Origin of the sequence: Methylobacterium sp. J-076, assembly GCF_022829405.1 — a bacterium.
GTDB lineage: Bacteria > Pseudomonadota > Alphaproteobacteria > Rhizobiales > Beijerinckiaceae > Methylobacterium.
In genome coordinates this window covers 1-50,066 of record NZ_JAKSXW010000055.1, presented here as the reverse complement: position 1 = coordinate 50,066, position 50,066 = coordinate 1, and the positions used below count along the sequence as shown (strand labels likewise).

The 50,066-nt window shown below is 71.6% G+C and carries 44 protein-coding genes and 1 tRNA gene; 15 read left to right on the top strand and 30 right to left on the bottom strand.

Features of this window, described 5'->3' with window-relative positions:
• Nucleotides 1-317: 317 nt before the first annotated feature.
• The 9 genes from MKK53_RS04290 to MKK53_RS04250 form a co-directional block, all read right to left on the bottom strand.
• A complete protein-coding gene (locus tag MKK53_RS04290) occupies nucleotides 318-1,121 on the bottom strand; it encodes an MBL fold metallo-hydrolase (RefSeq protein ID WP_243927154.1) in 804 nt (267 codons plus the stop codon).
• 43 nt (nucleotides 1,122-1,164) lie between these two features.
• The gene (locus MKK53_RS04285; RefSeq protein WP_243927152.1) at nucleotides 1,165-1,953 is read right to left on the bottom strand and encodes a TatD family hydrolase; all 789 of its coding nucleotides are present in this window, start codon (nucleotides 1,951-1,953) and stop codon (nucleotides 1,165-1,167) included.
• 193 nt (nucleotides 1,954-2,146) lie between these two features.
• Nucleotides 2,147-3,718: a methionine--tRNA ligase gene (gene metG / locus MKK53_RS04280; RefSeq protein ID WP_243927150.1), complete on the bottom strand. Its 1,572-nt coding sequence runs from the start codon at nucleotides 3,716-3,718 to the stop codon at nucleotides 2,147-2,149.
• A gap of 42 nt (nucleotides 3,719-3,760) precedes the next feature.
• Complete coding sequence (locus tag MKK53_RS04275) at nucleotides 3,761-4,807, bottom strand: DNA polymerase III subunit delta' (protein ID WP_243927148.1); 1,047 nt, start codon at nucleotides 4,805-4,807, stop codon at nucleotides 3,761-3,763.
• Nucleotides 4,800-5,489: a dTMP kinase gene (gene tmk, locus MKK53_RS04270; RefSeq protein ID WP_243927161.1), complete on the bottom strand. Its 690-nt coding sequence runs from the start codon at nucleotides 5,487-5,489 to the stop codon at nucleotides 4,800-4,802. The genes MKK53_RS04275 and tmk overlap by 8 nt, the downstream gene beginning before the upstream one ends.
• Before the next feature lie 16 nt (nucleotides 5,490-5,505).
• Nucleotides 5,506-6,738 carry a D-alanyl-D-alanine carboxypeptidase family protein gene (locus MKK53_RS04265; RefSeq protein WP_243927146.1) on the bottom strand — a complete coding sequence of 411 codons (1,233 nt, stop codon included), beginning with the start codon at nucleotides 6,736-6,738 and terminating at the stop codon, nucleotides 5,506-5,508.
• 153 nt (nucleotides 6,739-6,891) lie between these two features.
• The gene (locus MKK53_RS04260; protein ID WP_243927143.1) at nucleotides 6,892-8,112 is read right to left on the bottom strand and encodes a septal ring lytic transglycosylase RlpA family protein; all 1,221 of its coding nucleotides are present in this window, start codon (nucleotides 8,110-8,112) and stop codon (nucleotides 6,892-6,894) included.
• A gap of 299 nt (nucleotides 8,113-8,411) precedes the next feature.
• Nucleotides 8,412-8,759, bottom strand: coding sequence for a ribbon-helix-helix domain-containing protein (locus MKK53_RS04255; RefSeq protein WP_243927141.1), 348 nt, complete (start codon nucleotides 8,757-8,759; stop codon nucleotides 8,412-8,414).
• Complete coding sequence (locus MKK53_RS04250; protein WP_243927140.1) at nucleotides 8,743-9,390, bottom strand: ParA family protein; 648 nt, start codon at nucleotides 9,388-9,390, stop codon at nucleotides 8,743-8,745. The genes MKK53_RS04255 and MKK53_RS04250 overlap by 17 nt, the downstream gene beginning before the upstream one ends.
• Nucleotides 9,391-9,752: 362 nt before the next feature.
• On the opposite strand from MKK53_RS04250, the gene MKK53_RS04245 reads away from it, so the two are divergent.
• Nucleotides 9,753-10,310, top strand: coding sequence for a diguanylate cyclase (locus tag MKK53_RS04245; RefSeq protein ID WP_243927138.1), 558 nt, complete (start codon nucleotides 9,753-9,755; stop codon nucleotides 10,308-10,310).
• Nucleotides 10,311-10,391: 81 nt separating this feature from the next.
• Nucleotides 10,392-12,020: an acyl-CoA synthetase gene (locus MKK53_RS04240; RefSeq protein WP_243927136.1), complete on the top strand. Its 1,629-nt coding sequence runs from the start codon at nucleotides 10,392-10,394 to the stop codon at nucleotides 12,018-12,020.
• 19 nt (nucleotides 12,021-12,039) lie between these two features.
• Here MKK53_RS04240 and MKK53_RS04235 read toward each other — a convergent pair whose 3' ends face one another.
• Nucleotides 12,040-12,213: a hypothetical protein gene (locus MKK53_RS04235; protein WP_243927134.1), complete on the bottom strand. Its 174-nt coding sequence runs from the start codon at nucleotides 12,211-12,213 to the stop codon at nucleotides 12,040-12,042.
• A gap of 306 nt (nucleotides 12,214-12,519) precedes the next feature.
• Between MKK53_RS04235 and MKK53_RS04230 the strand changes: the two genes are divergently transcribed.
• From MKK53_RS04230 to MKK53_RS04220, 3 genes are all read left to right on the top strand, one after another.
• Nucleotides 12,520-13,686 (top strand): alpha/beta hydrolase, encoded by a 1,167-nt coding sequence (locus MKK53_RS04230; RefSeq protein WP_243927132.1) that lies wholly within the window; start codon nucleotides 12,520-12,522, stop codon nucleotides 13,684-13,686.
• Nucleotides 13,687-14,009: 323 nt separating this feature from the next.
• Nucleotides 14,010-16,250, top strand: a complete 2,241-nt coding sequence (locus tag MKK53_RS04225) for a TonB-dependent siderophore receptor (RefSeq protein ID WP_243927130.1) — start codon at nucleotides 14,010-14,012, stop codon at nucleotides 16,248-16,250.
• A 542-nt stretch (nucleotides 16,251-16,792) separates the two neighbouring features.
• Nucleotides 16,793-17,566 carry a transglycosylase SLT domain-containing protein gene (locus MKK53_RS04220; protein ID WP_243927128.1) on the top strand — a complete coding sequence of 258 codons (774 nt, stop codon included), beginning with the start codon at nucleotides 16,793-16,795 and terminating at the stop codon, nucleotides 17,564-17,566.
• A 153-nt stretch (nucleotides 17,567-17,719) separates the two neighbouring features.
• On the opposite strand, the gene MKK53_RS04215 is transcribed toward MKK53_RS04220, so the two are convergent.
• From MKK53_RS04215 to MKK53_RS04175, 9 genes are all read right to left on the bottom strand, one after another.
• On the bottom strand, nucleotides 17,720-19,249 hold the full coding sequence (locus MKK53_RS04215; RefSeq protein WP_243927126.1) for a PhnE/PtxC family ABC transporter permease: 1,530 nt from the start codon (nucleotides 19,247-19,249) through the stop codon (nucleotides 17,720-17,722).
• Complete coding sequence (locus tag MKK53_RS04210) at nucleotides 19,249-19,926, bottom strand: ATP-binding cassette domain-containing protein (RefSeq protein ID WP_243927124.1); 678 nt, start codon at nucleotides 19,924-19,926, stop codon at nucleotides 19,249-19,251. The genes MKK53_RS04215 and MKK53_RS04210 overlap by 1 nt, the downstream gene beginning before the upstream one ends.
• Nucleotides 19,927-19,940: 14 nt before the next feature.
• Nucleotides 19,941-20,828, bottom strand: coding sequence for a putative selenate ABC transporter substrate-binding protein (locus tag MKK53_RS04205; RefSeq protein WP_243927122.1), 888 nt, complete (start codon nucleotides 20,826-20,828; stop codon nucleotides 19,941-19,943).
• 119 nt (nucleotides 20,829-20,947) lie between these two features.
• Nucleotides 20,948-21,181 carry a hypothetical protein gene (locus MKK53_RS04200; RefSeq protein ID WP_243927120.1) on the bottom strand — a complete coding sequence of 78 codons (234 nt, stop codon included), beginning with the start codon at nucleotides 21,179-21,181 and terminating at the stop codon, nucleotides 20,948-20,950.
• Nucleotides 21,182-21,320: 139 nt separating this feature from the next.
• On the bottom strand, nucleotides 21,321-22,571 hold the full coding sequence (locus tag MKK53_RS04195) for an adenylate/guanylate cyclase domain-containing protein (protein WP_243927118.1): 1,251 nt from the start codon (nucleotides 22,569-22,571) through the stop codon (nucleotides 21,321-21,323).
• An 11-nt stretch (nucleotides 22,572-22,582) separates the two neighbouring features.
• Nucleotides 22,583-23,992, bottom strand: coding sequence for a GTPase HflX (gene hflX, locus MKK53_RS04190; RefSeq protein WP_243927116.1), 1,410 nt, complete (start codon nucleotides 23,990-23,992; stop codon nucleotides 22,583-22,585).
• Nucleotides 23,993-24,343: 351 nt separating this feature from the next.
• Entirely contained in the window at nucleotides 24,344-24,595 is a 252-nt protein-coding gene (gene hfq / locus MKK53_RS04185) for an RNA chaperone Hfq (protein ID WP_238249876.1), read from the bottom strand.
• Between the two features lie 188 nt (nucleotides 24,596-24,783).
• Nucleotides 24,784-26,148: a sigma-54-dependent transcriptional regulator gene (locus MKK53_RS04180; RefSeq protein WP_243927114.1), complete on the bottom strand. Its 1,365-nt coding sequence runs from the start codon at nucleotides 26,146-26,148 to the stop codon at nucleotides 24,784-24,786.
• A complete protein-coding gene (locus tag MKK53_RS04175; protein ID WP_243927112.1) occupies nucleotides 26,145-28,559 on the bottom strand; it encodes a sensor histidine kinase NtrY-like in 2,415 nt (804 codons plus the stop codon). The genes MKK53_RS04180 and MKK53_RS04175 overlap by 4 nt, the downstream gene beginning before the upstream one ends.
• Nucleotides 28,560-28,736: 177 nt before the next feature.
• Here MKK53_RS04175 and MKK53_RS04170 point away from each other — a divergent pair.
• Both MKK53_RS04170 and MKK53_RS04165 read left to right on the top strand, forming a co-directional pair.
• A tRNA-Sec gene (locus MKK53_RS04170) sits at nucleotides 28,737-28,829 on the top strand.
• Between the two features lie 87 nt (nucleotides 28,830-28,916).
• Complete coding sequence (locus tag MKK53_RS04165; protein ID WP_243927110.1) at nucleotides 28,917-29,147, top strand: hypothetical protein; 231 nt, start codon at nucleotides 28,917-28,919, stop codon at nucleotides 29,145-29,147.
• Between the two features lie 19 nt (nucleotides 29,148-29,166).
• Here the strand turns inward: MKK53_RS04165 and MKK53_RS04160 are convergent, their stop codons facing one another.
• Nucleotides 29,167-29,562: a hypothetical protein gene (locus tag MKK53_RS04160; protein WP_243927108.1), complete on the bottom strand. Its 396-nt coding sequence runs from the start codon at nucleotides 29,560-29,562 to the stop codon at nucleotides 29,167-29,169.
• A 169-nt stretch (nucleotides 29,563-29,731) separates the two neighbouring features.
• On the opposite strand from MKK53_RS04160, the gene MKK53_RS04155 reads away from it, so the two are divergent.
• The 3 genes from MKK53_RS04155 (at nucleotide 29,732) to MKK53_RS04145 (ending at nucleotide 32,130) form a co-directional block, all read left to right on the top strand.
• A complete protein-coding gene (locus MKK53_RS04155) occupies nucleotides 29,732-29,968 on the top strand; it encodes a DUF4170 domain-containing protein (protein WP_243927106.1) in 237 nt (78 codons plus the stop codon).
• Nucleotides 29,969-30,252: 284 nt separating this feature from the next.
• Complete coding sequence (locus MKK53_RS04150; protein ID WP_243927103.1) at nucleotides 30,253-31,197, top strand: ribose-phosphate pyrophosphokinase; 945 nt, start codon at nucleotides 30,253-30,255, stop codon at nucleotides 31,195-31,197.
• 255 nt (nucleotides 31,198-31,452) lie between these two features.
• Nucleotides 31,453-32,130 (top strand): esterase/lipase family protein, encoded by a 678-nt coding sequence (locus tag MKK53_RS04145; protein WP_409564268.1) that lies wholly within the window; start codon nucleotides 31,453-31,455, stop codon nucleotides 32,128-32,130.
• A 93-nt stretch (nucleotides 32,131-32,223) separates the two neighbouring features.
• On the opposite strand, the gene MKK53_RS04140 is transcribed toward MKK53_RS04145, so the two are convergent.
• Nucleotides 32,224-33,867 carry a methyl-accepting chemotaxis protein gene (locus MKK53_RS04140; RefSeq protein WP_243927101.1) on the bottom strand — a complete coding sequence of 548 codons (1,644 nt, stop codon included), beginning with the start codon at nucleotides 33,865-33,867 and terminating at the stop codon, nucleotides 32,224-32,226.
• Nucleotides 33,868-34,191: 324 nt separating this feature from the next.
• Here MKK53_RS04140 and MKK53_RS04135 point away from each other — a divergent pair, with 324 nt between their 5' ends.
• Complete coding sequence (locus MKK53_RS04135; RefSeq protein WP_243927099.1) at nucleotides 34,192-34,899, top strand: DUF1013 domain-containing protein; 708 nt, start codon at nucleotides 34,192-34,194, stop codon at nucleotides 34,897-34,899.
• 249 nt (nucleotides 34,900-35,148) lie between these two features.
• Here the strand turns inward: MKK53_RS04135 and MKK53_RS04130 are convergent, their stop codons facing one another.
• The 4 genes from MKK53_RS04130 to MKK53_RS04115 form a co-directional block, all read right to left on the bottom strand.
• Nucleotides 35,149-36,498 carry an MFS transporter gene (locus MKK53_RS04130; RefSeq protein WP_243927097.1) on the bottom strand — a complete coding sequence of 450 codons (1,350 nt, stop codon included), beginning with the start codon at nucleotides 36,496-36,498 and terminating at the stop codon, nucleotides 35,149-35,151.
• Nucleotides 36,499-36,590: 92 nt separating this feature from the next.
• Entirely contained in the window at nucleotides 36,591-38,564 is a 1,974-nt protein-coding gene (locus MKK53_RS04125; RefSeq protein WP_243927095.1) for an aconitate hydratase, read from the bottom strand.
• 212 nt (nucleotides 38,565-38,776) lie between these two features.
• On the bottom strand, nucleotides 38,777-38,932 hold the full coding sequence (locus MKK53_RS04120; protein ID WP_243927093.1) for a DUF3309 domain-containing protein: 156 nt from the start codon (nucleotides 38,930-38,932) through the stop codon (nucleotides 38,777-38,779).
• Nucleotides 38,933-39,054: 122 nt separating this feature from the next.
• A complete protein-coding gene (locus MKK53_RS04115; RefSeq protein ID WP_243927091.1) occupies nucleotides 39,055-40,092 on the bottom strand; it encodes a cysteine synthase A in 1,038 nt (345 codons plus the stop codon).
• A 168-nt stretch (nucleotides 40,093-40,260) separates the two neighbouring features.
• Between MKK53_RS04115 and MKK53_RS25645 the strand changes: the two genes are divergently transcribed.
• Entirely contained in the window at nucleotides 40,261-40,674 is a 414-nt protein-coding gene (locus tag MKK53_RS25645) for a nucleotidyltransferase domain-containing protein (protein ID WP_409564267.1), read from the top strand.
• On the opposite strand, the gene MKK53_RS04110 is transcribed toward MKK53_RS25645, so the two are convergent.
• The 5 genes from MKK53_RS04110 to MKK53_RS04090 all read right to left on the bottom strand — a co-directional run bounded on the left by MKK53_RS04110 (nucleotide 40,617) and on the right by MKK53_RS04090 (nucleotide 45,036).
• Nucleotides 40,617-41,642, bottom strand: a complete 1,026-nt coding sequence (locus MKK53_RS04110) for a sulfate/molybdate ABC transporter ATP-binding protein (protein WP_243927156.1) — start codon at nucleotides 41,640-41,642, stop codon at nucleotides 40,617-40,619. The genes MKK53_RS25645 and MKK53_RS04110 overlap by 58 nt on opposite strands.
• Before the next feature lie 16 nt (nucleotides 41,643-41,658).
• Nucleotides 41,659-42,540: a sulfate ABC transporter permease subunit CysW gene (gene cysW, locus MKK53_RS04105; protein ID WP_243927089.1), complete on the bottom strand. Its 882-nt coding sequence runs from the start codon at nucleotides 42,538-42,540 to the stop codon at nucleotides 41,659-41,661.
• Nucleotides 42,533-43,417 (bottom strand): sulfate ABC transporter permease subunit CysT, encoded by an 885-nt coding sequence (cysT, locus tag MKK53_RS04100; protein WP_243927087.1) that lies wholly within the window; start codon nucleotides 43,415-43,417, stop codon nucleotides 42,533-42,535. The genes cysW and cysT overlap by 8 nt, the downstream gene beginning before the upstream one ends.
• A 13-nt stretch (nucleotides 43,418-43,430) precedes the next feature.
• Nucleotides 43,431-44,441 (bottom strand): sulfate ABC transporter substrate-binding protein, encoded by a 1,011-nt coding sequence (locus tag MKK53_RS04095; RefSeq protein ID WP_243927085.1) that lies wholly within the window; start codon nucleotides 44,439-44,441, stop codon nucleotides 43,431-43,433.
• A 391-nt stretch (nucleotides 44,442-44,832) separates the two neighbouring features.
• A complete protein-coding gene (locus MKK53_RS04090) occupies nucleotides 44,833-45,036 on the bottom strand; it encodes a NepR family anti-sigma factor (protein ID WP_243927083.1) in 204 nt (67 codons plus the stop codon).
• Between the two features lie 216 nt (nucleotides 45,037-45,252).
• Here MKK53_RS04090 and MKK53_RS04085 point away from each other — a divergent pair, with 216 nt between their 5' ends.
• From MKK53_RS04085 to fdxH, 3 genes are all read left to right on the top strand, one after another.
• The gene (locus tag MKK53_RS04085; RefSeq protein ID WP_243927081.1) at nucleotides 45,253-45,582 is read left to right on the top strand and encodes a hypothetical protein; all 330 of its coding nucleotides are present in this window, start codon (nucleotides 45,253-45,255) and stop codon (nucleotides 45,580-45,582) included.
• Nucleotides 45,583-45,757: 175 nt separating this feature from the next.
• Nucleotides 45,758-48,838: a formate dehydrogenase-N subunit alpha gene (gene fdnG / locus MKK53_RS04080; RefSeq protein WP_243927079.1), complete on the top strand. Its 3,081-nt coding sequence runs from the start codon at nucleotides 45,758-45,760 to the stop codon at nucleotides 48,836-48,838.
• Nucleotides 48,839-48,853: 15 nt separating this feature from the next.
• Entirely contained in the window at nucleotides 48,854-49,786 is a 933-nt protein-coding gene (gene fdxH / locus MKK53_RS04075) for a formate dehydrogenase subunit beta (RefSeq protein ID WP_243927077.1), read from the top strand.
• Nucleotides 49,787-50,066: the final 280 nt, after the last annotated feature.

Genomic DNA, 50,066 nt, shown 5'->3' with positions numbered 1-50,066 from the left:
CGTCCGCGTCTCCCTTCCTCAATATCACAATGTCAAAGAGCCGGAGCCACCCGCCCGAGGCGAAGACCCCACGCCCACCGAAGGTCACGAACCGACCCATCCCAGGCTTAAACCACCGCCAGGCACGTCCCGCTCGATTGTCCGGTAAGGACGCCCGCCTCAGCGCCACATCCGCAGCACCAGGAGACAGACAATTCAGCGTCCGGTTCGCTTCCGCGGCCGGCGCCGATGAACAGGGATATACGCAGTCGGCTCAGGGTCGTCAACACCGTTTTTCGCGGAAATGCCGAATCCCGTCCCGGGCCCCTGGACTCTCCTCAGGCGGGGAGGGTCAGCACCAGCCCGTCATGGGCGGGCACGGTCCCCTCGGGCAGGCGCGCGGCCAGCGCGGCGTAGTCGAGGTCCGTGTGCAGGTTGGTGAGCACCGCCCTGCCCGGCTTCACCCGTGCGATCAGGGCCAGCGCGTCGGAGACGGAATAGTGGGTCGGGTGCGGGGTCTCCCGCAGGGCGTCGATGATCAGGAGGTCGAGCCCGTACAGCCGCTCCAGGCTCCGGGGCGGGATCAGGCTCACGTCGGGCAGGTAGGCGGCCTTGCCGAAGCGGAAGCCCAGGGCCGGCTCGTTGCCGTGCTCCACGGGGAGGGGCTGCGCCTCCACGAGGCCGCCGGGCCCGTCCACGGCCACCCTCCCCTCCTCCGGGAGATCGTGCATGGCCAGGATCGGCGGATAGTCGCTGCCCTCCGGCCGCTCGAAACAGTAGCCGAACCGGGCGGTGAGCAGGGCGCGGGTGCGGGCATCCGCATGGACCGGGATGCGGGCGCGCATGCGGATCACCAGGGGCCGCAGGTCGTCGATCCCGTGGGTATGGTCGGCATGGGAATGGGTGAAGAGCACCCCGTCGAGGCGGTCCACGCCGGCATCGAGCAGCTGCTCGCGCAGGTCGGGGGAGGTGTCCACGAGGACGCTGGTGCGCCCGCCCTCCCCTTCGCGCTCCACCAGGATCGAGCAGCGGCGGCGCCGGTTGCGCGGCTCGTTCGGGTCGCAGGCACCCCAGCCGCTGCCGACGCGCGGCACGCCGCCGGACGAACCGCAGCCGAGGATGCGCAAGGTGAGCGTCGCCATCCAGATCTCCCGCAGCGGTCGTATCGCGGGAGAGCGGGGCCTGTCACGCCCGTCCGGGCTGCGCCTTGTCGAACAGGCGGACAAAATTGGCCGTGGTGATCCGCGCCACCTCCTCCTCCGGCAGGTCGAGGGTGGCGGCGAGCGACCGCGCGGTGTGGGCGGTGTAGGCCGGCTCGTTGGTGCGCCCGCGATGGGGCTCGGGGGCGAGGAACGGCGCGTCGGTCTCCACGAGGATCCGGTCGCGGGGCACCGCGCGGGCGATGTCGCGCAGGGCGTGCGAGCGGCGGAAGGTCACGATCCCCGAGAACGAGACGTAGAGGCCGAGCGCCACCCCGGCCTCGGCGAGGCGCGCCCCCGAGGAGAAGCAGTGCAGCACCGCCCGGAACGGCGCCCGCGCCATCTCCTCCGTCAGCACCCGCTCCATGTGCGCGTCCGCGTCGCGGGCATGGATGACGAGGGGAAGCCCCGCCAGCCGGGACGCCTCGATATGGGCGCGCAGCACCCGCTCCTGCACCTCGGCGGGGGCGGCGTCGGGATAGTGGTAGTCGAGCCCCGCCTCGCCGATGCCGACGCAGCGCGGATGCCGGGCCAGCTCCGCGATGGTCTCCGCCGGGGTGTCGGGCTCCTCCCCCGCCCCGTCGGGATGGGTGCCCACGGTGAACCACACTTGCGGGTGGGCCTCGGCGATGGCCCGGTAGGTCGCGGCCTTCGCCACCCGGGTCGAGATGGTGAGCATCCCCATCACCCCGGCGTCCCGGGCGCGGGCGATCACGCCCGGCAGGTCGCTGGCGAAATCGGGGAAGTCGAGGTGGCAGTGGCTGTCGATGAGCATGGTGTCGTCGCGGGGGGCGTGTCTGGCTTCCCCTTCCCTCCCTGCGCGTGAGCGGGTGACGGGAGAGGGGAGCGCGGCTTCGGGAAAGGGCGAGCGTGGGGTGAGGGGCGGTGCCCGATCCTGCACCGTCGCCCCCCTCTCCCGACCCGCCTTCGGGGGCCACCCTCCCCCGCAGAGGGGGGAGGGAGAGACGTCACGCTGCCGGCGCCTCCGGCCGCTCGAAGCGGGGGAAGACCGGGCTCGGGGCGGGCAGGGGCGTGCCGGGCCTGAGCCGGCCGCCCTCCCCCAGGGCGGCGAAGGCGCGGGCATCCGCCGGCACGGCCAGCAGGTCGAGGAGCCTGCCCGCCGAGTCCGGCACAAAGGGCTGGACCAGGATGCCGACAGACCGGAGCGTCTCCAGGGTGGTGTAGAGCACCGCGTTCATCCGGGCGGGGTCGCTCTTGCGCAAGCGCCACGGCTCCTGCCCGGCGAAGTAGCGGTTCGCCTCGGCCACCACCGCCCAGATCTCGGACAGGATGGTGTGGAGGGCGAGGTCCCGCATCAGGCCCCGCGCCCGGTCCGCCAGGGCGTCGGCCTGGGCCAGCATCTGGCGGTCGGCCTCGGCCAGCTCCCCCGGCTCCGGCACGGCGGCGTCGCAGTTCTTGGCCACCATCGACAGGGAGCGCTGGGCGAGGTTGCCGAGGTCGTTGGCGAGGTCGGCGTTGATGCGGGTGATGATCGCCGCGTGGTCGTAGTTGCCGTCGCCGCCGAAGGGGGCCTCGCGCAGGCAGAAGTAGCGCACGGCATCGACGCCGAACGTGTCCACGAGGTCGAACGGATCGACCACGTTGCCGAGCGACTTCGACATCTTCTCCCCCTTGCTGAGGAAGAAGCCGTGGCCGAACACCCGCCTGGGCAGCGGCAGCCCGGCCGCCATCAGGAAGGCCGGCCAGTAGACCGCGTGGAAGCGCACGATGTCCTTGCCGATGACGTGCAGGTCCATCGGCCAGAACCTGTTTCCGGGCGCGGAGGCATCCGGGTAGCCGGTCACCGTCAGGTAGTTGGTCAGGGCATCGACCCACACGTACATGACGTGGCCGGGATGGCCGGGCACCGGCACGCCCCAGTCGAAGTTCGTGCGGCTGACCGAGAGGTCCTTCAGGCCCGCGCGGACGAAGCTCGCCACCTCGTTCCTCCGGGTCTCCGGCCCGATGAAGCCCGGCTGCGCCTCGTAGAGCGCGAGCAGCCGGTCCTGGTAGGCGGAGAGCCGGAACAGGAAGTTCTCCTCCTCCATCCAGACGACCGGGGTGTCGGTGGCGACGGAGCGGCGGCTCCCGTCCTCCAAGAGCCGGGTCTCGGCCTCGTCGTAATAGGCCTCGTCGCGCACCGAGTACCAGCCGGCATACGTGTCGAGGTAGATGTCGCCGTTGGCCTCCATCCGCTGCCAGATCGCCTGGGCGGCGGCGGCGTGGGCGGGTTCGGTGGTGCGGATGAACCGGTCGTAGGAACAGCCCATCCGGTCGGCCATCTCGCGGAACTTCGCGGAGGTGCCGTCGACATAGGCGTGGGGGGTGATGCCGGCCTTGGTCGCCGCCTGCTGGATCTTGAGGCCGTGCTCGTCGGTGCCGGTGGAGAACAGCACGTCGTAGCCGTCCAGCCGGTGGAACCGGGCGATGGCGTCGGTGGCGATCACCTCGTAGGCGTGGCCGATATGCGGCGCGCCGTTGGGGTAGGAGATCGCCGTCGAGAGGCTGAAGGTCTTGCGGGGGGAGGGGCCGTCCGTCACGCTCGCGTCCGATGCTCGAGGGGCCCGGGACGTCCCGCGCCCTCAGGCGCCCTCCGTCCGGGCCAGGTCGGTGAACAGCGACAGGACGACGGGCCGGCGGTCGAGGTTGTAGGTCGCGGCCTCCCGGGCGGCACGGGCAAACCTTTCACACACCTCCACGAGCGCCGCAAGGCGGGCGACGGGCTCCCCCTGCCGCCGGTCGAGCTCGGCGGAGACGAAGCGCAGCACCGCGTCCCCCGCCGCCGCGAAGCGCTCCTCCCCGTCCCGGCCGTTCAGGGTCTCGGCGAGCTTCAGCACCCGGCCCCAATCCGGGGTGGCCCCCCGCGACAGGAGGGTCTCGACCTCGGCGACGAGGCCCGCGGTGACGGGGTCGATCAGCCCGAGCGCCCGGCCCACCGAGCCCTCGGCGAGGCCGACGGCCCGGGCGAGGGCCGCCTCGTCGGGCTGGGCGAAGGGCGGGGGCAGGGCGCGCAGGGCCCGGGCCACCTCCCCGTCCGCCAGCGGGCGCAGGGCGAGCGCCCGGCAGCGGGAGCGGATCGTCGGCAGCAGCCGGCCCGGCTGGTGGGCGAGGATCAGGAACAGCGCCCGCGGCGGGGGCTCCTCCAGCACCTTGAGCAGGGCGTTGGCGGCGTTGGCGTTGAGGTCCTCGGCGCTGTCGAGGACGCAGACCCGCCAGCCGGAATCGGCGGCGGTGGAGGCGAACAGGTCGAGGGCCTTGCGGACCATGTCGACGGAGATCTTGGTCGGCAGGGTCTTGGCCCCCGGCGCCCTGTGGCGGCGCAGCGCCACGAGGTTGGGGTGCGACAGCCCCGCCACCTGCCCGTGGACCGGGTGGTCGGCCGGGATGGCAAGGCCCGCCGGCCCCGTGCCCCGGGGATAGGCCAGGAGCCGCCGGGCGACCCGGTAGGCCAGCGTCGCCTTGCCGATCCCCGCCGGGCCGCCGATCAGCCACGCATGGTGCAGCCGGCCCGCGGCGATGCCCTCCGCGAAGGCGGCCTCCGCCGCCCCGTGCCCGACGAGCGCCGCGCTCTCCCGCGGGCGGGGCACGCCGGGGCGGTCGCCGATCTCCTCGTCCGCGGCCTCAGCCATGGGACCCCTCCCCCCGGACGAGGGCCGGCAGCCGGGCCTCGACCTGCGCCAGGATCGCCGCCGCGACGGCATCGGGACCGGCCGAGGCGTCGATCACGGCACAGCGCCCCGGCTCCGCCATCGCGATCTCCAGGAAGGCGCCGCGCAGGCGGGCGTGGAAGCCCAGCGCCTCCGCCTCGAAACGGTCGGCCCCCTGCCCCGCGGCCTCGCCCCTGGCGGCGGCCCGGGCGAGGCCCGCCTCCGGCGCCAGGTCGAGGATCAGGGTCAGGTCGGGCCGGGTGCGGCCGACGACGACCCGCTCCAGGGCGGCCACCACCGCCGGGTCGAGCCCCCCGGCGGCCCCCTGGTAGGCGCGGGTCGAATCGATGAAGCGGTCGCAGATCACGCCCTCGCCCCGGGCGAGCGCCGGGCGGATCAGCCGGTCGAGGTGGTCGAGGCGGGCGGCGCTGAACAGCAGCGCCTCGGCGAAGGGGCCGTAGGGCTTGGCCGCGCCGGCGAGCAGGGCCGCGCGGATCTCCTCGGCCCGGGGCGAGCCGCCGGGCTCGCGGGTCACGGTCACCGGGCGGCCGGTGCGGGCGCGCAGCGTCGCGGCGAGGCGGGCGGCCTGCGTCGACTTCCCCGCCCCCTCCCCGCCTTCGAGGGTGATGAAGACGCCCCGGCGCGGGGGCTCCCGGTCCTGCATCGTCACGGGGTGCCGGTCACGACGGGTTGGCGGCGGCCCGGTCCTCGGGCTTGCCCCCGGCCGCCTTGTCGAAGGCCTTGCGCATCAGGCCGGTGCCGAATTCGAGGGCGGCGTCCATGGCCCGCTGGCCGAGGCTGCCCTGCCCCACCGCGGCGCCGGCATAGAGCGGCTGGTCGAGGGCGATCGTGTCGCCCCGCTGGACCCGCAGCACGCCGACCTGCTGGCCCTCGTTCACGGGGGCCACGAGGGGGCCCTGGTAGATCGCCTTGGCGCTCACCCGGTCGCTGGCCCCCCGGGGCAGCAGCACCCGCACCGGCTTCTTCGCCACGAGGGGGACCGAGCCGGCCTCGCCGCCGAACACCGAGGCCTCGGCCACGGTCTCGCCGGGGGCGAAGACCTGCCGCGGCTCGAAGGCGCGGAACCCCCATTCCATCAGCTTGCGCGATTCCGAGGCCCGGTCCCGGGCGGTCTTCAGGCCGGAGACCACGAGGACCAGCCGCTGGCCGTTCTGCACCGCCGAGCCGGTGAGGGCGTAGCCAGATTCCTCCAGGAAGCCGGTCTTCAGCCCGTCGGCGCCGATGTCGAGGGTGAGCAGCGGGTTGCGGTTCTGCTGCTTGATCTTGTTCCAGGTGAACTCGCGCTCGGAGAAGATCTTGTAGAGGTCCGGGTAGGTGTCGATGATGTGGATGGCGAGGCGCGCCATGTCCCGGGCGGTCACCTTCTGGTCGGGCGCCGAGTAGCCGGTGGCGTTGCGGAAGGTGGAGTTCGTCAGGCCGATCTCCTTGGCCCGCTGGTTCATCAGCCCGGCGAAGGCCTCCTCCGTGCCGGCCATGTTCTCGGCGATGGTGATCGCCGCGTCGTTGCCCGACTGGACCACCAGGCCGCGCAGCAGGTCCGCCATCTTGATGCGGCTGTTGACCTGGGCGAACATCGACGAGCCCCCGCCCCCCGCGCCGCCGCGCTTCCAGGCGTCCTCGGTCACCGTGAACTCGGTGTCCATGGAGAGGCGGCCGGATTTCAGCGCCTCGAACACGATGTCGGTGGTCATCAGCTTGGCCATGCTGGCCGGGGAGAACCGCTCGTCGGCGGCCTTCTCGAACAGGACCGAGCCGGAATCGGCGTCGATGAGGATCGCGTGCGGCGCCCCCGTCTGGAAGGTCTGGGCCGCGGCGGGCGCAGCCAGGGCCAGGGCGGAGGCGACGGCCGCGGCCAGCGGGGCGGCCAGGAGAGACAAAACGGTCCTGCGCATCGCGGATCTCCGGCGGGCCAGCGTCGCGCGCCCGTGCGGCGGAAACCTGCGGCGCGAAACACTTCAGGCGGCGACGAGCGTGACCATATCGCGTTTCCCCACCGGGATCGAACGCGAATTGCCGCAAGGTGCGCGCGATGCGGGCCTTCAACGTCAGTAGATGCCCGCGTAGCGCGTGCCGTGCCCGGCGGCGCGGACGGGCGGCTCGCCGGCCCGGGCGACCTGCCTCACGCCCGGCTTGGGCGCCTCCTTCGCGGCCTCCCGGCCCTTGGCCGGCGGCACCGCCTTGGCGGCGAGGCGGGCCATGGCGATCTTGGCGGTCTCGGGCATCGCGGCCGGCCTGGGGGCGCCCCCCTTGTGGGGCTCGGCCATGGCGAACCGGGCCGGGGCGGGGGCGGCCTTCGCGGCGGGGACCTTCGCCGCAGCGGCCTGCGCCGGGCCGGGATTGCCGCCGGAGACGGCGATCCCCGCGACCCGGACCGGGGCGAGCTTGACGGCGGCGGTCTGGACCGGGGCCGGCCGGAACTCCCTGGCGCGGCTCGCCGTCGGCTGGACGGCGGCCGGGACCGCCACGGCGGCGCTCGCCAGCACCACCGGCGCGCGGACGGGCCGGCGGGGGGCCTCCTCCCCGGGCTCCTCCCGCTCGGGGGCGGGCTTGTAGGCCAGGGGCGTCGCGCCCCGGCCGTACTTCTCGGTCTCCTCGACGGGGCCGAGGTCGGCCACCATCACCGCCGGGCCCGCGCCGGCCGGGCGGCCATCGGTGCGCAGGGTGGCCATCAGCTTGCGGTCGTCCGAGCCGGCGAGGGCGGCCTTGCCGACATACTCGACCCGGACATGGGCCGTGCCCTTGCGGTGGAAGCCCAGGGCCTCGGCCGCCTCCTCCGAGACGTCCATGACGCGCCCGGCATGGTAGGGGCCGCGGTCGTTGACGCGCACCACCATCGACGAGCCGTTGTCGAGGTTGGTGACGCGGGCGTAGCTCGGCAGGGGAAGGGTCGGGTGGGCGGCGGCGATGGAGTGCCGGTCGAACACCTCGCCGTTGGCCGTCATCCGGCCGTGGAAGGCCGAGCCGTACCACGAGGCCAGGCCCTCGCGGACGTAGCCCCGGGGGTTCTCCCGGGGGGCGTAGGTCTGGCCGGCGACCACGTAGGGCTTGCCGGTGTAGCGGCGCCCGCCGCCCTTCGGGATCACGTCGCCCTCGTTGTAGAGGCGGGGGCTCGCCTTCACCCCGTATTTCGGGTCGATGCCGTTGCCGCCGGCGGCGAGCTTCGTGGCGGTGTTCGAGGCGCAGTTGGCCGTGGCGAGCGCCACGCCGGAGACAGCCAGGAACCGCAGGGCGAAATGCCCGAGCCGGGGGTGCGTCATACGCATCACGCGGGGAGACCAACTCTACTCGGGGACCGGCCCGGGACCGGACCTCGCCCGGCACCGCCGGGTCCCCGGAGAATTGTCGCCGTGACGTAAAGGAAGCCTGAACGGAACGGGCCGCGGGGCGCGCATCCACCGCCATCGCTTCATGAAACGCATGAAGGTCGCGGGCCAAGGACCCGCCGCGCCCCGGTGTCGCGGCGCGGCGGAGAGGGGGCGCGGTCGATCCGGCCGCGCCCCGCCGCTCTCCTCGGGCGGAACCCGAGGAGAGCGGCTTAACCCCCAGGACCGGAAAGGCGAAACGCTCAGCGGGGCAGGTGGTCGGTGAGCTGGGCGATGGAGCGGGAGCCCCGCTGCTTGAACAGGAGGTCGAGGGCTTCGAGCATCAGGCCGTGCATCTTGGTGCGCTCGGCATGGGCGAGGTCGCGCAGCTGGTCGTAGACCGGAGGCTCCAGATAGACGGACATCTGGCGGGCCCGCTGCTTGAGGGTCGCGCTGCTGCGGGGGGCCTCGGCCTGCGGCGGCGCCTTGGCCGCCGGGGTGAGGGCGACGATCTCGGCGCTGCGCAGCCCGGCCCGCCCGGGGGAGGGGCGCTCCTGGGGTGTCGCCGCCGCCACGATGGCCGCGAGGCTGAGCTTAGGCGGCTTGGACATGCTTGTCCGTCCGGCCCGCCTGGGAGCGGCGCTCGATCCAGCTCCAGAGCTTGCGCACCTCGGCGGCGGCCTGGCCCTTGGGGTTCAGTTCCGTGACGCCGAGGCCGAGGCCGATCGCGTCCTGGTGGTCGGTGCGGGCGACGATGTTCACGTCCGGCAGGATGCCGAGGACCGCGAGGCCGTCCGCCGCGTCGCGCACCCGGTAGGAGCGGGGCGGGGTCTGGTTCAGGACGAAGGCGAACTTCTTCTCCAGCCGGTAGACGGCGGCCAGCGTCGGCTTGAAGGCGCGCAGGTCCGCGGGCGTCGGACGGCAGGGGATGATGCACAGGTCGGCGGCGCGGATCGCCGAGAGGGTGCCGGGGCTGTCCACGCCGGGCGTGTCGATGAAGACGTAGTCGTAGGCGGATTCGCGCAGGCGCTCCATCACCGGATCGAGCTGGGCGGCATCGATCTGCGCCACCTCGGGGCCCTCGACGGTGCGGTGGTCGAGCCAGTCCGAGACGGTGGCCTGCCGGTCCATCTCCAGGATGCAGACCGAGTGCCCCGCCTCCCGGGCCGCCACGGCGAGGGAGATGCAGAGCGTGCTCTTGCCGCTCCCGCCCTTCTGGGTGACGAAGGTCAGCGCTTTCATCCGCGGACGTCCTCCTGCCTGCGTGCAGATCCGGCGTCAGGCGTCACGGGTGTTCGTGCAACCTGAGGTCGTGTTCCTGCATCCTCTGCGATCCTGCAATCCAAGGATCCAGGGCGTCGAGTTGCGCCGGACATGGTTAACGCTTCGTTAAGGGCGTCGGAGACCATCGTTCCCGCCGCCGGACGCGCCCCGCCCTCCCCCCTGGCCGAAATTCCGGGGAAATCATACCTGAGGTTTAGAATTGAGCCCGAATTCGTCTAGCGCCCTTTTCAGTGTCTAATGAATGACGTAGCTTCGGTAGAGGGCGCATCGAGACCCCTGTGGTGATCTAACCTCAGGTTATAGACGCCAGGACGATGACGATGGAATCACCGATCCCGCAATCCGTGCTGAAGGCGTCCGGCGTCGTCGGCACCTGGGTGCACGATCATTGGGCGGGCCGCCTCTCGCTGTCGGGAAGCTTCCCGGGGCTGCTCGGGCTCGATCCGGTGGCCGCGGCGGCGGGGGTCTCCCTCGCGACCTTCCTCGACCGGACCCACCCGGACGACCGGGTCCGCATGGAGAACTACCTCTACGCCGTGGGGGCGATGGGCGGCCCGGTGGAGGCCGAGTTCCGCACCTGCGACGACCGGGCGGGAATCCGCACCCTGGTCATGCGCGGCCGGATCGAGCGGGACCCGACCGGCTCCGTCGCGCAGGGCTGCGGCATCGCCATCGACCGCACGGACGAGCAGTCGGTCGGGCTCGCCCACACCGAGCAGGTGATGAACCGCATGGCCGAGCACGTGATCGCCCTGCGCGGCCTCGCCCAGACCCTGCGGCGCCCGGTGCTGATCGAGCGGGTCGAGCGCCTGATGATCGAGGTGGGGTTCGAGCTCGCCCGCTTCGTGCCCGAGCCGGAGGACGAGGCCCTGCACTGAGCCCGGCGGCCGCCCGCCCCGGATCTCCGATTGAACTGCCCGGCGCAGGCGCGCTACCGTTCCGGAAACACGGAGGGGACGATGGGCGACACGATCTACGACCGGGATCTCGACCCCGTCGCGGCCAACTACCAGCCGCTCACCCCCCTCCTCTACCTCGACCGGGCGGCCAAGGTCTTCCCCCGCCACGTCGCGGTGGTCCATGGCGGCCTGCGGCGCTCCTACGCGGAGCTGTACGGGCGCGCCCGGCGCCTCGCCTCCGCCCTCAGGGCCCGGGGGATCGGGCGCGGCGACACGGTCGCCGTCCTCCTCGCCAACACCCCCGAGATGGTCGAGTGCCATTACGGCGTGCCCATGTCCGGGGCGGTGCTGAACACGCTCAACACCCGCCTCGATGCCGAGGCGATCCGGTTCTGCCTGGGCCACGGCGAGGCCAAGGTCCTCATCACCGACCGGGAATTCTCCCGCATCGCCGGGCCGGCCCTGGCGGGATTGGATCCGGCGCCCTTCGTCATCGACGTGGACGACCCGGAATACGACGGCCCCGGCGAGGCCCTGGGGGAGACCGGCTACGAGGCGTTCCTCGCCGCCGGCGATCCGGAGGCGGACTGGCCCCTCCCCTCCGACGAGTGGGATGCGATCTCCCTCAACTACACGTCGGGGACCACGGGCGACCCGAAGGGCGTGGTCTATCACCACCGGGGGGCGGCCCTGCTGGCCCTCGGCAACGTGGTGACGGGCGGCCTCGGCCGGCACCCGGTCTATCTGTGGACCCTGCCGATGTTCCACTGCAACGGCTGGTGTTTCCCCTGGACCCTGTCGGTGGTGGCCGGCACCCATGTCTGCCTGCGGCAGGTGCGGGCGGAGGCGATGTACCGCCTGATGGCCGAGCACGGCGTCACCCACCTGTGCGGCGCGCCGATCGTGATGCAGCTCCTGATCAACGCCTCGGACGCGGAGCGCCGCCCCCTCCCCCGCCGGGTCGCCTTCTTCACCGCCGCCGCCCCGCCCCCGGAGGCGGTCCTGGCGGGCATGTCCGAGGCGGGGTTCGACGTCACCCACCTCTACGGGCTAACGGAGAGCTACGGCCCGGCCGTCGTCAACGAATGGCATGGGGAGTGGGACGCCCTCTCCTCCGACCAGCGGGCCGCCCGGAAGGCGCGCCAGGGCGTGCGCTACCCCGTGCTCGAGGCCCTCGACGTCCGCGATCCCGAGACGTTGGAGCCGGTCCCCGCCGACGGGACGACGATGGGCGAGGTGATGATGCGCGGCAACGTGGTGATGCGCGGCTACCTCAAGAACCCGAAGGCGACGGAGGCGGCCTTCCGGGGCGGCTGGTTCCGCACGGGCGACCTCGGGGTGAAGCATCCGGACGGCTACGTGCAGCTCAAGGACCGCTCGAAGGACATCATCATCTCGGGCGGCGAGAACATCTCCTCCATCGAGGTGGAGGACGCGCTGTTCAAGCACCCGGCCGTCGCGGCGGCGGCCGTGGTGGCCCTGCCCGACCCGAAATGGGGCGAGACGCCCTGCGCCTTCATCGAGCTGAGGCCGGGGGCGACGGCCACGGCCGACGACCTGATCCAGTGGTGCCGGGGGCGGCTGGCGTCCTACAAGCTGCCGCGCCACGTCGTCTTCGGCGAATTGCCGAAGACGTCGACGGGCAAGATCCAGAAATACGTCCTGCGCGCCCGCGCCAGGGAGGCGTGAGGGGGCGCTCCCCGCGCCGTCAGGCTTCCGGCGGGCGCGGGGCCTGGGCCGTCACCCGCACCGGCACGCGCCGGGCCTCCCGGAGATCCTCGGCGATCTGCGCCAGCATCGCCTTGAGCGACACGAGGCTGAACGCGGCGATTCCGGCGACGAGAGCGGCGGAGACGAGGGTCTTGGCGGTAGCGGGGTCCACGGCGGGATTCCTCGGAGCGGCGTACCGGCCGGCACGCTGAGCCCGAAGTGGCGATGCCGGGCCGTTCCCGCCACCGCCATTCGTGACGGCGCTGGCATGCGCGCCGCGCCGCGCGCGTGTGACACCGCACGAAACGTCACGTTCGGCCGTTACCAGACCCGGATGCGCGCAGGCCGGACCCAGGATATCGACCCGGGCCGGCCGCGTTCCCGTCGGCCGCGGCGTTCGCGGCCGGACGGCAGGGGCCTCGGGGGATTGGGAATGGTCGGACGGAATCCGGGACGGTGCGCGGCGGCGGCCCTGGTCATGACGGCGCTTGCGGCGGCGCTGGTCGGAGGGCCCGCCCTGGCGCAGGGCACGCTGCTGCGGCCCGCCAACGAGCCGGCGGCCCCGGCCCCGGGCGATCCGGTGACCCGGTCGAGCTACTTCTTCGTCGGCGGGCGCTACCAGAAGGTCGGCGAGAAGACCCTGATGGTCGGCCAGATGTTCGTGCAGGTCCGCACCCCGGCCAAGGTCACGCAGCCCTACCCCGTGGTGATGATCCACGGCCTGGCCCAGACCGGCGTCAACTTCCTGGCGACGCCGGACGGGCGCTCGGGCTGGGCGCAGCGCTTCGTGGAATGGGGCTACCAGGTCTACGTGGTCGATCAGGTCGGGCGCGGGCGCTCCGGCACCAACCCCGAGGTCTACGGCCCCTACGACCGCCTCGGCACCCGCGACCTGGAGCGGGTCTTCACCGCGCCGGAGGTCTACGACCTCTACCCCCAGGCCAAGCTCCACACGCAGTGGACGGGGGGGCCCGGCGTCCAGGGCAACCCGAGCTTCGACCAGTACTACGCGAGCCAGGTGCCCTTCCTCGCCAACAGCCAGCAGACCGAGGAGCTGGTCGACACCGCCCTCGGCGCCCTCCTCGACCGCACCGGACCGGTGATCCTCCTCACCCACGGCCAGGGCGCCCTGTTCGGCTGGGCCCTCTCCGACGCCCGCCCCGACCTCGTGAAGGCCCATGTCGCCGTCGAGCCCGGCGGCCCGCCCTTCTTCGACGTGAAGTTCCGGGGCGGCAAGGATTTCTGGGAGAAGTCGGGGGACGGGCGCGCCCGCGCCTACGGCATCACCCGCATGCCGCTCACCTTCGAGCCGCCGGTGAAGATGCCCGAGGACCTCGCCGTGGCCCAGCAGGCCAAGCCCTCGGCCGAGGGCCAGATCCGCTGCTGGATGCAGGCCGATCCGGCCCGCAGGCTGCCCAACCTCGCCCGGGTGCCGACGGTGATCGTGACGGCGGAGGCCTCCTTCCACGCCACCTACGACGGGTGCACCGCCGCCTTCCTGACCCAGGCCGGCGCCAAACCGGACGTGCTGCGCCTCGCCGACCAGAAGGTGCAGGGCAACGGCCACATGGTCATGGTCGAGAAGAACAGCGACCTCGTGGCCGACACGGTGATGGGCTGGCTGTCCGCCCGCATGCGGCCCTGACGGCGGATCCCGGCCCCCCTCCCCCGCGGGGCCGAGATCCCCTCCCCTCCCCGGTCCTGCGGACGGCGGGCCGCCACCGCAGGCAGTCGTGCCGGCGGCCTGAACTGATCACGCCCGCCTTGCACCGCGGGCGTGATTGATTCGCCACAGCCCTGTGCAACCGATCCGTCGCCCCTTGCGGCCAAGCCTGACGCACCGTACTCAAAGCGAGAAAGCGCAGTTGGCGCAATAGTTTATCATGATTCTAAACAGCGCGTCCGCCCCGCCGGGTCCCTCCCGGCGAACGGGTCCGGCTGGTCTCAGGGGTTCGGGGGGGCAAGGCAGTGAGAGTCGATCGCATTCGTTCGGGGGCCACGCGCGCCCTCCTCCTCGCCGGCACCTCCTTCGTCGCCCTGTCCACCGGGGCGTCCGCGCAGCAGGCCGCATCCCGCGGCGGGGCGAGCGTCCAGCTCGACGAGATCAGCGTGGAGAGCCGCGGCGGGGGCACCCCGGCGGGCGCGGTGGCGGGGGGCGCGGCCGGCGGCGCGGGCCGGGGCATCGAGGACCCGAAGGGGCCCGTGGCCGGCTACGTGGCGACGCGCACGACCACCGCCACCAAGACCAACACGCCGCTCATCGAGACGCCGCAATCGATCACCGTCATCGGCCGCCAGCAGCTCGACGCCCAGAACGCGCAGACCCTGACCCAGGCGACGCAGTACGTGGCGGGCACCTTCGCCGGCACCTTCGGCGCCGACACCCGCAACACCTTCCTCTACCTGCGCGGCTTCAACGTCAGCGACTACGGCATCTACCGGGACGGGCTGCAGACGCTGAACTACGGCTTCGGCTATTACAACGTGGACACGTTCGGCCTCGAGCGGATCGAGATCCTGCGCGGGCCCGCGGCGGTGCTGTTCGGCGCCGGCTCCCCCGGCGGCATCGTCAACCAGGTGAGCAAGCGCCCGACCGCCGAGCCGTTCGGCACCGTGGAGATCGGCGGCGGCTCCTTCGGCCAGAAATACGCGGCCTTCGACTTCGGCGGCCCGGTCGACCGGGAGGGGCACTGGTTCTACCGCATGACCGGCTACGGCCGGAACGGCGGCACGCAGGTCGACGGCGCCCCCGACGACAGCTACCTCATCGCGCCGAGCGTCACCTACAAGCCGGACGGGGCGACGACCCTCACGATCCTCACCTCGGTCCAGCACGACAACACCGCCGTCACGGCGAACTTCCTGCCGTATTTCGGCACGGTGCGACCGCAGGCGCTGGGCCTGCGCATCCCCCGTTCCCTCAACGTCGGCGACGCCAAGCTCAACACCTTCCAGCGCGATCAGGCCTTCCTCGGCTACGAGTTCGAGCACGTGTTCGACGACACGTGGGCCTTCCGCCAGAACCTGCGCTACTCCTTCGCCGAGAGCTACCAGAACTCCGATATCGGCCAGCTCGGCTACGCCTTCGGCGACGCCACCCAGACGCAGATCGCCCGCTACCAGTTCCGCGACCATGCCCGCGTGAACCTGTTCCAGGTGGACAACCAGGCCGAGGCCCGCTTCTCCGACGGATACTTCCGCCACGACGTGCTGATGGGCCTGGACTACAAGGATTACCGCCTCACCGACAACCAAGCGTCCCTGTTCCCGGCCTCGAACCTGAACTTCCTCGCCCCGGTCTACGCGGGCGCGGACGGCACCCCGAGCCCGTACCTCATCAATTCCAACACGTTCCAGCAGCTCGGCCTCTACCTCCAGGACCAGATCAAGCTGACCGACCGCCTGACCCTGGTGCTGGGCGGGCGCCAGGACTTCGCCGACAACCGGGTGATCGACAGGCTGAACAACGGGGCCGGCAACACCGGCCGCAGCGACAGCGGCACGACCTACCGCACCGCGCTGATCTACAATTTCGACGGCGGGATCGCACCGTATGTGAGCTACTCGACCTCGTTCCAGCCGCTGATCGGCACCAGCCTCGGCGGCCAGACCTTCAAGCCGGAGACGGGCACGCAGGTCGAGGGCGGCGTGAAGTTCGAGCCGCCGGGCCAGGGCTACTTCCTGACGCTGGCCGGCTTCGACATCCACCGCAAGAACGTGCTGACCCCGGATCCGGCCAACGTCTTCTTCCAGGCCCAGCTCGGCGAGGTGCGCTCCACCGGGTTCGAGGCGCAGCTCGTGGCGAGCGTGTTCGACGGGCTCAACGTCGCCGCCTCCTACACGATCTACGGCCTCACCAACGAGCGGGGCAGCGCCGACATCCTCGGCAAGGTGCCGGTCAACATCCCCGAGAACTTCGCCAACGCCTTCGTCGACTACACGATTCCCGTGGGCGACCTGCGCGGCTTCGGCTTCGGCGGCGGCGTGCGCTACTTCGGCCGCTCCTTCGCGGACACGGCCAACCTCTACCGGGTCCCGGACTACGTGCTGTTCGACGCGCAGGTCCATTACAACTGGGACCGCTGGCGGATCGCCGTCACCGCCACCAACCTCGCCGACCGCCGGTTCGTCTCCTCGTGCCAGACCATCACGTCCTGCTATTACGGCGACGCGCGGCGGGTGCTGGCGAGCCTCAGCACGAGGTGGTGAGGGCCACCCGCCTCACCGCCCCTCGACCGCCCTCGTCCTCGGTGACGGCCCGGGCCTCCCACGGGGGCCGGGCCGGCCGCTGAGCCCCCGCCCGGCCCTGCGCGCGTCCTCGCGGCCACCGAATCGCCCGGCGCGCCCGCCGGCCGGGCCCGAGGGCCGCGGCGCGAAGTCATCGCGCGCCCCCCGGCGGGGACAGGCCGCCGTCCCAGGCTCGTCTCGCAGTACGTGGCCACCCCGTCCCCTGCGCTCATCTTTCCCGGCATCGCCGCCGTCGCGATCCTCGTCGGACGAATGGCTCCGACGTCGCGAAACCGTGTCCGAGACATCTGGACCGGCAGGCTGAGGGACTGAATATCGTCCCTATCGCCCGTCATATGAAAGCTTATAGGCGGCTCATCATGTTTTCGTCAGGTTACTCTGGGGTTGTCGGATCGAAATAAGTGCAAGCGAGGCGAGATATTTCCGCTGAATGGCTGCAAAACTTGCTTCGCGATACGAACAAAATTAAGAAATCGACGCGACCTGTCGCAGAGGAGGTTCCCATGAGCGTCGGTGATATCGCTTCGGTTCGCCAATCCACCCTGCCGTCCGAACTTTCGACCGGTGGCGGGCAAGAGGATTTGGGAACTCTGTTCTCCAAGTTGCTGACCGACCTGGGTCAGATGATGAGTTCATCGTCCAACAAGGACGGATTGTCCGAAAAAATTCTGATGGACATCGGCCAGATACTGAAGGCGGCGCCCCACCACGAAGGCGGCTCGGCGGCGTCGACCCAGGGGCAGCCGGCATCGCAGGGTTCTGCCGGTTCCAACGGCTCGGCGGGGTCCGCCGGTGGCTCAGGCTCCTCCGGTTCGGCGGGGGGCGGCGCGGCCGGCGGCGGGGCCACGGCCGAGATGCCCGCCAATCTCCAGGAGATCTGGAACCAGCACGGCGCGACCATCAAGAAATATGTGGACGAGGCGAACGCGAACGGCGCGCACCTCACCTACCAGTTCGTCGCTGCGGAGCTGATGAAGGAGTCGAGCGGCGACGCCAAGGCGGTCGGGGATGGCGGCACCAGCCTCGGCATCGCGCAGATCAACGATCAGGATGCCGCCTTCACCACCGGCAAGTTCGCCGGGCAGGATCGCATGAATCCCGAGATCGGGATCGGCATGATGGTCCAGGACTTGGCCGGCTACAGCCAGCAATACGGGAACGACCTGCGCGCCGTGGCCGATGCCTACGAGACCGGCGGAAACCCCAACAGCCCGTACCTCGAAGGCGGACGCGATTACGGCGAGATCGTCCTCAGCCTCATGCAGGGCGGCAACTGACCGCTCCGCGCCCCCGGTCCGGACCTGTCCGGACCGGGGGCGCGAACCCGAAGGGACGGCCGGCCAGCGCGGACCGGGCCGAGGCCGCGGCGTCTCCCGGTGCCGGCCCATCGCGGGCCGCACCGCCCGCGGGCCCGGGGGCCAGAGGGGGGATCACGCCCCGACGGCCTCGCCGCGGGCGACGGCCGGCGGACCCGACAGGCGCACCGGCAGGTCGTTGATCCGGAGCGACCGGCGCAGGCGCCGCGACAGGGCATCCACCGCCACCGTCAGGAGGGCGGTCGATGCGATCAGCACCACCGCCACGTCGAGGCGCAGCTCCGAGATCGCCGCATCGACGTAGAATCCGAGGGTGGTGACGCCGAGGATGCCGAAGATCGCGCTCTCCCGCAGGATCAGCTCCCACCGGTAGAGCAGGAGCGCCAGGAACTGCCCGTAGAGCCGCGGCAGGGTCTCGTAGGCGTAGAGGTTCATCCCCCGCGGCGCGTCGGCCCGGTAGGGGATGGCGTCGGCGTGCTGGCCCATCAGGGTGCCGACGATCCCGGCATTGTGCAGCGACAGGGCGATGATCGCCGGCAGCATCGAGGGGCCGAGCAGCTGCAGGCAGAGATAGGCCAGCATGTAGTCGGGCGTGGAGCGCACCGCGACGAGGAGCACCCGGCCGAAGGGCCGCCCCACCGGCCCGGCGAAGCGCCGCGCCGTCAGGGGGAACAGGAGGAGGGCGCCGAGCGCCGTCGCCACCAGGGCGATCTGGGCGAGGACCAGGGTCTGCGCCGTCCCGGGGAGGATCTGCCCGGTCAGGATCGGCCGGAACCACGCCCACAGGGCCGGGAGTGTCCCCTCCCCCGTCCGCAGGGGCGCCGGGACGATGTCGTGGGTGAGGAAGCGGACGAGGCTCGGGCCCACCTCCGCGTGGCCGATGGCGGGGGGCAGGGCGAGGACGGCACCGGCGAGGAGGAGCGGCACGCTCCAGCGCCGCACCCAGAGCCGCCGGGAGCCGATCAGCCCGTAGAAGACCAGGAGCAGGGCGCCCGCCTCGGCGTAGCGCCCCTGCCGGAAGGCCGATTCCAGGGTGAAGCCCATGGTGGGCAGGCCGATGAAGCCGAGCACGAGGCTGGAGCGCAGGCCGCATTCGAGGCGGTAGAGGGTGTAGTCGGCAAAGCGCCCCGCCACGTCCGGCAGGCGGGCATAGGCGAAGGCCGAGGCGGCGCCCGTCCCCGGGGGCAGCACCCGGAGGGCGGAGAGGTCCGCCTCCTCGATGATCTCCGAATAGACCTTGGCGCAGATCCCGGCATAGGGCAGCGCGATGGCGAGCACCCCGGTCGTGGCCGAGAGGCCGAAGACCTGCATCAGCAGCAGCGCCCAGAACAGCTCGTGGACCGAGCGCAGGGCCGCGCAGGCGAGGCGCACCCCCCGCGAGCGGGCGAAGGGGATGGCGATGAGCAGCCCCGCCCCCGCCCCGAGCCCGACCCCGAGCACCGCGAAGGCGACCGTGTAGGCGACGCCCCACGCCTCGACGGCGGGAAAGTCCGGCCGGATCAGCCCCCCGAGGAAGCGCGTCAGCTCGGCCAGCGGATGGAGGGTGGTGACGTGCAGGTCCGCCACGGACAGGCAGGCGAGGGCCGCCACGGCGAACCCGCCGCTCACCCCGCGATAGCCCGGAGACGGCAGGGCGAGGCGCATCAGGGGGCCTCGAACGACGCCTGGAGCCGGGCCGGATCGACCTCCCCCGCCGGGGCGTCGAGGACGATGCGCCCGGCCTCCAGCACCACGATCCGGTCGCAAAGGGCCCGGGCCAGGGCCGCGTCGTGCAGGGCGAGGACCAGGGTCTCGTGGCCGGCGGCGAGTTCGGCGAGCACCGCCTCGCCCTGGCGCGGGTCGAGGGCCGAGACCGGCTCGTCGCCCACCAGCACTGGGCGGCCGTTGTAGAGGGCGCGGGCCACCGAGACCCGCTGCTGCTGCCCCCCCGACAGGGCCCCGGCCTTCGCCCAGAGCGTCTCGGAGAGGCCGACCCGGGCGAGCACCGCGCCCACCTCGGCCACGTCGGCCCGGGCCGGGCGCAGGAGGGTGCGCAGGTTGTGCAGGGTCGAGCGCCGGTCGAGGCGGCCCATGTAGACGTTGTGGAACACGCTCAGGGTCCGCACCAGGGCGGCGGCCTGGGGCACCAGGGCGACCCGGTCGGGGATCTGCGCCTGGATCAGCCCGAGGAGGGTCGACTTGCCCGCCCCCGAGCGGCCCATCAGGGCGACGCGCTCGCCCCTGCGCACCGTCAGGTCGATGCCCGACAGCACCTCGCGCCCGCCATAGGCGGCCCGCGCCCCGGCGAGGACGACGACGGGCGCAGGGGGGGGCGATCGCACCGGCCGGTCCGGGGTCAGTCCAGCAGTCCCGTCGCCTTGCCCACCTCGATCAGCGGCGCGTAGGCCGCGTTGGAGACGGGGATGAACTTCGAGCGCCCGAACGGTTCGAGGATGGCGGGGTCGGTGACGTCCACGAGGGCCGCCCGGAGCCTGTCCGTGAAGCCCTCGCCGTAGGTCTTGTCCACGTCGGCGCGGACCGTCCACTGGTAGTCGGGGAAGGGCGGGCTCTCCCAGATCACCGACACCGCCTTGGGATCGACCTTGCCGCCCTTGGAATCGAGGTCCCACACCGAGTAGTCGACCGCCCCCACCTCGAAGGCGCCGGACTGGACGAGCTGGATCGTGCGCGAGTGGTCGCCGGAGAAGCCGACCCGGGAGAAGACCTGCTCGGGTGTCTCGCCGGGGAAGTTCTGGCGGATCGTGTATTCGGGCATCAGCCGGCCGGAGGTCGAGGCCCGGGCGCCGAAGGTGAAGGTCTTGCCCGCGATGGCCTTCGGGAAGTCGGCGGAGCGCGGCAGCCCCGTGGCCGCGTTGGCGATGAGGTAGAAGCGGAACGCCGCGTCCTCGGCCCCCTGCGCGATGGCCTGGGAGCCCGGCACGGCCTTGCGGGCCTGCACCCCGGTGAAGCCGCCGAACCACGCGAGCTGCACCTGCCCGTTGGTGAAGGCGGTCACCGCCGCGGGGTAGCTCTTCACCGGCACGTAGCGCACCGGCACGCCGAGCTTGCCCTCGAGGTACTGCGCCACCTTGCCGAACCGCTCCACCAGACGGCTCTCGTCCTGGTCGGGGATGCCGGTGAAGACGAGGGGCGGCTTGGCCTGCGCCCATGCCGGCCCCGCCAGGGCCAGCCCGGCGGCCAGGAGGCCGCCCGCGAGCCGTGCGATCCGTCCTATCCCGATCATCGATCCCCGCCCCCCCCGCCGCGTGCCACCGGCGCGCCCATGGCGACGTCAGGTAGCGCATGCGGAGGTGGAGGGGAATGAGCCGGAGAGGCCGCCCGGACCTCCCCGGCGCCCGTCCGTCAGCGGTGGTGGCGGCGATGCCGGCGGTGGTGGTGGGGGCGGCGCATGGCACCGCCCGGCATCATGGCGCTCCGGGAGCCCATCTCGGCGCCGCTGTGCATGTTGCCGAAGCGCCCGTTGCCCTGGGCGGCGGCGTCCCGGTCGAGGCCGTCCCCCGGCGCGGCGAAGACCGGTGCGGCGGTACCGGCGGCGAGCCCGAGGACGAGCAGCGCACCGAGGGCGATCTTCTTCATGGCGACGGTCTCTCCGCGGCCCTGCGCCGCTGCCTGCGAACGGGGTCCGCCGGACGCGGTTCCTGTGGCCGGGCGGCGATCCGGCCCCGGAGACCCGGTCGCACGCAAACGTGATCGCGCCGGGGAGGCCCGGTCCGGGTCAGGCGTCCGGGTCGAGTGCGTAGAGCGGGCCCAGCTCCGCCGCGGCGGAGCCCGGCACGGGCCGGGGGCGGAACGGCGCGGCCTGCGGGCCGCCGAGCAGCGCCACGATCGCCTCCGAGGCGGCGACGGCGAGGCCCGCGGCCTTCGCCTGCGCCTCGATGCGGGCCAGGGTGTTCATCGCCGGGCCGAGCACCGTGTACTCCGCCCGGACCCCGTCATCGAACACGCCGACGAGGAGGTCGCCCGCGTGCAGGGCGGAGGCGGTGCGGATGGCGAACAGGCCGGCGGCCCGGCGCCCGGCATTGACCGCGGCGAGGCGGACCTGGAGGTCGAGGGCGCAGGCCGCCGCCGCCCGGGCCTGGTCCTGCGCCGACCCGGTGACGAACTGCGCCAGCACCGCATCGCCGATATACTTGTCGACGATGCCCCCCTGCGCGGCGACGGCGCCCTGCGCCTGCGCCCGCACCTCCATCAGCGCCGCCACCATCTCCTCCGGCGGATGCTCCCGGCTCAGCGCCGAGAAGCCGCGGATGTCGAGGATCAGCAGGCAGGCGTGGCGGCGGTGGACGCCCAGGGCGTCGGAGGCGAGGTCCCGGGCGATGGCGTTGGGCACGAAGCGGGCGAGCCGGCCGCGCTCGCGCTCCACCTGCAGGGTCCGGTCGACCGCCCTGCGCAGGCGCGCCACGCCGTCCGCGACGAGCAGCCCCGTGGCGACGAAGGCGGAGAGCCCGATGACCTGCATCGGCACGTCGCCGTTGAAGCCCGGGAACAGGTGCGGGTAGGCGAGGCCCATGAGGAAGGCGCCCACCCAGCTCGCCGTGACGAGGCCGCAGAACAGCAGGGTGTGGGACACCTGCATGCTCAGGCCGGTCTGGAGCAGGAGCAGGTAGGCGGGCAGGCGGCTCACCGCGTCGGCCCCCTCCCCCGTCCCGCCCCCGGCCATCATGTGCTCGACGATGACGTAGACCGCGAGCAGGGCGTTGAGGCCGGTGCCGGCCAGCGAGGAGGCCCCCGCATCGGGCCCGCGGCGGCGCTCGGCCAGCCCGAACCACAGGGTACCGAGCCCGTACAGGCCGAGGATGATCCAGTGGCTGAGGGCGTGCAGCGAGCCGTCATAGGCCTGGGCCGCCATGAGCAGCACCAGCACGATCACGATCCGCAGGGCCATCAGCCGCGGCCGCCCGCCCTGCTGCATCACCCGCAGGGCGGCATCGTCGTCCGACTCGCCGATCCGGGCCGCGGACACCATCGCGGGTCCGCTCATCCGGCACGGCCGAGGCGCCGTGCCCCGGCGAAGCGGTTGAGGAAGCGCGGCTCCTTCTCCGGCGCCACGCGCACCGCGAGGTGGAGCGTCCCGTCGGCCTCGTTGCGCCGGTCGAGGATCTCGGCATTCTCGTAGAGCCAGTGGAGGGCGGCCCCGTCCTCCGGGGGCAGGGAGACCGCGAAGCTCGTCCGCGTCCGGGCGATCCGCGCCTCGATCCGGCTCGTCAGGGCGGGGAGCCCCTCCCCGGTCAGGGCCGAGACGAGGACCGGGGCGTCGCTGTCCCGGTCGTTGCGCACCCGCCCCTGGCCGGCGAGGTTGAAGAGCCGCGTCCGCTCCCCCTCGTCCAGCAGGTCGGACTTGTTCCAGACCTCGATCAGCCGGCCGTCGGCGGTGTCGATGCCGAGCTCGTTGAGCACCTGGCCCACATCCTCGGCCTGGGCCGCGTTGTCCTCGTGGCTGACGTCGCGGACGTGCAGGAGCACGTCGGCCTCGATGGCGTCCTCCAGGGTGGCGCGGAAGGCGGCGATCAGCGGCGTCGGCAGGTCGGAGATGAAGCCCACCGTGTCGGACAGGATCACCGTCTCCCCGTGGGGGAGCTTGGTCGCCCGGGCGGTGGGGTCGAGGGTGGCGAACAGCATGTCCTTGGCCGTGACCTCGGCCTTGGTCAGGGCGTTGAACAGGCTCGACTTGCCGGCATTGGTGTAGCCCACCAGCGCCACGATCGGGTAGGGCACCCGCGCCCGGCTCTGGCGGTGCAGGCCCCGGGTGCGCACCACCGAATCGAGGTCGCGCTCGATCCGGGTCATGCGCTCCTGGATCATCCGCCGGTCGGCCTCGATCTGGGTCTCGCCGGGGCCGCCGAGGAAGCCGAAGCCGCCGCGCTGGCGCTCCAGGTGGGTCCAGGAGCGGACGAGGCGCGACTTCTGGTAGGCGAGGTGGGCGTGCTCCACCTGCAGCGTGCCCTCCCGGGTGGAGGCCCGGCGGCCGAAGATCTCCAGGATCAGGCCGGTGCGGTCGATGACCTTGGCGCCCCAGGCCTTCTCGAGGTTGCGCTGCTGCACCGGCGAGAGGGCGCAGTCCATCACCACGAGGCCGATCTCCTCGGCCTTCACCAGCCCGCCAATCTCATCCACCCGGCCCTTGCCGAGATAGGTCGAGGGCCGGATCCGCGGCAGGCCGACGGGGAGGCTCTGGGTGACGTCGAGTTCGATGGCGGCGGCGAGCCCGGTGGCCTCGTCGAGGCGCGCCTCCACGGAGCGGGTCGGCGGGGCGACCCGGCCGAAACCCGTGCTCCCGCGGGCGAGGTAGGGGCCGATCACCAGGGTCCGGGTCGAGGCGGCGATCTCGCCCTCGGGAGCCGCATGGGCCTTCAGCCGGGCCTCACCCGAGGTCAAAGTTTCGCTCATGCGGAAGGGGCGCTCGCCGGTTCGTGTTCTTATGGGCTGAGGCTCATATGGGCGCTGGCCGGGCTTCTGCCAACGGCGCCCCCCTCCCCGTCTCCCTGCCGTCTGTGTTTCGCCGACGCGCGCAGGGACGCAGGGGGGCCGGCGTGCCCCTTCCGGCGCTCGCCCCAATCCTCGCCCTCCTCCCAAGGTGCCCGCGTCAGCGGGCCGCGAAGAAGGGCTCCAGACCGCACAGCGATCCCTGGAGGCCTCCTCCGGGGCGGCTTCGCCGCACCTCGGGATGAGGGAGAGGATGAGATGAGAGGGAACCGCCGAGCGTCTCGACGCTCCCCACGGGGAAGGGAGATGCCGCGGTCAGGCCTTCTCGGGGGTCTCGTCGGGCTCGAAGAGCTGCACCGGGTGGCCGGGCATGATGGTCGAGATGGCGTGCTTGTAGACGAGCTGGGAATGACCGTCCCGGCGCAGAAGCACGCAGAAGTTGTCAAACCACGTCACGACGCCTTGCAGTTTTACGCCGTTGACGAGGAAGATCGTCAGCGGAATCTTGTTCTTGCGGACGTGGTTGAGGAAGGTGTCCTGAAGGTTCTGTGCGCGTTCGCCGGCCATTTTCTTCGCCTGTTTGTTGTCCCGGCGGGGGCACCTGGGCCGGGATGGGTCACCGCCTGCGGAATCGTCCGAGTTTCCGCCGGCGGCCCTGCATAAAGCATTAGCAGTCCAAAGCGTGCCCCGAAGCAAGGCCCGTTCCGGTCGGAACGTGACGGATCGGCGGCGCTCTCATACGCCGTGGCAGGCCCTTACGGGCCGATCCCTAAGGATTTGAGTTTGCGGTGGAGGGCCGAGCGCTCCATGCCGATGAATTCGGCGGTGCGCGAGATGTTGCCGGAGAACCGGGCGATCTGCGCCACGAGGTACTCGCGCTCGAAGATCTCCCTCGCCTCCCGCAGGGCGAGGCTCATCAGCTTCTCGCCCCCCGCCCCGGCCGGGGTGGTGGGCACCAGGGCGCCGATCTCCGAGGGCAGCATCTCGGAGGTGACCTCCTGCTCCGGGTCGGCCTGGGTCAGGATCATCAGGCGCTCGACGTTGTTCTTCAGCTGGCGGACGTTGCCCGGCCAGTTGTGCGACTGGAGCACCGCCATCGCGTCCTCGGCGATGACGCGCTTGGGCAGGCCGGTCTGGCCCGAGATGCCGTCCATGAAGAAGCGGATCAGCTCCGGCACGTCCTCGCGCCGCTCGGACAGGGCCGGCACGCGGATCGGCACCACCGAGAGGCGGTGGAACAGGTCCTCCCGGAAGCGGCCGGCGGCGATCTCCTCCTGAAGGTCCCGGGAGGAGGAGGAGATGATGCGCACATCCACATGGACCCGCGTCGTCCCGCCGACCCGCTGGAAGTTCTGGTCCACGAGGACGCGCAGGATCCGGCCTTGCGTCTCCCGGGGCATGTCGGCCACCTCGTCGAGGTAGAGGGTGCCGCCATGGGCCTCCTCCAGGGCGCCGACCCGGCGGCCGTTCTCGCCCTCGACGCCGAACAGCTCGGCCTCCATCGTCTCGGGGAGGATGGTGGCGGCGTTGAGCAGCACGAAGGGGCCGTTCGCCCGGGCGGAGGCCCGGTGCAGGGTCCGCGCGGCGAGTTCCTTGCCGGCGCCCAGCGCCCCGGTGATCATCACCCGCGCGTTGGTGGGGGCGACCCGCTCCAGGGTCTGCCGGAGCTGGTTGATCGCCAGCGACCCGCCGACGATCTGGTCGGCGGAGCCCGAGCGGGCCTTGAGGTCCCGGACCTCCCGCCGCAGCCGCGAGGCCTCCAGCGCCCGCTCGGCCACGAGGATCAGCCGGTCGGCCTTGAACGGCTTCTCGATGAAGTCGTAGGCGCCCGCCTTGATGGCCGAGACGGCGGTCTCGATGTTGCCGTGGCCGGAGATCATCACCACCGGCAGGTCGGGATGGGCGGCCTTGATCAGGTCCAGCACCTGGAGCCCGTCGAGGCGCGAGCCCTGGAGCCAGATGTCGAGGAAGACGAGGTGCGGGCGGCGCGATTCGATCGCCGCGAGCGCCTCGTCGGAACCGCCGGCCGTGCGGCAGCGGTGGCCTTCGTCGTCCAGGATGCCGGCGACGAGGTCGCGGATGTCGGCCTCGTCGTCGACGATCAGAATATCGGCGCTCATGCCTGCATCTCCGCGATCCGGGGGGCCGTCGGTGCGGCGCCCTTCTCCTCTGTCGTGGCCGGGGTCCGCCCCGTGCCCGGGGCGGCGTCGGGCGTCTCGGGGCCGGCTTCGCGCGGCACCCGCATCCGCACCTGCCCGCCGCGGCCGGCGGGGTTGTCGTTGAGGGCGATCCCGCCGCCGTGCTCCTCAAGCACCTTGCTGACGATGGCAAGCCCCAGCCCGGTGCCGCCCTCGCGGGTCGTCATGTAGGGCTCCAGCAGCCGCTGGCGCCCCTCGGCGGGGAAACCCTTGCCGTTGTCCGTCACGGTGATCACCGCGAACCCGTCCTCCACGGCGAGGTCGAGGGCGATCCGGCCCTTGCCCAGCACCTCGGGGGGCACCTCGGTCACCGCCTCGACGGCGTTCTTGAGGATGTTGGTGATCACCTGCGACAGGAGCCGGATGTCGAAGGCGGCCACGATCTTTTCGGAGGCCCCCGCCCCGCCCTGGGCCGAGAAGGCGAACTCGATGTCGGGGTGGGCGACGCGGATCATGAAGAGGTTCTGCTTGGCGATCTCGGTCAGGTCGTTGGGGGCGATGGCGGGCTTGGGCATCCGGGCGAAGGCCGAGAACTCGTCCACCATGCGCTTGATCTCGTCGACCTGGCGCACGATCGTCGCCGTGCACTGGTCGAACACCTCCCGGTCGGTCACGATGACCTTGCCGTACTTGCGCCGGATGCGCTCCGCCGAGAGCTGGATCGGGGTGAGCGGGTTCTTGATCTCGTGGGCGATGCGGCGGGCGACGTCGCCCCAGGCCGAGGTGCGCTGGGCCTGGACGAGGTCGGTGATGTCGTCCAGCGTCACCACCGCGCCCCGCGCCCCCCCCGGCGCCTGCTCCCCCGTGACCCGCACGGTGACCGTGCGCTCCTCCTTGCGCTCGCCGCGGGTGCGGATGAGCTGGATCTGCTGCTGCACCGCCCGCTGGCGGGCCTCGCCCTCGGCCAGCACCGGGGCGAGTTCCGGCACCGCAACGCCCAGCGGCTGGCCCACCAGCCGGTCGCTGCCGAGGTCGAGCATCCGCTCGGCGGCGGGGTTGGCGATGGTCACGAACCCCGCCGCGTCGAGGCCGATGACGCCGGGGGAGACGCCCGACAGCACCGCCTCGGTGAAGCGGCGGCGGGCGTCGATCAGGTCGTTGGCGGCCATCAGCCCGGCATGCTGGCGGCGCAGCTCCTGGGTCATCTTGTTGAAGCTCTCGCCGAGGCTCCCGAGGTCGCCGCTGGTCTTCTTGGTGGGCACCTGGGCGTAGAAGTTGCCCGACGCCACCTGGTCGGCGGCGTTGATGAGCCGGCGGATCGGGGCCACGAACCGGTTGGCGAAGTTCAGCCCGAACCACACCGCCGACAGGAGCGCGATCAGCGCGATCAGCAGGAACACCACCGCGAAGGTGATCTGGATGGAGCGGCGCAGGGAATCGTAGGTCAGGTACTCGGCCGCCGCCGCCCGGGACACGCCGGGGAACTCGATGGCCAGGGGGTTCACCTCCCGCTGCACCATCAGCACCGCGTCGTCGTAGGCCGGCATCCGCAGGAGCGCGGCGAAGACCCGCCCCTCCGTGGGCAGCAGGCAGATCGGGTCGCTCGACTTGCCCGCATCCTCGAAGGCCGCCGCCGAGGGCAGGCGGACCTGCTTCAGCACGTCGATGTTGGCCCGGGCCACCACGTCGGTGGGGCCGCGCATGATCTGCGCCACCGGCAGGCCGAGGTTGGTGGCCCGGGTGGTCAGGAAGGTCTCGAACCACGTCCGGTTGACGTCGAAGTTCGGCCGCGCCCGGGTGAGGTCGTCGTTCAGGATGCGGATCTCCCGGGCGAGCGACTGGCACTGGTTCTCCTGGTAGGCGTCGGCCACCTCCACGGATTTCAGCACCACGTCCCGCACCCGGTCGGTGAAGCCCAGCGACAGGCCCCGGTCGATGGTCACCGAGGCCACCACCGCGAGCAGGATCGTCGGCAGGATGGCGATCAGCGAGAACAGGCCGACGATGCGCGAATGCAGCCGCGCCACCGCCGCGTTGGCCCGGCGGGCGTGCAGGAAGACCCGGGCCTCCCAGGCGATCACCACCGCGAGCCCGAGCACCAGGGCGACGTTGATGGCAAGCAGGGTGATCCCGTAGGTCGGCGTCGGGGTGACCCGGATGACGCCCGCGAGGATCAGGAAGGTGGTCAGCGCGCAGACGAGCGCCGTAACGACCACGGCGGCGCCGATCCAGCCCGGCCCCCGCGGCCCCGGATGCAGGGATTCGGCCAGCGGCGCATCCACCTTCGGCGGGGCCCCCCCGGAGGGGGTGCCGGCCGGGTCTGGAGCGGAGCCGGGGCCGCCCGCATCGGGGCCGCCCGCGGTGCCGCCCCCGGAACGGGAGAAGAAAGGCATGAGTGGTGCGGGGCCACAACAGTGTGGCGGAATTAATACGAATCGGCCCCGGCGCGAAAGGCTTTCCCCCGGTCTGGAAGGCGCGACCGCCCCTGCCCTGCGGCCGACTGCCGCCTCCGGCCCCGGGGCCGGCGCCCATCCTTGACCGGGGCCGGCCCGGTGAATAGGCCGGTCGGTGGAGGCGAACGGGGTCTGGTGGCCCTCCTGGTCTTCAAAACCAGCGGTACGCCAACAGCGTACGGTGGGTTCGATTCCCATCCGCTTCCGCCATTCTCAGCCGCGCCCCGGGGACGGGAACGCGGCGGCCCGCCCGGCATTCCCGTGTGCGGGATGGGCCCGCAGCGGGGCTGGCACACGATGTCCGGACAGTCGTTCACGTCCGCCGCCCGCGAGGCGATGAGCCGCCTCAGGTCCGGCCTCGCCGCCCGGCGGTCGCCGCCACCGCCACCGGCCATCCTGCCGGGGCTCGACACCCGGCCCGCGCCGATGCGCCCCCTCCGTCCGCCCGCCGCCGTGAACGACAACCCCCTCGCCACCCTCGAAGCCGAGGTGGAGCGGGACCTGCGCGCCCACGGCTACCTGCGGTAGGGCCGCCTGCGGCGGGGCGTCAGCGCCAGCCCGCGGCCCCCCCGGCGGGCAGCGTCCCCGCCTCGACCCAGTGGCAGGCCGTGGTGTCCTTGACCGCGGCACAATCGTAGGAGCGCCCGGCCAGGGTCACCCGGTCGACCACGGGGCCGATCCGGCCGCGCGGCAGGGCGGCACAGCCGAGGTGGTCCGCCTTCGGGTCGGCGAGCGTCGCGGCGGCCGCGGCGAGCCCGCCCTGCATCAGCATCCGGTAGTTGGCGACGGACGGGCAGGCGATCACCGGCGCCGCCGGGGCCCGGGCGGGCCTGTCGGCGGCCTTCTCCCCCGGCTTCGGGCGCGGGGCCTGCTGGCCGAGGGCCGGGGCGACCGGCAGCGCGGCGGCGAGAAGGACCACGAGGAGCGGAAGGCGACGGCTCATGGCCCCTCCTAGCACGGCCCGGCCCGGCCGCCTCCCTCCCCTCGCCGCATCTTCTCTCCGGGCAGGCTTGACGCTCCCGGCGCCGTCTGCGAGCGCAGGGCGACGCCCCCGCCGCACCGGACACGCCTTCCGAATCGGCCTCCGGCCGGGGCCCGCGACAGGAGGGATCATGGCCACGACGATCGAGAGCGACCAGCGGCTCCACCTCGTATTCGGCGGCGAGCTCGAGAATCTCGACGGGGTCCGCTTCCGGGATGTGAAGGGCCTCGACATCGTCGGGATCTATCCGGACTTCGCCTCCGCCCAGGCCGCGTGGCGGGCCAAGGCCCAGGCCACGGTCGACAGCGCACAGACCCGCTATTTCGTGGTGCATCTGCACCGCCTGCTAGAGCTGCAGCCGGTCTGACCCGGACGAGGCCATGGTGTCGGAAGGTCCGTGTCCCGTCGCGGGGGGCGCAGGCCCGCCCCGCATCTTCCGGCACCGCGCCCCGATACCCGGCCGGAGGGCGCCGTGCCCTCCGGAATACCCCGGATTTCGGGCGATCCACCGGCCCTCGTCCTGTGCGAAGGGCCGATGAAGGCATTGTGACACTTCGGGCCCGCTGATATGAGCCTCACCCGTCATGGATCTGCCCCGGTCTGCCCGGGGCGGGGGCCGCGGTCGCGCAGGCCGCGTACGGGCGGGACAACATGAAATCCTCGATCAAGATCATCGCCGGCAACGCGAGCCGGCCCTTGGCCGAGGCCATCGCCGCCTATCTCGAATTGCCGCTGGCCAAGTGCATGGTCCGGCGCTTCGCCGACATGGAGATCTTCGTCGAGCTGCAGGAGAACGTCCGCGGCGAGGACGTGTTCATCGTCCAGTCGACCTCCTTCCCGGCCAACGACCACCTGATGGAATTGCTGATCATGATCGACGCCGCGCGCCGGTCGTCGGCGCGGCGCATCACGGCGGTGATCCCCTATTTCGGCTACGCCCGGCAGGACCGGCGCACCTCCGGCCGCACCCCGATCTCGGCCAAGCTGGTCTGCAACCTCATCACCGAAGCGGGGGCCGACCGGGTGCTCACCCTCGACCTGCACGCCGGCCAGATCCAGGGCTTCTTCGACATCCCCACCGACAACCTGTTCGCCGCCCCCGTGATGGTGCGCGACATCAAGGAGCGGATGCCCACCGAGGACCGGATGGTGGTGTCGCCGGACGTGGGCGGCGTGGTCCGCGCCCGGGTGGTCGCCAAGCGGATCGACGCGCCGCTCGCCATCGTGGACAAGCGCCGGGAGCGGCCGGGCGAATCCGAGGTGATGAACATCATCGGCGACGTCAGCGGCCGGTCCTGCATCCTCGTGGACGACATCGTCGATTCCGGCGGCACCCTGGTGAACGCCGCCGAGGCCCTGCTCAACGCCGGGGCGAAGGACGTCTCGGCCTACATCACCCACGGGGTGCTCTCCGGGGGGGCGGTCTCGCGCATCGCCGCCTCGCGGATGAAGGAGCTGGTGATCACCGACTCGATCCAGCCGACCCAGGCGGTGAAGCTCGCCCGCAACATCCGGGTGATGTCGATCGCGCCCCTGCTCGGCGAGGCGATCGGCCGGACGGCCACGGAATCGAGCGTCTCCAGCCTGTTCGACTGAGTTGTCTGGGAGTTGTGTCGCAGTTCCGGCTGCGGCGATCTGATCTAGATTGCATCTCCTACGGCCAAGCCGTGGGAGGCGGCTATCCGGACAGACATCGTCGGCATCCATGGGCTGGCCAACAAGCCGCCCCGCGAGGAGAAGGCGGGGTGGTGGGTCGCGGCGATCCGCGAGGGGCTGCGCCGCAACCTCGGCCGCGACGCGCCGGTCTCCCTCGATTTCGTCTACTGGGCGGACCTTCGCCACCCGGAGCCCTTGAGCGCCGGGGACAACCGGGAGCCCTATGCCCCGGATCTCGGCCTCGGCCCGTTCCCCTCCCCCGCCGGGGAGCCGGCGCGGCAAGCCCCGACCCTGACCGACCGGCTCTACCGCGGCATCGCCAGCCTGCAGGAGGTCGTCGGCCTCACGCCGGTGGACGACGTGATCCTCGAGTACCGGCTCGACGACCTCTGGGGCTACCACGACGACAGGGCCTTCCGGGACGCCGCCCGCGACCGCCTGCGCGGGGCGCTGGCCCGCCGCGGGGACGGCCCCGTGCTGCTCGTGGCCCATTCCATGGGGGGGCTGATCGCCTACGACGTGCTGCGGCTGGCCGAGCGGGACGGCTCCGTGCCGGGGCCGGTGACCCTCGTCACCCTCGGCTCGCCCTTCGGCCTCGCGGAGGTGAAGCGGACGCTCGCAGCCGAGCACGGCGACCTGCGCGTGCCCCGGTCGGTGGCGGCCTGGACCAACCTGATGGACCGCAACGACATCGCCACCGTGGGCGAGGACCTCGCCGGAACCTTCCCCCCCAACGCCACGGGCACCCGCATCGCCGACGTGCCGGTGATCAACGCCTACCGGGCGCCCGACGGCAGCGCGAACACCCACAAGTCCTACGGCTACCTGCGCACCCCGGAATTCTCGCGGATCGTCGCCGGGTTCCTGGGGTAGGACCCGTCACCCGATCGCGGAGGGCGAGGCCCCTGGGACGGCAGGGCGCCGCCCGGCACCCGCGGACCGGAGCCGCCGGCTCGGCGCCTCCGGTCAGGCGGCCTTCACCTCGGCCAGGAAGTCCTTGACCGCCCGTTCGAGGTCGTCCGACCCCCGCGAGAGGCCGCGGGCGGCGGCGAGGACGTCGCGGGAGGCGAGGCCGGTCTCGTCGGCCCCCGTCCGCACGTCGGCGATCTCGAGGGAGACGGCCTGCGCCCCGGCGGCGGCGCTCGCCACGCCGCGGACGATCTCCTGGATCGCCGCGCTCTGCTCCTCCATCGCGGCGGCGACGCCGACGGCGATGATCCGCATCTCCTCGATGGTCCGGCCGAGATCGCCGATGGCGCCCACCGCCTCCCCCGTCGCCCCCTGGATGCGGCCGATCTGGCCGGAGATCTCCTCCGTCGCCCGGGCGGTCTGCCCGGCGAGCGCCTTCACCTCGGCGGCGACCACGGCGAAGCCCCGCCCCGCCTCGCCCGCCCGGGCCGCCTCGATGGTGGCGTTGAGGGCGAGCAGGTTGGTCTGCGCGGCGATGGAGGCGATGAGGGCCACCACGTCGCCCACCCGCTCGGTGCCCGCGGCGAGGGTCCGCACGGTGGCCTCGCCGGTCCTCGCGCTCTCGGTGGCCCGGACGGCGATGGCGGAGGTGCGCTGCACCTGCCCGGCGATCTCCTGCACGGAGGCGGACATCTCCTCCGTCGCGGCGGCGGCGGCCTGGACGTTGCCGGTGGTGTCCCGCGCCTGCTCCGCCACGGTGCCGGAGCGCGCCGTGGTGCGGGCGGCGGTGGCGGTCATGGTGCCGGCCGTCACCTCCAGCTGCTGCGCCGCGCCGGAAAGCTCCCGGCTCAGGGCGCCGACCTGCCCCTCGAACCGGCGGGTCAGCCGGTCGAGGGCCTCCGCCCGGCGGGCGCTGCCGTCGGCGGAGGCGGCCAGATGCGCGTCGGCCGCCTCCTTGGCGATCAGCGCCTCCTTGAACACCTGCACCGCGCCGGCCATGGCGCCGATCTCGTCCTGCCGCGCCCGCGCCGGCACCGCGGCCTGCGTCTCCCCGGCCGCGAGGCGGCGCATGGCGGCCTCCAGCGCCTTGAGCGGGCGCGTCACCGAGCGGCCGACGAGGGTCGCGACGAGGCCGATCAGGGCCACCGCCACGAGGATGCCGAGCCCGTCCGCGATCACCGCCTGCCGCAGGATCGCCGCCGTGTCGTCGGCGTAGATGCCGGTGCCGATCACCCAGCCCCAGGGTGCGAAGCCGCGCACGTAGGAGATCTTCGGCACGGGCGCGTCGGCGCCGGGCTTGGGCCACATGTAGCCGGAGAACCCTTCGCCCTGGCGCCGCACGAGGTCCACGAAGTCGGAAAACAGCCGCTTGCCGGTGGGGTCCTTCACCTCGGCGAGGTCGCGGCCCTCCAGCTCCGGCTTCATCGGATGGGCGATCATGCGCGGCTGCATGTCGTTGATCCAGAAGTACTCCTTGCCGTCGTAGCGCAGGGCCTTCACCGCCCCGATCGCCGCCGCCTGCGCCTGCGCCCGCGTCAGGTGCCCGGCCTTCTCCTCGGCCTCGAAATGCGCCACCACCCCCCAGGCGGTGTCGGCGAGGTCGTGGGTCTTGGCCATCCGGCCCCGCTCCACCTGGCCGCTGAGGCTCCAGAGGCCGGTTCCCGACACCGCCAGGATGCCGAGCAAGGCGGCGACGGTCATCAGATGCAGTTTCGAGCCGATTCCGAGCTTCACGGCGCCGGCCTAAAGTGTGCAAATACAGTCTAGAGACATTGATGTATTTGCGTAAGCAGATGATGAACGGATCCGTATCCTCCTATAGGACCGGAGGCCGGCCCGTCCCGCCCGCCCGCCGGCCGCCGCCGGGGGCCCTCGCGGCGATTGCGCCCCCCTGCGGCGGCGCCTATATATGGCCATCCCCATTTTGCCAGCGTGAGACGGGTCTTCTCCGGGTCAGTGCATCCCGGAGCCCGCGGACCGATGCCCGGCCCGACCCGTTCCGCCAGGTTGGAGCCGCGTGAAGAGATGTCCCAGGGTCCGCTGATGCCGAAAGCGACCGCCGTCTGGCTGGTCGAGAACACGTCGCTCGCCTTCGAGCAGATCGCCGACTTCTGCAAGCTCCACCCGCTGGAGGTGAAGGGCATCGCCGACGGTGAGGTGGCGGCGGGCATCAAGGGCCTGGACCCGATCACCACCAACCAGCTCACCCGCGACGAGATCGAGAAGGCGCAGAAGTCGCCCCACTACAAGCTCAAGGCCGCGGTCTCGAAGGTGAAGCTGCCGGAGGTGAAGCGCACCACCAAGGGGCCGCGCTACACCCCCCTGTCGCGCCGCCAGGACCGGCCGAACGCGATCCTCTGGCTGCTGCGCAACCACCCCGAGTTGAAGGATGCGCAGATCATCCGCCTCGTCGGCACCACCAAGTCGACGATCCAGCAGATCCGCGAGCGCACCCACTGGAATTCCGGCTCGCTGCAGCCCCTCGATCCGGTGACGCTCGGCCTCACCACCCAGATCAGCCTCGACTTCGAGGTGCAGAAGGCGGCGGCCGACCGTCCGGCGGCGCTGGCGGCCGAGGGCGGCGCCTCGCTCCTGCCGACCGAGGTCTCGACCCAGCGCGAGCCCGAGCCCGAGGACGAGCCCCGCGGCGGCCGCGAGGACCGCCTCGACGCGGATTCGGTCTTCGCCAAGCTCAAGGGCCGTCACCAGGACGAGGACGACGACGAGGAGTAGGGGAGCGCGGGTCTTCCCCTCTCTGCCGTCTTGCGGGGGCGTTGCGGGATGCGGCGCCCCTGACCATCCCCCGGCTGCCGACCCCGTCCTTGCGAGCGGAGCGAAGCAACCCAGGGATCCGCCATGGCCTCGGGCCGTCGCGCTGCCCTGGGTTGCTTCGCTGACGCTCGCAAAGACGACCGAGGGATCGAGGGGCCCGTCCGGCTTCCGCAACGATCCCCGGGAGCCGGGGGATGAGCCTGTCCGCCCTCACTCCGGCAGGGGCTGGCCCGTGGTCTCGGGCATGAACCACGGCACGATCAGGCCGATGGCGTAGACGCTCGACATGGTCAGCGCCGCCGCGGCCACGCCGCCGAAGGAGGTGACGATCTGCCCGGCGATGATCGGGAAGACCCAGGCGATCAGCCGGGCGCCGTTGAACACGAAGCTCGCCGCCGTCGCCCGCACCGCCGGGGTGAACAGCTCCACGAGGTAGATCGCCATCCACGAGAAGGCGAAGCCGAGGGTGAAGAACCCGTTCAGGAAGGCCAGCGCCATGAACGGCACCAGGCCCCCGGTCCAGAGGTAGCAGGCCAGCGACGTGGCGATGCAGCCGGCATAGGTCAGGATCAGGAAGGGCCGCCGGCCCATCGCATCCGCGACGAAGCCCGAGATGACGTAGGCGGTGATGGCGCCGACGTTGTAGATGATGCCCATCCGCGGGCCCCAGACGTTGGCCGGCTCCCCCGCCGCCTTGGCCAGCCCCTCGGTGTAGGCCGGCAGCCAGGACGAGACCGCCCACCAGCCCACCGTCGTGGCGAAGGACATGGCGGTGGCCAGGAACACCCGCCGCCGGCTCTCCTTCTCCCGGAAGATCTCCGCCAGGGTGAAGGGCCGCTGCGCCCGCTTCGGGGCGTGGCCGGCATCCTCGGCGGTGGCGGCCCAGCGCTGCGCCTTCAGGGCCTGCATCCACTGCTCGGATTCCTCCAGCGCCCGGCGCAGGTACAGGCAGACGAAGGCCGGCAGGGCGCCGAGGGCGAACATGATCCGCCAGGATTCGTTGCCGAGGGGGTTTGTGGCGGCCAGCACCGCCCAGACGATGGCCGCCAGCACCGCGCCGCCGCCGAAGCCCGATTGCAGGAAGCCGCAGCCCTTGGGCCGGGCCCGGTTCGGCCAGGTCTCGGCCACCAGGGCGATGCCGGTGGACCATTCCGAGCCGATGGCGAGGCCGGTGATGAAGCGCAGCGCCGCGAGCTGGACGAAGCTCTCCGCGAAGGCGGTGAGCCCCGTGAACACCGCGTAGCCGAGGATGGAGATCATCATCATCCGCTTGCGGCCGATATAGTCGGCGGCGATCCCCCCGATCAGGCCGCCGATCCCCCAGCCGAGCAGGGTGATGCCGATGGCGAGGCCCACATAGGTGGCCGGCGCCTGCGCCTGCTCCGGCGTCAGGATCGTGCCGAGCGCCGGGCGCAGGGCGTAGACCAGCGCCACCGCCTCGTAGCCGTCGAAGATCCAGCCGAGGTAGCTGCCCCAGAGGATGCGCCAGTGGCGGGGCGTCAGCCCCGCGTGCCACGGGGCCTCGGCGTCCTCGCGCAGCAGGGCGTCGCCTGCACTCATCCGATCCTCCCCATGCCCGTCTCCGGGTCGTTTTCAAGGTCTGCCGGGCTCTCCGCCCTGCCCCCCGCCATGGCGAGCGGGGGTGAGGGAGGCTAGGCCACGGTGCGGGCGTCCCCGTGGCCGAGGCGCGCCCGCAGCCAGTTGATCACGCCCCCGGCGAGCAGCACCTCGATCTGGCGCGGCGACAGGCCGTGGGTCAACCGGATCCGGTCCTTGCCCCGCACGGTGGCCGTGATGTCGTTGCCCGCCGCCAGGGCGTCGGCGACGCCCGTGATCTCCACGCCGTCGCCGACCTCCAGCCGGTCGTAGTCGGCCGGGTCGGCGAAGGTCAGGGGCAGGACGCCGAAATTCACGAGGTTCTGCCAGTGGATGCGGGCGAAGCTCTTGGCCAGCACCACCTCCAGGCCGAGGTAGCGGGGCGCCAGCGCCGCGTTCTCCCGGCTCGACCCCTGGCCGTAGTTCAGGCCCCCGAGGATGGCGTGGCCCGCCCGCTCCTTGCCGCCCTGCCTCGCCCGCTGCGGGTAGCTGTCGTCGATCGGCTCGAAGGTGAATTCGGAGGTCTTGGGGATGTTCGACCAGTAGGGCATCACCCGGGCGCCCGCCGGCATGATGTCGTCGGTGGAGATGTCGTCCCCGGTCTTGAGCATCACCGGCACGCGGATGTCCGCCCCGAGCTTGCCGAGCTCCGGCAGGGTGGTGATGTTTTCGGACTTTTCGAGCCGCACCGCGCGGGCCTCGGCCTCCGGCAGCGGGCCGAGGAGCATCGTCGTGTGGCCGGGCACCATCGTGGGCGGGGCGATGCGCGGATAGGGCATGTCCAGGCTGCGCGGATCGGTGATGACGCCGGTCAGCGCCGAGGCGGCGGCGGTCTCCGGGCTGCACAGGAACACGCTGTCCTCCCGGGTGCCGGAGCGGCCGGGGAAGTTGCGCGGCACGGTGCGCAGGGAGTTGCGCCCGGAGGCGGGGGCCTGCCCCATGCCGATGCAGCCGTTGCAGCCCGCCTGATGCACCCGCGCCCCGGCATGGATCAGGTCCGAGAGCTGCCCGTCGCGGATCAGCGTCTCCAGCACCACCCGCGTCGAGGGGTTGATGTCGAAGGAGACCCGGTCGTGGGTCTGCTTGCCCTTCACGATGGCCGCGGCCACGGCGAAATCGCGAAAGCCCGGGTTGGCCGAGGAGCCGATATAGCTCTGGTAGATCTCGGTGCCCGCCACCTCCGAGACCGGCACGACGTTGCCGGGGCTCGACGGCTTGGCGATCATCGGCACCAGGGTGGAGAGGTCGATCGTCTCCTCGACATCGTAGGTGCACCCCTCGTCGGCGGCGAGGGCGGTGAAGTCCCCGCCCCGGCCGACGCCCTCCAGGAAGGCGCGGGTCGACGCGTCGGAGGGGAACACGCTCGTGGTGGCGCCCATCTCGGCGCCCATGTTGGCGATGACGTGCCGGTCCATCGCCGTCAGGCAGGCGAGGCCGGGCCCGCGATACTCGATGATCCGGCCGAACCCGCCCTCGACCCCGTGGCGGCCGAGGAGGGTGAGGATCACGTCCTTGGCGCTCACCCAGTCGGGGAGCGCGCCGGTGAGCTCCACGCCCCAGACCTTGGGCATCCGCAGGCGCAGGGGCTCGCCGGCCATGGCCTGCGCCACCTCGACCCCGCCCGCGCCGAAGGCGAGCATCCCCAGCGACCCGGCGGCGGGGGTGTGGCTGTCCGAGCCGACCAGGGTCTCGCCCGGCTTGCCGAAGCTCTGCATGTGGACGGGGTGGCTGATGCCGTTGCCGGGGCGCGAGTACCACACGCCGAACTTCCGGCAGGCCGAGCGCAGGAACATGTGCTCGTCGGCGTTCAGGTGGTCGTTCTGGACGAGGTTGTGGTCGATGTACTGGGCGGCGAGCGGGATCGCGACGCGCTCCACGCCCATCGCCTCCAGCTCCAGCATCACGAGGCCGCCGAGGACGTCCTGCAGCAGGGCCTGGTCGATCCTGAGGGCGATCTCCCCGCCGGGGGTGAGGTCGCCCTCCACGAGGTGCGACTGGACGAGCTTCTGCGTCAGGTTCAACGCCACCATGGGGTCTCCTCGTTCGTGCGCGCCTGTCTCGGCGTGCCGAACCGGCCCCCGGCGCTGATGTCCCTGTGGCGAGCGGAACTAGCGAGGCCGGCGGGCCCCGGAAGCCCGATCGGGTGACAGATCCCCGTGCCTGTCGGACGGGGCCCCCGGATGCCCGGCCCCGGCATCCCCCGCCCGAAGGCGGAGGATGCCCGTGCCGTTCGGCGGCCGGATCAGAGTCGGCCGGTGACCAGCAGCACGATCAGCACGATGAGCAGGATGCCGCCGAGGCCGAAGCCCGGGCCACGATAGGCGCCGCCGCCGAGGAAGCCGCCGCCGCCGAAGGCGAGGATGATCAGAACGATGAGGAGGATGGTGACGAGGGACATGGGACGCGGATCTCCGAACGGTCGCGGTTGGCGAGCGTGACCGTTGAAACGCCGCGACAATTCGTTCCGTTCACCCCGGCGTGCAGTTTTTGTGAGTCGGTTGCGGGAGGACGTCCCGGCGCTCACGCATGCCAGTCGGGAAGGGGGGCCTCGTCCGCCCCGAGCCAGCCCGGAACCGGCAGGCCGCGCTCCGTCAGGAAGACCGGGTTGAACAGCTTCGACGCGTAGCGCGCCGCCCCGTCGCACAGGATCGTCACGATCGTATGGCCGGGGCCCAGCGCCCGCGCGAGGCGGATCGCCCCCGCCACGTTGATGCCCGAGGAGCCGCCCAGCGACAGCCCCTCCTCCCGCATCAGCCCGAACACGATGGCCAGCGCCTCCGTGTCCGGGATGCGGAACGACAGGTCGGGGGCGAAGCCCGCGAGGTTGCCGGTGATCCGGCCCTGGCCGATCCCCTCGGTGATCGAGGAGCCCTCGGCCTTGAACGTCCCCGTGGTGTAGCCGGCATGGAGCGCCGAGCCCTCCGGGTCGGCGAGGGCGATCCGCACCTGCGGGTCGCGGGCGCGCAGGGCCTCGGCGACGCCGGCCAGCGTCCCCCCGGTGCCGGCGGCGCAGACGAAGCCATCGACCCGGCCCCCGGTCTGCGCCCAGATCTCCGGGCCGGTGCCGGCCACGTGCGCCCGGCGGTTGGCGACGTTGTCGAACTGGTCGGCGAAGAAGGCGCCGGCCTCGTCCCGGGCGGCGAGGGCCTCCGCGAGGCGCCGCGCGACGTGGACGTAGTTGTTCGGGTTGGCGAACGGGACCGCCGGCACCTCCACGAGGCGGGCGCCCGCGAGCCGCAGGGTCTGCTTCTTCTCTTCGGACTGGGTGACGGGGATGACGATCAGCGTGCGGTAGCCGCGCACCGCCGCCACCAGGGCGAGGCCGATGCCGGTGTTGCCGGCGGTGCCCTCGACGATGGTGCCGCCGGGGCGGATCCGCCCCCGCGCCTCCGCCTCCTCCACGATGGAGAGTGCCGCCCGGTCCTTCACCGACAGGCCGGGGTTGAGGAACTCGGCCTTGCCGAGGATCTCGCAGCCGGTCTCCTCCGAGGCCCGGCGCAGGCGGATCAGGGGCGTGTTCCCGATGGCCGCGAGGATGTCGGGGTGGGCGTGGGGCACGGGGGAGGCTCCGGTCAGGGGGAAGGTCGCCGTCGCGACGGGTTCAGGGTATGAGGGCGGGCAGCCCGATCCCCGCCATGCCGCCGCCCGATCCGATCCCCACCACCGTGCCCGCACGCAAGGCGCGCGAGCGGGCCGCCGGTGAGATCGTGGCGCGGATGCGCGCGTATGCGGAGTCGGAGAGGGGGGCGCTTCGTCGTGTTCGGATCCTTCGTCACCGGGCGCATGGGGCATGACAGCGACCGCGACGTGATGATCGACTTCCCGGAAGCCCGCCTTCGTCGCGCGCGTCGAGGCCGAGGGGATGCGCCTGCCGTGACCGACGCGCGCCGGCTCGATGGCGAGGACGATCTGACGGCGGCGATCCGCCATTTCCGCAACGCCCCATGCGGACCTCATCCGCCGGGCGTCCCGCCCGGTGACGCCCCCCCGAGCGCGCCGCGCCGGCGATCGAGGCGGCCTGCATCCGCCTGTTCAGGAACCGGATCGATCCCGCGCCGGGGGCCGGCCGAGGCGGCCACGCCTCACCCGAACACGTGCCCGCCGTTGATCCGCAGGCCCACCGGGTGGCCGGCGGCGTAGCGGATGCCGTCGGAATCCTCGACCGCCAGGATCAGGCCCCCCGGTTCCTCCACCTCGATCCGCTGCCGGCCCTGGCTGCGGTAGGAGGAGCGCACCGTGCCCGAGAGGTGGGCCGCGTCGAGCTCCACGAGCTGGAGCTGCCACGGGCGCACGTAGAGCTTCACCGGGCCGATGACCCCGGCCGGCGCCGTGACCGGGGTTTCCCGGCCGCGGACCAGCACCCGCCCGCCCTCGGCGATGGCCTCCACCTCGACGGAATCGCCCAGGAACTTCAGCACCGTCGCCGAGACCGGGTTCTCCTGCACCTCGTCCGGGGTGCCGATCTGCTCCAGGCGGCCGTGATCGAGCACCGCCACCCGGTCGGACAATTCCAGCGCCTCGTCCTGGTCGTGGGTGACGAAGATCGTGGTCTGGCCGGTGCGGTTGTGGATCTCCCGCAGCCAGCGGCGCAGGTCCTTTCGGACTTGCGCGTCGAGGGCGCCGAAGGGCTCGTCCAGCAGCAGGACGCGGGGCTCCACGGCGAGCGCCCGGGCGAGCGCCACCCGCTGCCGCTGGCCGCCGGAGAGCTGCGAGGGGTAGCGGTCGCCGAAGCCCGAGAGGCGGATCAGGTCGAGGAGGTCGCCGACCCGGCGCTTGATCTCGGCCTGCGCCGGCCGCTCCGCCCGGCGGCGGGCGTTGAGGCCGTAGGCGATGTTGTCGGCCACGCTCATGTGCTTGAACAGGGCGTAGTGCTGGAACACGAAGCCCACCGCCCGCTCCTGCACCGGCAGGCCGGTGGCGTCGTCGCCCCCGAACAGGATCCGGCCCCGGTCCGGGGCGTCGAGCCCGGCGATGATCCGCAGCAGCGTCGTCTTGCCCGAGCCCGAGGGGCCGAGCAGGCCGAGGAGCTCCCCCGCCCGCACGTCGAGGGAGAGGTCGTGCAGGACGGCGGCCGTGTCGAAGGTCTTCGAGAGGCCCTCGACGCGGATCGCCGTCGAGGGACGCTCAGTGCCTCCGGCCCGCGGCGAGTTCGCCGGCGAAGCGCCATTCGAGGAAGGATTTGACGACGAGCGTGACAAGGGCGAGGGCTGCGAGGAGCGAAGCGACGGCGAAAGCGGCGACGAAGTTGTACTCATTGTAGAGGATCTCCACGTGGAGAGGCATGGTGTTCGTCAGCCCGCGGATGTGGCCGGAGACGACCGAGACCGCGCCGAACTCACCCATCGCGCGGGCATTGCAGAGCAGGACGCTGTAGAGCAGCCCCCAGCGGATGTTGGGCAGGGTCACCGTGCGGAAGGCGTGGAAGCCCGACGCGCCGAGGGTCAGCGCCGCCTCCTCCTCCGACGAGCCCTGCTCCTGCATCAGCGGGATCAGCTCCCGCGCGACGAAGGGGAAGGTCACGAACACCGTCGCCAGCACGATTCCGGGCAGGGCGAACAGGATCTGGATGTTGTGGGCTTGCAGCCAGCCGCCGAACAGGCCCTGGCTGCCGAACAGCAGCACGTAGATCAGCCCCGACACCACCGGCGACACCGAGAACGGCAGGTCGATCAGGGTGATCAGGAAGGTCTTGCCGGGGAACTCGAACTTCGCGATCGCCCAGGCGGCGGCCACCCCGAAGACGAGGTTGAACGGCACGGCGATGGCCGCCACCGTCAGGGTCAGGCGGATGGCCGAGAGGGCGTCCGGCTCCCGGAAGGCGTCGAGATAGGCCGACACCCCGTGGGCGAAGGCCTGCGCGAACACCGCCCCCAGGGGGATGACGAGGAACAGGGCGAGGAAGGTGACCGCGATCCCGATCAGGACCGCGCGCACGCCCGCCCCCTCCCCCGCGACGGGGGCGGGCCGGCCGGTGGGCAGGCGGACGGGCGAGATGATCTCAGACATAGCCGAACCTCCGCCGGCTCCAGGCCTGGATCAGGTTGATGGCGAGCAGCGTCAGGAACGAGATCCCCAGCATGATCGTGGCGATGGCCGCCGCGCCGCCGTAGTCGAACTCGGACAGCTTGATGACGATGAGCAGCGGCGCGATCTCCGACACGTAGGGCAGGTTGCCGGCGATGAAGATCACCGAGCCGTATTCCCCGACGCCCCGGGCGAAGGCCAGGGCGAAGCCGGTGAGCACCGCCGGGATCAGCGGCGGCAGCACCACCTTCAGCAGGGTCGCCCGGCGGGAGGCGCCGAGGGTCGCCGAGGCCTCCTCGATCTCCCGGTCGATCTCGGCGATCAGCGGCTGCACCGTGCGCACCGCGAAGGGCAGGCCGACGAAGGTCATGGCCACGAACACCCCCAGCGGCGTGTAGGCCACCTGGATCCCGAGGCGGTCGAGGGGCGCGCCGATCAGCCCGTCCGGGGCGTAGAGGGAGGCGAGGGCGATGCCGGCCACCGCCGTGGGCAGGGCGAAGGGCAGGTCGACGGCGGCGTCCACGATCTTGCGGCCGGGGAACTCGTACCGGGTCAGCACCCAGGCGATGAGGAAGCCGAACACCGAGGCCACCAGGGCCGAGAGCAGCGAGACGCCGAAGCTGAGCTTGAGCGCGCTCGCCACCCGCGGATCGGTCGCGACCCTGAGGATCCCCGAGAACCCCAGGCCCGACGCCTTCACCACGAGCCCCGCCAGGGGCAGCAGCACGACGATCCCGAGGCAGGCCAGGGTGTAGCCGAAGCTCAGCCCGAAGCCGGGCAGCACGCTCGGCCGGCGGAAGCGCCGGGCCGGCCGGGGGGCGGGAGCCTCCGCGGGCGCGGCGGCAAGGGTGGCGGCCATGGTCCTCGCGCCTTCAGCGGCCGGCTTGGCTCAGGCGGTCGAACAGGCCGCCCGAATCGAAGTTCTTGGCCTGGATATCGTCCCAGGAGCCCTGATAATCCTCGATCTTGAACAGCTTGACGTCCGGCAGGCCGGCGCCCGCGGCGGCCTGCGCCTTGAACGGGCGGTAATGGTGCTTGGCGAAGATCGCCTGGGCCTCGTCTGTGTAGAGGTAGTCGAGATAGGCCTGGGCGGCCTTCGCCGTGCCCTTCCGGTCGGCGTTGCCGGGCACGAGGGCCACCGGCGGCTCGGCGTAGATGGAGGTCGGCGGCACCACGATGTCGAACTTGTCGGCGCCGAATTCCTGCAGGACGAGGTAGGCCTCGTTCTCCCAGGTCGGCAGCACGTCGCCGAGCCTGCGCTGGGCGAAGGTGACGGTGGAGCCGCGGGCGCCCGTGTCGAGGACGGGCACGTTCTTGTAGAGCTGCCCGACGAAGGCGTCGGCCTTGGCCGCATCCTTGTCCTGGCCGTAGGCGTAGCCCCAGGCGGCGAGGAAGTTCCAGCGCCCGCCCGCCGAGGTCTTGGGGTTGGGGGTGATCACCTTCACGTCGGGCTTGGCGAGGTCCGACCAGTCCTTGACGCCCTTCGGGTTGCCCTTGCGCACCAGGAACACCACCGTCGAGGTGTAGGGCAGCGAGTCGTTCGGCAGCTTGCCGCGCCAGTCGGCGGGGATCTTCTTCGTCAGCCGGGCGATGGCGTCGATGTCGGAGGGGATGCCCAGCGTCACCACGTCGGCATCGACCCCGTCGATCACCGTGCGGGCCTGGGCGCCCGAGCCGCCATGGGAGGCGCGCACGGTCACGTCCTCGCCGGTCTTCGCCTTGTAGCTCCGGGCGAAGGCCTCGTTGATCTCCCGGTACAGCTCCCGGGTCGGATCGTAGGAGACGTTGAGGAGGGCCGTCTGCGCCCGCGCCGCCGGGGCCGCGAGGCCGAGCGCCAGGGCGCCGAGCAGGGCGAGGCATCCGGCCCGGCGGAATCCGGGCATGCTGCTTGTCCGAATCGTCGAGAGCCACACCGTCCGCATCGGATCCTCCGGCCGAACCCGGACACAAAATCCGGGATGCGGGCCGGACTTCGTTCTTTTAAACGAACGAAGTCAAGCGCGGGGGGACGGAGGGGCGCGGGCCGTGCCCGGCGCAGGGTCTCGTCGAGGGGAGGAGACCGGCCCCGTCACCCGGGAGGAAGGCGATCATTTTCTCCGGTTTCCGGGGAACCCAGATGGAATTTTCCGCCGGGACCGGATTGAAAGAAAGAACGATCTTATGTGCGCTGGCGCACCGGATTCCGCGGGGGCGGGCGCACCTCTCCCCAGGGGCGAGGGCATGGCAAAGGGGGTTCGGGATCTTCCGCCCCGGACGGCCCACGCCGACGGGCGTTCAGCGGCTCGGCTTGTCCAGCTGCGCGATCAGGGCTTCCAGGCGCTCGCTCACGGGGGCGGAGAGGGCCTCGGCGTAGTGGCTGCGCAGGTTCTGGCCGAGGTGCCGGCGGATCGTCGGGCTCAGGGGCGGCCCGTCGGCGGGGTCGAGGGCCGGGGTGGTGTCGGCGGAGTGCGGAGGCCGCTCGGCTTGCGTCTTCGACATGGCGGCGGGCCTCGCACGGGCGGGTAGGCGGACTCGAACGGCCTGAGGATGGCACCGCTTGGTTAACGGGGTCTCACCGCCGCCCCTCGCCCCCACATCGGGCGGTCGCCCTCCGGCCCCTCCCCCTGCCCCTCTCCGCCGCCTGCGGCGTCCGCGGCCGGAACTGGCCGGACGAGCCGACGTTGCCCGGACACCCCCCATCCTCCGGAGACATCCGTGCCGCGCATCCCCGTCACCCTCGCCGTCCTGCTCCTCGCGGCGACGCCCGCCCTCGCCCAAACCAAGCCCGGCGAGATCAAGGGCGTGGACGCCATGGGCGACAAGTCCCGCAGCGCCCAGGACGGCTGGAGCCAGGCGCCGGTGCCCCGGGAGGAGTCGGCGGCCAAGGACGCCCCCAATCCCGGCGGCCATTCCACCGCGGAGAACAAGGACCGTCCGGTCCCCGCCGCCACCCCCACCGGCACCTCCGCCACGGACCCGCAGGCCCCCCTCGACAACCGCACTCCGTCGCCCTCCGGCACGAATCCGGCTAACCCGTCGCACTGAGTCCGGCCCCGGCGGCGCAGGGCGAAAGGCCCGACGCCGCAAGGGATTAAGGGGGCGTGAAAGGCGTGCCGCCGCCGCATGGCAGAAACGCCGTCCGTGTCACGGGACCACACTTGCCTCGCGCGCCATTCTCTGGGACAGGTTCGCATTATACCAGTTCACAACAGGGGCGGACATGACAGTCCAGGTCTCCCGGCGCGGACTCCTCAAGGGGGTCGGCGCCGGTCTTGCGGGGGGCTCGCTCGGCGCCCTCGGCTTCGGCGGGTTGGAACCCGCGATGGCCGCCGCGGTGCGGCCCTTCAAGCTCGCGCAGATGCGCGAGACCCGGAACACCTGCCCCTATTGCTCGGTGGCCTGCGGCGTCATCCTCTACAGCCTCGGCGACCGGTCGAAGAACGCCCGGTCCTCGGTGATGCATATCGAGGGCGACCCGGACCATCCGATCAACCGCGGCACCCTCTGCCCGAAGGGTTCGGCCCTGCTGGACTTCGTCCACGCCGAGACCCGGACTAAGTACCCGCTGTACCGGGCGCCGGGCACCGCCGAGTTCAAGCGCGTCTCCTGGGACTACGCCCTCGACCGGATCGCCACCCTCCTGAAGGAGGACCGGGACCGGAACTTCGTGGCCAAGAACGGCGACCTCACGGTCAACCGCTGGACCACGACGGGCTTCCTCGGGGCCTCCGCCACCACCAACGAGACGGCCTGGATGACCTACAAGGTCGTCCGCAGCATGGGGGCCCTGGTCTTCGATAACCAGGCCAGGGTTTGACACGGTCCGTCGGTCGCCAGTTTGGCGCCCTCCTTCGGACGCGGTGCGATGACCAACCTCTGGATGGACATCAAGCACGCGGACGTGATCACCGTGATGGGCGGCAATGCCGCCGAAGCTCACCCCTGCGGCTTCAAGTGGGTCGTCGAGGCGAAGGCGCATAACAACGCCAAGCTCATCGTCGTGGACCCGCGCTTCACCCGCACGGCGTCGGTGGCCGACCTCTACTGCCCGATCCGGCAGGGGTCGGACATCGCGTTCCTGTCGGGCGTGGCCAAGTACCTGCTGGACAACGACAAGCTCCAGCACCGCTACGTCGCGGCCTATTCCAACGCCGGTTACGTGGTCCGCGAGGGCTACGACTTCAGCGAAGGTCTGTTCGCGGGCTACGACGCGGACAAGCGCGACTACGACAAGACGACCTGGGACTACGAGATCGGCCCCGACGGCTACGCCGTGGTGGACGAGACGATGCAGCACCCGCGCTGCGTCATGCAGCTCTTGAAGAAGCACATCGCCATCTACACGCCCGAGATGGTGGAGCGGATCTGCGGCTCGCCCAAGGAGACGTTCCTGAAGGTCTGCGAGCTGATCGCGACCACGTCGAGCCCTGAGCGGACGATGGCCTCGCTCTACGCGCTCGGCTGGACGCACCATTCCAAGGGCTCGCAGAACATCCGCGCGATGTGCATCGTGCAGACCCTGCTCGGCAACATCGGCATGCTGGGCGGCGGCATGCAGGCCCTGCGCGGCCACTCCAACATCCAGGGGCTGACCGACCTCGGGCTGATGAGCAACCTCATCCCGGGCTACCTCAACATCCCCGTGGAGAAGGAGCCGGACTACGCGAGCTACATGGCCAAGCGGCAGTTCAAGCCGCTGCGCCCGGGGCAGACGAGCTACTGGCAGAACTACAACAAGTTCTTCGTCTCGTTCCAGAAGATGATGTGGGGCGAGAAGGCTCAGAAAGAGAACGACTGGGCCTACGACTACCTGCCCAAGCTCGACGTGCCGACCTACGACGTGCTGCGCGGGTTCGAGCTCGCCAAGCAGGGCAAGATGACCGGCTACGTCATCCAGGGCTTCAACCCCCTGCTGTCGTTCCCGAACCGCGCCAAGATGACGGACGCCTTCTCCAAGATGAAGTTCGTCGTGGTGATGGATCCGCTGAAGACCGAGACGGCCCGGTTCTGGGAGAACCACGGCGAGTACAACCCCGTCGATCCCACCCAGATCCAGACCGAGGTGTTCGAGCTGCCGACCACCCTGTTCGTCGAGGAGGAGGGCTCGCTCTCCAACTCGTCGCGCTGGCTGCAATGGCACTGGCAGGCCCAGGACGCGCCGGGCGAGTGCCGCTCGGACATCGACATCATGGCGGAGATCCATCTCCGCATGAAGGAGATGTACAAGAAGGACGGGGGCGCCTTCCCCGACGCGATCGTCAACCTGAGCTGGAACTACGCCGTCGCGGACGCGCCGACCCCGGTCGAGCTCGCCCGCGAGCTCAACGGCTACACGGTGACCCAGACCACCGACCTGAACGGGGCGATGCTCCCGGCCGGGCGGCAGGTGGACGGCTTCGCCCAGCTCAAGGACGACGGCTCGACGGCCTGCGGCTGCTGGATCTATTCCGGCTGCTACACCGAGAAGGGCAACACGATGGCCCGCCGGGACAACACCGATCCCGGCGACAAGGGCATCGCCCCGAACTGGGCCTTCGCGTGGCCCGCCAACCGGCGGGTGCTGTACAACCGCGCCTCCTGCGACCCCGAGGGCAAGCCCTGGTCGGAGAAGAAGAAGCTCATCGAGTGGAACGGCAAGCAGTGGGTCGGCTTCGACGTGCCGGACTATGGCGTGACCGTGGCGCCCGACAAGGGCGTCGGCCCGTTCATCCTGAACCAGGAGGGCGTCGCCCGCCTGTGGACCCGCGGGCTCATGCGTGACGGGCCGTTCCCGGCCCATTACGAGCCCTTCGAGTCCCCGGTGGCGAACATCCCCTTCCCGAAGATCAAGGGGGCACCCGCCGCCCGGATCTTCAAGGACGACCTCGCCGACCTCGGCGACGCGAAGGAGTTCCCCTACGCGGCGACGAGCTACCGCCTGACCGAGCACTTCCACGGGTGGACCAAGCACGCCCGGATCAACGCGATCCTCCAGCCGGAGGCCTTCGTGGAGATCTCGGAGGAGCTGGCTAAGGAGAAGGGCATCGCGAAGGGCGCCTGGGTTCGCGTCTGGTCGAAGCGCGGCTCCCTCAAGGCCAAGGCCGTGGTGACCAAGCGGATCAAGCCGCTGATCTGCGACGGCAAGCCCGTCCACGTCGTCGGCATCCCGCAGCACTGGGGCTTCATGGGCCAGACCAAGAAGGGATGGCATCCGAACTCGCTGACGCCCGTCGTCGGCGACGCCAACACCGAGACGCCGGAGTTCAAGGCCTGGCTCGTGAACATCGAGCCGACCACTCCGCCCTCGGATGCGGTCGCGTAAGGGGGAGCATGCATCATGGCTGACTACAGCTCCCTCGACATCCGCCAGCGCTCCGCCTCCACGGAGACGCCGCCGGAGATCCGCCGCCAGGTGGAGGTCGCCAAGCTCATCGACGTGTCGAAGTGCATCGGCTGCAAGGCCTGCCAATCGGCCTGCGAGGAGTGGAACGACCTGCGCGACGACGTGGGCGTCAACACGGGAACCTACCAGAACCCGCACGACCTCACGGCCAAGACCTGGACCCTGATGCGGTTCGAGGAATACGAGAACCCTGAGACCAACAACCTCGAATGGCTGATCCGCAAGGACGGCTGCATGCATTGCTCGGAGCCGGGTTGCCTCAAGGCCTGCCCGTCCCCCGGCGCCATCGTGCAGTACTCCAACGGCATCGTCGACTTCATCGAGGAGAACTGCATCGGCTGCGGCTATTGCGTGAAGGGGTGCCCCTTCAACATCCCGCGCATCAGCCAGACCGACCACAAGGCGTACAAGTGCACCCTGTGCTCGGACCGGGTGGCGGTGGGGCAGGCTCCGGCCTGCGCCAAGGCCTGCCCGACCGGCTCGATCATGTTCGGCACCAAGCAGGCGATGATCGAGCAGGCGCAGACGCGCGTGGACGATCTGAAGTCGCGCGGGTTCGCGCATGCGGGGCTCTACGACCCGGCCGGCGTCGGCGGCACGCACGTCATGTACGTGCTGCACCACAACGACCAGCCGAGCCTCTATGCCGGCCTGCCGAACGACCCGAAGATCTCGCCCCTCGTCGCCTTCTGGAAGGGCGGGGCCAAGGTGTTCGGTCTGGCCGCCATGGGCTTCGCGGCGGTCGCGGGCTTCTTCCACTACGTCACCGCCGGCCCGAACGAGGTGGCGGCGGAGGAGGAGGAGGAAGCGGTCGAGATGGCCGGGTCGAAGCGCCGTCAGGACGGCGGCGAGGCAAGGCCACACTGAACCGCGGCGGTCTCCCTCCCCCCTCTGCGGGGGAGGGAGGCCCCCGGAGGGAGGCGGGAGAGGGGAACCAGGTCTCCGAATAACGCTTGAACAGGTAGGACGTCCGCAGCCGCGTCCTGCGCCGTGGATGCCCTCTACGTACCCCTGCCCAGGCAGGGCCCACCGGCCCCCGCAGAGGGGGGTGCGAGTCATTTCATCTAAGCAGTAGGCGCATCCCCACCGACATCATCGACGGACGGAACCGCGCGAGCGACGACGACAAGGGGAGCGCGCCTGCTGG

Bases quoted from the DNA above. Each gene is read 5' to 3' on its own strand.
- MKK53_RS04290 (WP_243927154.1), bottom strand. From the start codon at position 1,121: ATGGCGACGCTCACCTTGCGCATCCTCGGCTGCGGTTCGTCCGGCGGC.
- MKK53_RS04285 (WP_243927152.1), bottom strand. From the start codon at position 1,953: ATGCTCATCGACAGCCACTGCCACCTCGACTTCCCCGATTTCGCCAGC.
- MKK53_RS04275 (WP_243927148.1), bottom strand. From the start codon at position 4,807: ATGGCTGAGGCCGCGGACGAGGAGATCGGCGACCGCCCCGGCGTGCCC.
- tmk (WP_243927161.1), bottom strand. From the start codon at position 5,489: ATGCAGGACCGGGAGCCCCCGCGCCGGGGCGTCTTCATCACCCTCGAA.
- MKK53_RS04265 (WP_243927146.1), bottom strand. From the start codon at position 6,738: ATGCGCAGGACCGTTTTGTCTCTCCTGGCCGCCCCGCTGGCCGCGGCC.
- MKK53_RS04255 (WP_243927141.1), bottom strand. From the start codon at position 8,759: ATGTCCAAGCCGCCTAAGCTCAGCCTCGCGGCCATCGTGGCGGCGGCG.
- MKK53_RS04250 (WP_243927140.1), bottom strand. From the start codon at position 9,390: ATGAAAGCGCTGACCTTCGTCACCCAGAAGGGCGGGAGCGGCAAGAGC.
- MKK53_RS04245 (WP_243927138.1), top strand. From the start codon at position 9,753: ATGGAATCACCGATCCCGCAATCCGTGCTGAAGGCGTCCGGCGTCGTC.
- MKK53_RS04240 (WP_243927136.1), top strand. From the start codon at position 10,392: ATGGGCGACACGATCTACGACCGGGATCTCGACCCCGTCGCGGCCAAC.
- MKK53_RS04230 (WP_243927132.1), top strand. From the start codon at position 12,520: ATGACGGCGCTTGCGGCGGCGCTGGTCGGAGGGCCCGCCCTGGCGCAG.
- MKK53_RS04220 (WP_243927128.1), top strand. From the start codon at position 16,793: ATGAGCGTCGGTGATATCGCTTCGGTTCGCCAATCCACCCTGCCGTCC.
- MKK53_RS04215 (WP_243927126.1), bottom strand. From the start codon at position 19,249: ATGCGCCTCGCCCTGCCGTCTCCGGGCTATCGCGGGGTGAGCGGCGGG.
- MKK53_RS04205 (WP_243927122.1), bottom strand. From the start codon at position 20,828: ATGATCGGGATAGGACGGATCGCACGGCTCGCGGGCGGCCTCCTGGCC.
- MKK53_RS04200 (WP_243927120.1), bottom strand. From the start codon at position 21,181: ATGAAGAAGATCGCCCTCGGTGCGCTGCTCGTCCTCGGGCTCGCCGCC.
- MKK53_RS04195 (WP_243927118.1), bottom strand. From the start codon at position 22,571: ATGGTGTCCGCGGCCCGGATCGGCGAGTCGGACGACGATGCCGCCCTG.
- hflX (WP_243927116.1), bottom strand. From the start codon at position 23,992: ATGAGCGAAACTTTGACCTCGGGTGAGGCCCGGCTGAAGGCCCATGCG.
- hfq (WP_238249876.1), bottom strand. From the start codon at position 24,595: ATGGCCGGCGAACGCGCACAGAACCTTCAGGACACCTTCCTCAACCAC.
- MKK53_RS04180 (WP_243927114.1), bottom strand. From the start codon at position 26,148: ATGAGCGCCGATATTCTGATCGTCGACGACGAGGCCGACATCCGCGAC.
- MKK53_RS04175 (WP_243927112.1), bottom strand. From the start codon at position 28,559: ATGCCTTTCTTCTCCCGTTCCGGGGGCGGCACCGCGGGCGGCCCCGAT.
- MKK53_RS04165 (WP_243927110.1), top strand. From the start codon at position 28,917: ATGTCCGGACAGTCGTTCACGTCCGCCGCCCGCGAGGCGATGAGCCGC.
- MKK53_RS04160 (WP_243927108.1), bottom strand. From the start codon at position 29,562: ATGAGCCGTCGCCTTCCGCTCCTCGTGGTCCTTCTCGCCGCCGCGCTG.
- MKK53_RS04155 (WP_243927106.1), top strand. From the start codon at position 29,732: ATGGCCACGACGATCGAGAGCGACCAGCGGCTCCACCTCGTATTCGGC.
- MKK53_RS04150 (WP_243927103.1), top strand. From the start codon at position 30,253: ATGAAATCCTCGATCAAGATCATCGCCGGCAACGCGAGCCGGCCCTTG.
- MKK53_RS04140 (WP_243927101.1), bottom strand. From the start codon at position 33,867: ATGACCGTCGCCGCCTTGCTCGGCATCCTGGCGGTGTCGGGAACCGGC.
- MKK53_RS04135 (WP_243927099.1), top strand. From the start codon at position 34,192: ATGTCCCAGGGTCCGCTGATGCCGAAAGCGACCGCCGTCTGGCTGGTC.
- MKK53_RS04130 (WP_243927097.1), bottom strand. From the start codon at position 36,498: ATGAGTGCAGGCGACGCCCTGCTGCGCGAGGACGCCGAGGCCCCGTGG.
- MKK53_RS04125 (WP_243927095.1), bottom strand. From the start codon at position 38,564: ATGGTGGCGTTGAACCTGACGCAGAAGCTCGTCCAGTCGCACCTCGTG.
- MKK53_RS04120 (WP_243927093.1), bottom strand. From the start codon at position 38,932: ATGTCCCTCGTCACCATCCTCCTCATCGTTCTGATCATCCTCGCCTTC.
- MKK53_RS25645 (WP_409564267.1), top strand. From the start codon at position 40,261: ATGCGGAGTCGGAGAGGGGGGCGCTTCGTCGTGTTCGGATCCTTCGTC.
- cysW (WP_243927089.1), bottom strand. From the start codon at position 42,540: ATGTCTGAGATCATCTCGCCCGTCCGCCTGCCCACCGGCCGGCCCGCC.
- cysT (WP_243927087.1), bottom strand. From the start codon at position 43,417: ATGGCCGCCACCCTTGCCGCCGCGCCCGCGGAGGCTCCCGCCCCCCGG.
- MKK53_RS04095 (WP_243927085.1), bottom strand. From the start codon at position 44,441: ATGCCCGGATTCCGCCGGGCCGGATGCCTCGCCCTGCTCGGCGCCCTG.
- MKK53_RS04090 (WP_243927083.1), bottom strand. From the start codon at position 45,036: ATGTCGAAGACGCAAGCCGAGCGGCCTCCGCACTCCGCCGACACCACC.
- fdxH (WP_243927077.1), top strand. From the start codon at position 48,854: ATGGCTGACTACAGCTCCCTCGACATCCGCCAGCGCTCCGCCTCCACG.